This is a genomic window from Actinomadura sp. NPDC048394, assembly GCF_040651755.1.
Lineage (GTDB): Bacteria > Actinomycetota > Actinomycetes > Streptosporangiales > Streptosporangiaceae > Spirillospora > Spirillospora montaniterrae.
Genome location: NZ_JBEZJL010000083.1, coordinates 1 through 50,710, shown reverse-complemented (window position 1 = coordinate 50,710; position 50,710 = coordinate 1). Strand labels below are relative to the sequence as shown.

Annotated in this window: 46 protein-coding genes; 15 read left to right on the top strand and 31 right to left on the bottom strand. The window is 73.1% G+C overall.

Annotation, left to right across the window (positions count from 1 at the left end; genetic code table 11):
• The 6 genes from AB0C78_RS41475 to AB0C78_RS41450 all read right to left on the bottom strand — a co-directional run.
• On the bottom strand, window positions 1–1,309 hold a 1,309-nt coding region (locus AB0C78_RS41475), incomplete at its 3' end, for an FAD-dependent oxidoreductase (RefSeq protein ID WP_360759148.1).
• A gap of 132 nt (window positions 1,310–1,441) precedes the next feature.
• A complete protein-coding gene (locus AB0C78_RS41470) occupies window positions 1,442–2,674 on the bottom strand; it encodes a tryptophan 7-halogenase (RefSeq protein WP_151541934.1) in 1,233 nt (410 codons plus the stop codon).
• Between the two features lie 84 nt (window positions 2,675–2,758).
• Window positions 2,759–3,490 carry a hypothetical protein gene (locus tag AB0C78_RS41465; protein WP_360759146.1) on the bottom strand — a complete coding sequence of 244 codons (732 nt, stop codon included), beginning with the start codon at window positions 3,488–3,490 and terminating at the stop codon, window positions 2,759–2,761.
• Between the two features lie 80 nt (window positions 3,491–3,570).
• Window positions 3,571–4,170 (bottom strand): DJ-1/PfpI family protein, encoded by a 600-nt coding sequence (locus tag AB0C78_RS41460; RefSeq protein ID WP_360759144.1) that lies wholly within the window; start codon window positions 4,168–4,170, stop codon window positions 3,571–3,573.
• Between the two features lie 458 nt (window positions 4,171–4,628).
• A complete protein-coding gene (locus AB0C78_RS41455) occupies window positions 4,629–5,864 on the bottom strand; it encodes a cation:proton antiporter (RefSeq protein WP_360759142.1) in 1,236 nt (411 codons plus the stop codon).
• Between the two features lie 358 nt (window positions 5,865–6,222).
• Window positions 6,223–6,837, bottom strand: coding sequence for a TetR/AcrR family transcriptional regulator (locus tag AB0C78_RS41450; protein WP_360759140.1), 615 nt, complete (start codon window positions 6,835–6,837; stop codon window positions 6,223–6,225).
• A gap of 156 nt (window positions 6,838–6,993) precedes the next feature.
• Here AB0C78_RS41450 and AB0C78_RS41445 point away from each other — a divergent pair, with 156 nt between their 5' ends.
• Complete coding sequence (locus tag AB0C78_RS41445) at window positions 6,994–9,150, top strand: MMPL family transporter (protein ID WP_360759138.1); 2,157 nt, start codon at window positions 6,994–6,996, stop codon at window positions 9,148–9,150.
• A gap of 64 nt (window positions 9,151–9,214) precedes the next feature.
• Here the strand turns inward: AB0C78_RS41445 and AB0C78_RS41440 are convergent, their stop codons facing one another.
• The 3 genes from AB0C78_RS41440 to AB0C78_RS41430 form a co-directional block, all read right to left on the bottom strand.
• Entirely contained in the window at window positions 9,215–10,240 is a 1,026-nt protein-coding gene (locus tag AB0C78_RS41440; RefSeq protein ID WP_360759136.1) for a streptomycin biosynthesis regulator, read from the bottom strand.
• A gap of 896 nt (window positions 10,241–11,136) precedes the next feature.
• Window positions 11,137–11,577, bottom strand: coding sequence for an SRPBCC family protein (locus AB0C78_RS41435; RefSeq protein WP_360759134.1), 441 nt, complete (start codon window positions 11,575–11,577; stop codon window positions 11,137–11,139).
• Window positions 11,578–11,655: 78 nt separating this feature from the next.
• Window positions 11,656–12,297, bottom strand: coding sequence for a tetratricopeptide repeat protein (locus tag AB0C78_RS41430; RefSeq protein WP_360759132.1), 642 nt, complete (start codon window positions 12,295–12,297; stop codon window positions 11,656–11,658).
• 24 nt (window positions 12,298–12,321) lie between these two features.
• Between AB0C78_RS41430 and AB0C78_RS41425 the strand changes: the two genes are divergently transcribed.
• On the top strand, window positions 12,322–13,266 hold the full coding sequence (locus AB0C78_RS41425; RefSeq protein ID WP_360759130.1) for a LysR family transcriptional regulator: 945 nt from the start codon (window positions 12,322–12,324) through the stop codon (window positions 13,264–13,266).
• Here AB0C78_RS41425 and AB0C78_RS41420 read toward each other — a convergent pair.
• The 3 genes from AB0C78_RS41420 to AB0C78_RS41410 all read right to left on the bottom strand — a co-directional run bounded on the left by AB0C78_RS41420 (window position 13,253) and on the right by AB0C78_RS41410 (window position 15,479).
• Window positions 13,253–14,440 (bottom strand): beta-1,3-glucanase family protein, encoded by a 1,188-nt coding sequence (locus tag AB0C78_RS41420; protein WP_360759128.1) that lies wholly within the window; start codon window positions 14,438–14,440, stop codon window positions 13,253–13,255. The two genes, AB0C78_RS41425 and AB0C78_RS41420, sit on opposite strands and share 14 nt — an antisense overlap.
• Before the next feature lie 160 nt (window positions 14,441–14,600).
• Complete coding sequence (locus tag AB0C78_RS41415; RefSeq protein WP_360759126.1) at window positions 14,601–14,843, bottom strand: hypothetical protein; 243 nt, start codon at window positions 14,841–14,843, stop codon at window positions 14,601–14,603.
• 48 nt (window positions 14,844–14,891) lie between these two features.
• Window positions 14,892–15,479, bottom strand: a complete 588-nt coding sequence (locus AB0C78_RS41410; RefSeq protein ID WP_360759124.1) for a TetR family transcriptional regulator — start codon at window positions 15,477–15,479, stop codon at window positions 14,892–14,894.
• Window positions 15,480–15,743: 264 nt separating this feature from the next.
• On the opposite strand from AB0C78_RS41410, the gene AB0C78_RS41405 reads away from it, so the two are divergent.
• Both AB0C78_RS41405 and AB0C78_RS41400 read left to right on the top strand, forming a co-directional pair.
• The gene (locus AB0C78_RS41405; RefSeq protein ID WP_360759122.1) at window positions 15,744–16,619 is read left to right on the top strand and encodes an aldo/keto reductase; all 876 of its coding nucleotides are present in this window, start codon (window positions 15,744–15,746) and stop codon (window positions 16,617–16,619) included.
• Window positions 16,616–17,629, top strand: a complete 1,014-nt coding sequence (locus AB0C78_RS41400) for an NADPH:quinone reductase (protein WP_360759120.1) — start codon at window positions 16,616–16,618, stop codon at window positions 17,627–17,629. The genes AB0C78_RS41405 and AB0C78_RS41400 overlap by 4 nt, the downstream gene beginning before the upstream one ends.
• Here the strand turns inward: AB0C78_RS41400 and AB0C78_RS41395 are convergent.
• Window positions 17,626–18,507: a class I SAM-dependent methyltransferase gene (locus AB0C78_RS41395; protein WP_360759118.1), complete on the bottom strand. Its 882-nt coding sequence runs from the start codon at window positions 18,505–18,507 to the stop codon at window positions 17,626–17,628. The genes AB0C78_RS41400 and AB0C78_RS41395 overlap by 4 nt on opposite strands.
• Window positions 18,508–18,648: 141 nt before the next feature.
• On the opposite strand from AB0C78_RS41395, the gene AB0C78_RS41390 reads away from it, so the two are divergent.
• Window positions 18,649–20,238, top strand: coding sequence for a serine/threonine-protein kinase (locus AB0C78_RS41390; RefSeq protein ID WP_360759116.1), 1,590 nt, complete (start codon window positions 18,649–18,651; stop codon window positions 20,236–20,238).
• On the opposite strand, the gene AB0C78_RS41385 is transcribed toward AB0C78_RS41390, so the two are convergent.
• The 5 genes from AB0C78_RS41385 to AB0C78_RS41365 all read right to left on the bottom strand — a co-directional run bounded on the left by AB0C78_RS41385 (window position 20,216) and on the right by AB0C78_RS41365 (window position 25,772).
• Complete coding sequence (locus AB0C78_RS41385; RefSeq protein WP_360759114.1) at window positions 20,216–20,971, bottom strand: hypothetical protein; 756 nt, start codon at window positions 20,969–20,971, stop codon at window positions 20,216–20,218. The genes AB0C78_RS41390 and AB0C78_RS41385 overlap by 23 nt on opposite strands.
• Complete coding sequence (locus tag AB0C78_RS41380; protein WP_360759112.1) at window positions 20,968–21,936, bottom strand: RNA polymerase sigma-70 factor; 969 nt, start codon at window positions 21,934–21,936, stop codon at window positions 20,968–20,970. Before AB0C78_RS41380 ends, AB0C78_RS41385 begins: the two co-directional genes overlap by 4 nt.
• 47 nt (window positions 21,937–21,983) lie before the next feature.
• On the bottom strand, window positions 21,984–23,975 hold the full coding sequence (locus tag AB0C78_RS41375; protein ID WP_360759110.1) for a ferritin-like domain-containing protein: 1,992 nt from the start codon (window positions 23,973–23,975) through the stop codon (window positions 21,984–21,986).
• A gap of 67 nt (window positions 23,976–24,042) precedes the next feature.
• Window positions 24,043–24,801: an SDR family oxidoreductase gene (locus AB0C78_RS41370; RefSeq protein WP_360759108.1), complete on the bottom strand. Its 759-nt coding sequence runs from the start codon at window positions 24,799–24,801 to the stop codon at window positions 24,043–24,045.
• A gap of 308 nt (window positions 24,802–25,109) precedes the next feature.
• Entirely contained in the window at window positions 25,110–25,772 is a 663-nt protein-coding gene (locus tag AB0C78_RS41365) for a DUF4097 family beta strand repeat-containing protein (RefSeq protein WP_360759106.1), read from the bottom strand.
• A 244-nt stretch (window positions 25,773–26,016) separates the two neighbouring features.
• On the opposite strand from AB0C78_RS41365, the gene AB0C78_RS41360 reads away from it, so the two are divergent.
• Window positions 26,017–26,772, top strand: coding sequence for a helix-turn-helix domain-containing protein (locus AB0C78_RS41360; protein WP_360759104.1), 756 nt, complete (start codon window positions 26,017–26,019; stop codon window positions 26,770–26,772).
• A gap of 27 nt (window positions 26,773–26,799) precedes the next feature.
• Here the strand turns inward: AB0C78_RS41360 and AB0C78_RS41355 are convergent, their stop codons facing one another.
• From AB0C78_RS41355 to AB0C78_RS41345, 3 genes are all read right to left on the bottom strand, one after another.
• A complete protein-coding gene (locus AB0C78_RS41355) occupies window positions 26,800–27,648 on the bottom strand; it encodes an alpha/beta hydrolase (RefSeq protein ID WP_360759102.1) in 849 nt (282 codons plus the stop codon).
• Window positions 27,648–28,577: a VOC family protein gene (locus tag AB0C78_RS41350; RefSeq protein ID WP_360759100.1), complete on the bottom strand. Its 930-nt coding sequence runs from the start codon at window positions 28,575–28,577 to the stop codon at window positions 27,648–27,650. Before AB0C78_RS41350 ends, AB0C78_RS41355 begins: the two co-directional genes overlap by 1 nt.
• A gap of 108 nt (window positions 28,578–28,685) precedes the next feature.
• The gene (locus tag AB0C78_RS41345) at window positions 28,686–30,230 is read right to left on the bottom strand and encodes a bifunctional 3-(3-hydroxy-phenyl)propionate/3-hydroxycinnamic acid hydroxylase (protein ID WP_360759098.1); all 1,545 of its coding nucleotides are present in this window, start codon (window positions 30,228–30,230) and stop codon (window positions 28,686–28,688) included.
• Between the two features lie 158 nt (window positions 30,231–30,388).
• Between AB0C78_RS41345 and AB0C78_RS41340 the strand changes: the two genes are divergently transcribed.
• Window positions 30,389–31,039 carry a TetR/AcrR family transcriptional regulator gene (locus tag AB0C78_RS41340; RefSeq protein WP_360759097.1) on the top strand — a complete coding sequence of 217 codons (651 nt, stop codon included), beginning with the start codon at window positions 30,389–30,391 and terminating at the stop codon, window positions 31,037–31,039.
• A gap of 62 nt (window positions 31,040–31,101) precedes the next feature.
• On the opposite strand, the gene AB0C78_RS41335 is transcribed toward AB0C78_RS41340, so the two are convergent.
• Entirely contained in the window at window positions 31,102–32,082 is a 981-nt protein-coding gene (locus tag AB0C78_RS41335; protein ID WP_360759095.1) for a zinc-binding dehydrogenase, read from the bottom strand.
• A gap of 92 nt (window positions 32,083–32,174) precedes the next feature.
• Here AB0C78_RS41335 and AB0C78_RS41330 point away from each other — a divergent pair, with 92 nt between their 5' ends.
• On the top strand, window positions 32,175–32,972 hold the full coding sequence (locus AB0C78_RS41330) for a helix-turn-helix transcriptional regulator (protein ID WP_360759093.1): 798 nt from the start codon (window positions 32,175–32,177) through the stop codon (window positions 32,970–32,972).
• On the opposite strand, the gene AB0C78_RS41325 is transcribed toward AB0C78_RS41330, so the two are convergent.
• Both AB0C78_RS41325 and AB0C78_RS41320 read right to left on the bottom strand, forming a co-directional pair.
• Window positions 32,969–33,835, bottom strand: a complete 867-nt coding sequence (locus tag AB0C78_RS41325; RefSeq protein WP_360759091.1) for an NUDIX domain-containing protein — start codon at window positions 33,833–33,835, stop codon at window positions 32,969–32,971. The two genes, AB0C78_RS41330 and AB0C78_RS41325, sit on opposite strands and share 4 nt — an antisense overlap.
• Window positions 33,836–33,840: 5 nt before the next feature.
• Window positions 33,841–34,620, bottom strand: coding sequence for a methylenetetrahydrofolate reductase (locus tag AB0C78_RS41320; protein WP_360759089.1), 780 nt, complete (start codon window positions 34,618–34,620; stop codon window positions 33,841–33,843).
• 82 nt (window positions 34,621–34,702) lie between these two features.
• Here AB0C78_RS41320 and AB0C78_RS41315 point away from each other — a divergent pair, with 82 nt between their 5' ends.
• Window positions 34,703–35,245 (top strand): SMI1/KNR4 family protein, encoded by a 543-nt coding sequence (locus AB0C78_RS41315; RefSeq protein ID WP_360759087.1) that lies wholly within the window; start codon window positions 34,703–34,705, stop codon window positions 35,243–35,245.
• A 12-nt stretch (window positions 35,246–35,257) separates the two neighbouring features.
• Here the strand turns inward: AB0C78_RS41315 and AB0C78_RS41310 are convergent, their stop codons facing one another.
• On the bottom strand, window positions 35,258–35,635 hold the full coding sequence (locus AB0C78_RS41310) for a helix-turn-helix domain-containing protein (RefSeq protein ID WP_360759085.1): 378 nt from the start codon (window positions 35,633–35,635) through the stop codon (window positions 35,258–35,260).
• A gap of 118 nt (window positions 35,636–35,753) precedes the next feature.
• Between AB0C78_RS41310 and AB0C78_RS41305 the strand changes: the two genes are divergently transcribed.
• On the top strand, window positions 35,754–36,599 hold the full coding sequence (locus AB0C78_RS41305; RefSeq protein ID WP_360759083.1) for an NAD(P)H-binding protein: 846 nt from the start codon (window positions 35,754–35,756) through the stop codon (window positions 36,597–36,599).
• 46 nt (window positions 36,600–36,645) lie between these two features.
• Here AB0C78_RS41305 and rox read toward each other — a convergent pair whose 3' ends face one another.
• Entirely contained in the window at window positions 36,646–38,064 is a 1,419-nt protein-coding gene (gene rox, locus AB0C78_RS41300; RefSeq protein WP_360759081.1) for a rifampin monooxygenase, read from the bottom strand.
• Window positions 38,065–38,358: 294 nt separating this feature from the next.
• Here rox and AB0C78_RS41295 point away from each other — a divergent pair, with 294 nt between their 5' ends.
• The 3 genes from AB0C78_RS41295 to AB0C78_RS41285 all read left to right on the top strand — a co-directional run bounded on the left by AB0C78_RS41295 (window position 38,359) and on the right by AB0C78_RS41285 (window position 43,573).
• On the top strand, window positions 38,359–40,158 hold the full coding sequence (locus AB0C78_RS41295) for an alpha/beta fold hydrolase (RefSeq protein WP_360759079.1): 1,800 nt from the start codon (window positions 38,359–38,361) through the stop codon (window positions 40,156–40,158).
• A gap of 143 nt (window positions 40,159–40,301) precedes the next feature.
• Window positions 40,302–42,020, top strand: a complete 1,719-nt coding sequence (locus AB0C78_RS41290; protein WP_360759077.1) for an amidohydrolase family protein — start codon at window positions 40,302–40,304, stop codon at window positions 42,018–42,020.
• Window positions 42,017–43,573 (top strand): AMP-binding protein, encoded by a 1,557-nt coding sequence (locus tag AB0C78_RS41285; protein ID WP_360759075.1) that lies wholly within the window; start codon window positions 42,017–42,019, stop codon window positions 43,571–43,573. Before AB0C78_RS41290 ends, AB0C78_RS41285 begins: the two co-directional genes overlap by 4 nt.
• Window positions 43,574–43,583: 10 nt before the next feature.
• Here the strand turns inward: AB0C78_RS41285 and lexA are convergent, their stop codons facing one another.
• Complete coding sequence (lexA, locus tag AB0C78_RS41280; protein WP_360759150.1) at window positions 43,584–44,255, bottom strand: transcriptional repressor LexA; 672 nt, start codon at window positions 44,253–44,255, stop codon at window positions 43,584–43,586.
• A gap of 126 nt (window positions 44,256–44,381) precedes the next feature.
• Between lexA and AB0C78_RS41275 the strand changes: the two genes are divergently transcribed.
• Together AB0C78_RS41275 and AB0C78_RS41270 are read left to right on the top strand one after the other, a co-directional pair.
• Window positions 44,382–44,972, top strand: a complete 591-nt coding sequence (locus AB0C78_RS41275) for a sigma-70 family RNA polymerase sigma factor (RefSeq protein WP_360759073.1) — start codon at window positions 44,382–44,384, stop codon at window positions 44,970–44,972.
• Window positions 44,969–45,970: a hypothetical protein gene (locus AB0C78_RS41270; protein ID WP_360759071.1), complete on the top strand. Its 1,002-nt coding sequence runs from the start codon at window positions 44,969–44,971 to the stop codon at window positions 45,968–45,970. The genes AB0C78_RS41275 and AB0C78_RS41270 overlap by 4 nt, the downstream gene beginning before the upstream one ends.
• A gap of 64 nt (window positions 45,971–46,034) precedes the next feature.
• On the opposite strand, the gene AB0C78_RS41265 is transcribed toward AB0C78_RS41270, so the two are convergent.
• The 4 genes from AB0C78_RS41265 to AB0C78_RS41250 all read right to left on the bottom strand — a co-directional run bounded on the left by AB0C78_RS41265 (window position 46,035) and on the right by AB0C78_RS41250 (window position 50,251).
• Window positions 46,035–46,958, bottom strand: a complete 924-nt coding sequence (locus tag AB0C78_RS41265) for a SpoIID/LytB domain-containing protein (RefSeq protein WP_360759069.1) — start codon at window positions 46,956–46,958, stop codon at window positions 46,035–46,037.
• A 19-nt stretch (window positions 46,959–46,977) separates the two neighbouring features.
• Entirely contained in the window at window positions 46,978–47,784 is an 807-nt protein-coding gene (locus tag AB0C78_RS41260) for a CHAP domain-containing protein (RefSeq protein WP_360759067.1), read from the bottom strand.
• Between the two features lie 55 nt (window positions 47,785–47,839).
• Window positions 47,840–48,715, bottom strand: a complete 876-nt coding sequence (locus AB0C78_RS41255; protein WP_360759065.1) for a peptidoglycan-binding domain-containing protein — start codon at window positions 48,713–48,715, stop codon at window positions 47,840–47,842.
• 285 nt (window positions 48,716–49,000) lie between these two features.
• On the bottom strand, window positions 49,001–50,251 hold the full coding sequence (locus tag AB0C78_RS41250) for a helix-turn-helix transcriptional regulator (protein WP_360759063.1): 1,251 nt from the start codon (window positions 50,249–50,251) through the stop codon (window positions 49,001–49,003).
• Window positions 50,252–50,710 lie beyond the last annotated feature (459 nt).

The window sequence follows — 50,710 nt, the reverse complement described above, 5'->3', positions numbered from 1 at the left end:
GCCGGCCTCCCGGGGGTCCCCCGCCGCCGCGGGGCTCCCCCCGGGGGCCCGCGGGGGCCGGCCGCCCGGGGCGGCCCCCCCCGCCGGGCCCGGCGGCGAGGGGCCCGGACGTGTAGCGCAGGCCGAGCGCCGACGTGCCGCCCATGATCTTCCGTTCGATCCGCGACTTCAGCGGCCGGACGGTGCGGACCACCGCGAACAGCGTCCGCAGCGCGGCCCGCGCGACCGGGCCGCTCGCCTGGATCATGGTGGTGGTGCGGCGGGTGGAGCGCAGAAGCTCCGCGCCGACGGGGACGCGTTCGGCGTCGTAGCTGTCGAGCAGCCGGTCGTCGGCGCGGCCGTGGTGCACGTCGGCGAGCTTCCAGGCCAGGTTGCACGCCTCCTGGATGCCGGTGTTGAGGCCCTGCCCGGACGCGGGGCTGTGCACGTGCGCCGCGTCGCCCGCGACGAAGCAGCGCCCGGACCGCATGGCGGGGACCATGCGCTGCTGGATGGTGAACACCGAGACCCAGGTCGGGGGCTCGACAGTGACCTCGGCGCCGCAGCCGGCCCGGATCTTGCGGGCGAAGCGGGCGGCGAGGGCCGCGTCGCCGGTGTCGCCCTCGTGGTCGGTGTCGCGGGTGTCGACCAGCCGCCACCGGCCGTCCTCCGCGAACGGCACCATCATCACGGCGCCCTCGCGGGTGCGCATCCAGTGGATGGAGTCGGTCGGCAGGTCGCAGCGCACCTCCGCGTCGGCGATCAGCCACGTCTCGGTCTGGTCGCCGCGGAGCCGCAGCCCCAGCTTCTTGCGGACGGTCGAGTGGCCGCCGTCGGCGCCGACCAGCCAGGCCGCGCGGACGGTCTCGGCGGCCCCGCCGGCGCGGACGAGCTCGGCGGTGACGGCGTCCCCGTCGTCGGAGAAGCCGGTGAGCCGCGTCCCCCACTCGACCTGGACGCCGCGGCGGGCGGCGGCGTCCCGCAGCACCTGCTCGGTGCGGGTCTGGTCGATCATGACGGAGTAGGGGTGCCGGGTCGGCAGCCGGTCGTAGTCGGCGTCGAACCGCACCAGCGGGCGGCCGCTCTGGTGCAGCGTGAGGTGCTCGACCCTGCGGGCCCGGGCGAGCATGGCGCCGAGGACGCCCATCTGGTCGTAGGTCTCCAGGGTGCGGGCGTGGACGCCGAGGGCGCGGCTGGTGGCGGCGGGGCCGCCGGCCGCGTCGACCAGGCGCACGGACAGGCCGTGCCGGGCCAGCTCGTGGGCGGCGGCCAGGCCGACCGGGCCGGCCCCGACGACCAGCACGTCACAGGTGGGGGCGGTGGGGGGCATTGCGGCTCGCTCTCGCGTTCGGGTGCGGGGGGGACGGGTGGGCACCGCTCGTCGCGGGCCCGGTGAATCCGCGGGCGGGCAGGGCGTCCGCCTGGGACGCCCTGCCCGCCCGTTTCGGGGACCGTGCGGTCGCTATCCGATCTGCCAGCCGTCGACGGCCTTGGCCAGGCCGGAGATGAGCGCGATGAAGTCCTGCCGGGCCTTGTGGAACATGTCCGGGTCGACGAGTCCCTGCGCCTGGTCGAAGTACTCCTCGGCCTTCTGCGTCTGGTCGTAGAAGATGCGGACGAACGCGAGCACCACGTCCAGGACGGCGTGGTACTCCTTCTCGTAGACCGCGCGCACCTGCTCCTCGGAACCGGGGTCGGCGAGGATGCGGTCGGCGGCCTCCGCGGCGAGCGACCCGCCCTTCATGGCGAGCATGCAGCCGGTGGAGAACAGCGGGTCGACGAACGCCGCCGCGTCCCCGACCTGCAGGAACCCGGGCCCGCTCATCTCGGTCGAGCTGTACGACCAGTCCTTGGCGGTGCGGACCTGCGCCACCTGCGTGGCGTCCTGGAGCAGCTTCTTCATGAAGCCGGTCTCCTCCAGCTGCCGGTGCAGGAACCGCTCCGGGGTGAGCTCGGACGCCGCGAACACCGCGCTCGGCGCGACGAACCCGACGCTGCACGTGCCGTCGCTGAACGGGATCATCCACAGCCATCCGGGCGGGACGGCCTCGACGAGGATGTTGCCGGCGTCGTTGCCCTCCAGCCGGCCGCCGCCCTGGAAGTAGGTCCAGACGGCGAGGTTCTTCAGGTCCTCGTGCCAGATGACCGTGTCCCGGTTGCGGGCCATGAACTTCGCCTGGCCGGACGCGTCCAGCACCAGCGGCGCGCGCACCTCGACGAGCTCGTCGTCGCGGGACGCGCTGTACAGCAGGCCCGTGCAGCGGCCGTTGCTGAACACGGCCTTGCGCGCCTGGGCCTCCTCGATGACGGTCGTGCCGAGCCGCCGCGAGTGCATGAGCAGCATGTTGTCGAACTCGGCCCGCTTCACCTGGTAGGCGGGCGGGTCGAACTCGCCGGGCTCGATGACGCCGGCGTAGAGCTCGTCGAACCGGACCGTCCACGGCTCCGGGGTGGCGCCCCACACCAGCGTCACGCCGCGCTTCGGGGTGGCGCCGAGGTCGGCGAGCGCCTGCCCGGCGCCGAGCTCCTGGACGATCGGCATCACGCCGGGGATGAGCGACTCCCCGATGTGGTAGCGGGGGAACTTCTCCTTCTCCAGCAGCAGCACCCGCCGGCCGCGCTTGGCCAGCAGCGCCGAGGCCGTGGCTCCGGCCGGGCCCCCGCCGACGACGACGGCATCGTACGTGTCAGGCATTGACGAACCTCCATTGTTCCCGGATGGCGAGCGCCTTGCGCCGCGGCTCCTCGGATGGCGTTACCGTGCGGAATTCGGTGGCGTTCACGGCCGGTCGGCAGAACCGGCGTGCACGACCCGGTAGGTGTTCCAGTCGGCGGAGGTCGTCAGCGCGTACCGCTCGATGTCGGTCGCGCGGCGGGCGGCCGGCCGCCGGTCGTCGGGGACGGTGCGGAACGCGTCGTAGGCCTCCTTGCCGGACCACTGCGAGTAGACGACGACGAAGGAGTTGTCGGGGCCGAGCGTCTGCAGCTCGCCGACCCCCTTGGGGCCCCGCGCGCGCACACCGCGCAGGACGCTCTGCGACCGGTAGCCGGGGGTGTCGACGAGCCATTCGTGCGCGGCGCTGATCGAGGAGATCAGCGCGCCCTGCCGCTCCGGCTGCACGTCGAAGATCTCGACGACCGTGTAGTCCTCGCGCTCCGGGGAGATCTCGGGGACCTTCCCCGCGTCCGGGTGGCACTGGCTCAGCTCGACCTCGGCCTGCAGCAGCCGGCCGTAGGTCATGATCTCCAGGAAGACCGACATGTCGCGGTGCTTGAAGACCTCGCCCGCGTACCACGACTGGAGGTCCTCGACGGCGCGCCACTGGATGAAGTTCAGCGTGCCGAGCCTGTCCTCGCCCAGGTGGACGGTGCTGGAGATCCAGCCGGGGTAGCCGACGCTGTCGACCACCTCCATCGTCTCCTTGAGCAGGCGGTCCCGCTTCTCCGTGGTGTCGGTCTTGAACAGGTTGATGACGGTCAGGTATCCGTCCTCGGGATTGATGAACGGCATGCTCTCCTCGCCTTTCCACCGGGGGATGTCAGCGCGCTCGCCGGCCGCGGGCGGCCGGGGCCGGTCCGCGCGGCCGTGCGTCAGAGGGGCTCGTCGGCCTGGTAGGGCGGCGCGGGGTAGTACTGCAGCCGCCACTGCACCTCCCGGGCGTGGTCCCGGCCGTGCAGGCGGCCCACGATCCACAGCGCCATGTCGATGCCCGCGGAGATCCCCTGGCTGGTGATCAGGTCGCCGTCGACGACGTACCTCGCGTTCGGGACCACGGTGACGTCGTCGAGGGCCTGGAGGCGCTCGGTGTAGGCGTGGTGCGTCGTCGCCCGGTGGCCGCGCATCGGCCCGGCCTCGTGCAGCAGGAACGCGCCGGTGCTCACGCTGGCGGTCCACGCGGCGCTCGCGGCGGTCTTCCGGATCCAGTCCTTGACGGTCGGGTTGCCGAGCTCGCGCAGCACGCCGGCGCCGCCGGGCACCACCAGGACGTCCAGCGGCGGGTGGTCGTCCAGGGTGTGGCTCGGGACGACCCGCATGCCCTTCTGGCAGCTCACGGGGCCCGGCCGTTCGGCGATCAGCGCGGAGGAGTCGGCCCCGTCGCGCAGGATCGAGGAGACGGCGAACACCTCCCACGGACCGGTGAAGTCCAGCTCGTCCGCGCCGTCGAAGATCAGCAGCCCGTAGCCGGTCATGTGCGCCTGCCTTCCGTCGTGGACCGGAATCGATCGCGGTGTTCGGTGGGGGGACGCCGTGCCCGTCCGGCGCCGGCCGGCGGCATCGCCGACCGGGGCGGTGAACCGTCCGGAGAACACGCTTTATGGATTCCAGGTCGATTCTGAAACCCCGCACAGTCGACGAATTGGTCCGTATTTCCCGTGCATCCCCAGCGTGCGTCGCGGCCGCCGGAGTGTCAAATGTGTCGGCCGCCGCCGCGAATAGGCGAGGGTCATCGCGAGGGCGCGCGTTCAAGTGCGCACACGGCATCGGTTGAACGGCATGGCCGAACGCGCGCGGGCCCGCCCACGCCCGCGTCATTGCGGGGTGGACTTCCGCGGAAAACCGTGCGATGGGCGGCGTCGAACTGCGATGCCCGAAGTGCGATGCCCGAAGTGCGATGGCCAGGGCCGAAGTGCGATGGGCGGGGCCGAAGTCAGGCGACGTATTCCTGCACGGCCGCCTCCGGCTCCCGGGCCGGCCGAATGAACGACAGCAATGGCCAGGTGGCGAATGTCGTGATCAGCGCCATCAGCACCAGGACGGTGAAGAGCCGCCGGCCGATGATCCCGTCGGCGAGCCCCACGTTGAGCGCGATCAGCTCGGTCAGGCACCGCGTGTTCATGAGCGCCGCGACCGTGGCGGACTCCCGCGGCGGCAGCCCGCAGAGCCGGGAGATCCCGTAGGAGGGCACCAGCTTCCCGGCGCAGGCGACGACCACCACGATCCCGAGCAGCAGGAGGGCCTTCCCGTGGACCGCGCCGATGTTCAGCGACAGGCCCGTGACCACGAAGAAGAGCGGCAGCAGCAGGCTCCCCACCTGGTCCATCGCGCGCAGCACGTCCGCGTCGGGCGCCCGCTTCCCGCCGTGCATCGCCAGGCCGGCGAGGAACGCGCCGAACACCGGGTGCAGGCCGAGCGAGGCGGTCACCCAGGCGCTCCCCATGGCCAGCGCGAACGCGACGGGAGCCGGGCTGGACAGCACCGACCGGCCCCGGTCCGTCCACCACGCCAGCGCGGGACGCACGACCACCAGCATCACCACGACGAACCCGCTGACCAGCAGGATCGTCACCGGAAGCGGGAACCGGCCGGTGCGGCCGCTGCCGATCAGCGCCGCGGCCAGCACCAGCCAGGCCAGCGCGTCCATGATCCCCGCCGCGGCGGTCGCGACGACGCCGGCGGTCGTCCTGGCGAGGCCGCGCTCCCGCACGATCGCCGCGAGGACGGGCAGCGCGGTGATGGACGTGGCCACGCCCATGAACAGCAGGAAGGAGCGGCCGTGGCCGCGCATGCCGAGGTCGGCGAACTCCGGGTGCAGGAGCAGCACGCACGCCATCCCGAGCGCCATCGGCACCAGGAGCGCGCCCAGCGCGAGCAGCGGCACGACCCGGCCGTGCCCGCGGATCGCGCCGAGTTCCAGCTCGTACCCGACCGAGAACATGAAGACCACGATGGCGACCTGCGACAGCATGGTCAGGTAGGGCAGCGCGTCGCTCGGGAACAGCCGGCCGTCGAGATGGCCGGGCAGTCGTCCGAGCAGGCTCGGGCCCAGCAGGATCCCCGCGATGATCTGCCCGACGACGGCCGGCTGACCGCACTTGCGCGCCGCCGCGCCGAGCAGCGTGGCGGTCACGAAGACCAGCGCGATATCACCGATGACCACGGCCACTACCGGTTCCAATGGACGACCTCGTCTCGCATCTCGACGAATTGCCGGGAGCCCGTTCGGAAACGGTGGTGAATTCCGGGTGAACGACACTCCTCGCGACTTCATCGGAAGGCTAGGCAGGGGATTCGGCACTGTCCATTTCGTGCCCGCCGGTGCGGGCGGACGCGTGAACGCCGCGGTCATTTCGGCGGATCGGCACCACCGGATTGTGCGCGTCCGCCGGAGCCGCCTGGCCTGGTGGCGTCCACGCGTTCAGGCGCCATTCGGCGTGCGCGGGCCACCATCGGCCACGAAGAGGATTTCCCGGAGGCGGGCGCGGCGAAAGGGAGGGCGGACGGCGACGGAAAGGCCGATTCGCTCAGGCCTTGATGAAGCAGTCCCCCAGCGCCACCTCGAGCCGGTCGAAGGCCTGGTCGGCGGCCGTCGCGAGCATCCGGACGATCTCGTCGCGCGGCCGGCCGTCCAGCACGCGCCGGAAGGCCTCCCCGAACAGCACGCGGTGGACCGACGCGAGCTGCGCGACGACGATCCGCTGCAGCGGGTCGTCCTGCCCGGTCTCGGCGGCGATGGCGTCGCCGAGCGCCTGCTCGCGCAGGTCGGCGATCTCGCGCACCCGCGCGGTGAGGATGCGGCTGTTCTGCACCATCTGGGCGAACGCCGGGGTGGGGACGGCGTCCTCCGCGGCGATCCGGGCGGTGAAGTCGCGGCGGATCGCGGTGAGCGCGTTCTCCCCGGCGGGGCGCGCGGTGACGGTGTCGGCCAGGCTGCGGATGATCACCTCGGCCCGGTCGAAGACCAGGTCCTCCTTGCGGGGGAAGTAGTTCGTCACGGTCATCTTGGACACGCCGGCCGCGTCGGCGACCTCGATGATCTTCACTTCGTCGAAGCCCTTGGCCTCGAACAGCCGCATCGCGACGTTCGAGAGGGCCTGGCGCGTCTCCTGCTTGCGACGCTCCCGCAGTCCCATGGCCATGGCAGCACCGTAACACAAAATATGTCAGACCAGAATTCTAGGTCTGACCAGTGTCCTTGCCTTGACATAAATTTTGGCCCGTCGTACGTTCGTGCCGTGCCGCGACGGCCCGCGGTGCGGCGTGCAGCGAACCCCCAGGCTCCTAGCGAGGTCACGATGTCGATACTCGGAACGGCCGGCCGCGCCTGCTTCCGTCACCGCTGGACCACCTTGCTGGCCTGGATCGCCGGCCTGGCCTGCCTGGTGACGCTGTGGCAGCTCTACGGGGCCAGCCCCGACAACGACGTCAACACCAGCGACCCCGGCCAGACCCTGCTCGACCGGCACTTCCCCCAGCAGTCCGGCGACCGGCTCACCGTCGCGATCAAGTCCGCGGCGCCGGTCACCGACGCCGCCGTGCGTCCCCGGGTGCAGGCGGCGCTGGCGCCGCTGCGCACCGCGCCGCACGTGTCGGGGGTCAGCGACCCGTACGCGCACGTGTCCCGCAACGGGCACATCGCGTTCGCGACCGTGCAGTTCACCGAGCCGGGCACGTCGCTGCCGACCAGCGAGATCAAGAAGCTGATGAAGCAGGCGACCGAGGCGTCCGGGCACGGCGTGACGTTCACGCTGGGCGGCGACGTCGTCGACAAGATCGACGCGCCGTCCGGCGGGTCCTCCGACGGGATCGGCGTCGCGGCCGCCATGATCGTGCTGCTCATCGCGTTCGGGTCGTTCCTCGCGATGGGGCTCCCGGTCGCGACCGCGCTGTTCGGCATCGGCACCGGGCTGTCGCTGCTCAAGCTGCTCGGGCACCTGTTCCCCGCGCCGTCCTACTCCCCCATCATCGCCACCGGCATCGGCCTCGGCGTCGGCGTGGACTACGCGCTGTTCATCGTCACCCGGTTCCGCGACGAGCTGCGGGCGGGGGCCGATCCGGAGACCGCCACGGTCACCACGATGCGCACCGCCGGACGCTCCGTGCTCACCGCCGGGATCACCGTCGTGATCGCGATGCTGGGCCTGCTCGCGCTGCGCGAGTCGCTGATGAACGGGGTCGCGGTGGCCGCCGCCGCGACGGTCGCGATGACCGTGCTGGCCTCGATGACGCTGCTGCCCGCCTTCCTCGGCTTCACCGGCACGCGGCTGGCGAAGCCGTCCCGGTTCACGTTCCGGCGGCGGCGCACGGGCACGGACATCGGCGGCGAACCGAACGCCGCCGGACGGTGGGCCTCGTTCATCCAGCGGCGGCCGGTGATCGCCACGGTGAGCGCCCTCGCCGTGATCCTGGCCCTCGCCGCGCCGGTCCTGTCCATGCGCCTGTCGATGCCGGACGAGTCGACACAGCCGCGCGGGTCGATGAGCTACGCGACGTACAAGACGATGTCCGAGGGGTTCGGCCCCGGCTTCGACGCGCCGCTGATCGTGGCGGCGAAGCTCCCGTCGCGGGCCGCCGCGCCGGACGCCGCCGCCCGGATCGCGGGCGCCCTGCGGTCCCGGCCCGGGGTCGCCGAGGTCACGCCGCCCGTCGTCGCGTCCGACGGCAAGGCCCTGATGATCATCGCCTACCCGACCACCCAGGAGCAGGCCGCGGCGACGAACGCGCTGGTGAAGACCCTGACCTCCGATACGCTGCCGCGGGCCACCGCCGGCACCGGGGTGCACGCCTACCTGACCGGCCCGAACGCGGGGAACATCAGGTTCACGAACTTCATCGGGCAGCGGCTGCCGTGGGTCATCGCGATCGTCCTGGTGCTGTCGATGCTGCTGGTCCTCGCGATGTTCCGGTCCGCGGTGATCATGGTCACCGCGGCGGTGATGAACCTGCTGTCGATCATGGCCTCGTACGGGGTGCTGACCGCCGTGACCCAGTGGGGCTGGGGCGGCGGGCTCGTCGGCTTCCCGGAGAAGATGCCGGTCACCACCTGGGTCCCGGTCTTCCTGTTCGTGATCCTCTTCGGGCTCTCGATGGACTACCAGGTGTTCCTGCTGTCCCGGATCCGGGAGTCCTGGCTGGACGGCGACACCAACTCGGCGGCGGTCTCGCGCGGCCTGTCGGTCACCGCGCGCGTCATCTCCGCCGCCGCCGCGATCATGGTCGTGGTGTTCTTCGGGTTCGTCGCGACCGCCGACGTCGCGGTGAAGCAGATCGGCCTCGGCCTCGGGGTGGCGGTCCTCATCGACGCGACGGTCGTGCGGCTCGTCCTCGTGCCCGCGGTGATGGAACTGCTGGGCCGGGCGAACTGGTGGATGCCGTCCTGGCTGGACCGGGTCCTGCCGCGGGTCGAGGAGCCGCTCGCCGCGGAGCCCGCCCCGAAGCCGACCGCCGCCTGATCCCGGCGGCCGGCCGGCCGCCGGGACCCGCGACCGCGCCGGGACCGCGGATCCCCTTTCCCTTTCACAGGCCGGAGGCGGACGGGTTGATCACCTGGGCCCGCGAATCGAGTTCCTGGGCGAAGTCGCTCCACATTTGCGAGTAGTGACGGGCGAGCTGCAGGACGGTCGCGACACAATGCGGCGGAACCGCCGCGGCCGGATCCGGATGGGCGAGGCTGACCGCATTGATGTGCAGCAGGCGGAGCATGCCGCGCCCGCGTTCGCTGCTATGCAGCGACGGGTCACGGGAAAGCCGCTCCACGATGACGGACGGATTGGCGCCCCCGGCGGTACGCGGCCCCCGGGCCGGACGGCCGGCCGCGCGCACCGCGGACGCACTCCTATTTCCTGGTTCGGTGCCGCGGCCCGCGGCCGGCTTTTTCCGTACCGGCGGCTCGCCGCGTTCCAGGCGCTTGCGCACATCGAGGACCGTCGCCGGGGACATCCCGACCGCGCGGGCCACATCCCGCAGTGACGCCTCCGGCTGCTCGGTGAGCAATTCCGCGGCGCGCTTCCTGGCCTCGCTGGTGTCCAGCGGCCGGACCTTTCCGTCCCTTCCGACGCGCGCGTCCGCCTGCTTCGACTGTTTGGCCGACCGGCGCCGAATGGACGCGATGGTCTTCGGCGCGAGACCGGCGACCTCCGCGATGGCACGGTCCGACATGTGCGGATGCGTGGAGATGATCCGCTCGGCGGCGGCCCGGCGGTCGGCCTGCCGCAGCGGAAGCCCGTGCGCGATGTTCTCCTGGACGGCGCGCAGGAACATGTCCGCCTCGCTGTCCTCGGTGAACACCACCTCGATGGTCTCCCGGCCCTGCAGCGACGCCACCATCAGACGGTGCATCCCGTCGATGACGCGCATGGTGCGCCGGTCCACCAGGATGGGCGGGAGCGGTGTCTCCATCTCGGCGAGCCGCGCGACGTGGGCACGGTCCACACCGTTCAACCGCGGCGAGTCGCCGGCCCGGAGCGAGACGATCGGCACGGTTTCCATCGAGCTCTGATCTCGGTATCCCGAATGATGCGGATGATCACCTGGGCGGGTCATGACTGCTCCCCTCTGGAATGGGCGCCATAGAACAGTCTCACTCCCGCGCTTTGCCTTCCGCTGGTGGCTCTGCTGACAGAGAACTGCCGTACCCGGCAATCGCGGCGTGACCGTTTTTCCTGATCAGGAGAGTGCCCCGGTACGGCCCCGCCCGCTAACTGCCGTAGTACGGTCGGCGTGCACGGCAAAGAACCCGCTTAGCACGGATAGTTAGGTGGCGATTTTCACACCGGCGACCGCTTGCGACAAGTGGACGGGGGATGAATCAGAAGGGCGGCATGACTGAAATACGAGAACATGAAGCCCTTAATGGAAGCGCACCTTACCACAGGGTAACCCTTTGATGACCCGCACCTGAAACCGGGCCTGCGATCCGCCTCACCGGCGAAATCTCTGATAGGGACGTTGATCTTCGCCGCCACCCAGGCCCACGTCCGGACAACCCCCTTGACACCGACCAACGAACGATATCAAGCAGGACAACTAATTAATCTTTCAACCACCCGCCGCCGAACAAGCAGATAACCACCGGAACACCTTCGTAACACACCATTTTCACAGCACGAGAGAACGCCGAAGACAGAACTCCGACGACCTTTATACAGACGGAATCTCAACACAGAAATCGCGAAATTCAAGCGACTCGAAATAGGCCGAAATCCGCAGATGACAACCACCCCGAACCGGCGGGCGGCCTCCCACCTCAGGCAGCGTGACCTGCTACAACGCGCCACCCAGGTCCAAGCCGACCGTCCCGGAAGCCCGCCCGCGGCGGAGGCCGGGAATGCACCCGCTCCGTTCCGCAGCGCACCGAAGATGGGACCGTGCCAATCTGGACCGCTACAAAGAGGGCATTGCCGGGCGCCCCTTCCGGCGGCGCGATTCGCGACGTCCCGTCAGGCACCCAGCTCGGCGTCCAGCTTCGCCAACTGCGCGTCGTAGATGCTTCGCAGCCCCTTCGGGGCGAAGGTGCGCTCGAAGAAGCCGCCCACACCGCCGGCCCCGTCCCACGTCGTCCGCACCTGGACCCGAGCGCCTCCGGTCGCGGGCGACACCTTCCAGGTGGTGACCATCGAGGAGTTGGCGTCCTTCTCCACGAGCGTGTCGGCACTGGGGGCGCTGACCGAGAAGAGGCAGTCGCGCACCCGCTTGCTCGTGGCGGCGAGCTTCCAGTGCACCACCGTGCCCTCGCCCTGCCCGCCCTCACGCACGTCGTACTCGCTGTAATGCTCGGTCAGCATCCTCGAACGCACGCCCGTGTAGTCCGCGAGCGCCGCGAACACCTGCTCCGGGCTCGCCTTGAACGTCTTCTCCGCGGTGACCACGACCTGTCCCATGCCCCTCATCCTGCCGCACCCCCTCCACGGACGCCGCACGACACCCCAGACCCGCACCCCGACCGGAACGAGGCGACGCTATTCGCCCTCGGCCACCATGACGCGCTCCGCCGCCCGCCTGCGCAGATCACGGGCCTCATCCGGCCTCGCAGTGCGTTCCAGCAGGTCGGCCAGGTTGAGCATGACCTGGCTGTTGGCCTCGTAGTCCTCGTCCCGATCACCGGGGTCCTCATACGCGACCATCTCCTCCAGGGCCGTCCGATACCAGCCCTCCGCCTCGCCGTCCCGGCCCGTCCGCTCCAGCAGCAGGGCAAGGCGGTTGCGCGTCGCCGGGTGATAGAGGCTCTCGGTGGCCTGCCGGTACCAGTGCTCCGCCTCCTGCAATTCCCCGTCCTCCTCCAGGAAGATGCCCAGGTTGTAGGCGGCGGTGGACTGGGAGCCCGTTTCGGCTGCACGGCGCATCCAGGCGACGGCCTCGGCTCGGTCGGTGTCCTCCAAGCAGAGCGCCAGATCGTTCATCGCCAGCGTGTTGCCGCGCTCGGCGGCGACGCGCAGCCAGCGCGCGGCCTCCTGAGGGCGGCCGAGCTCTTCGCAGCAGCGCCCCAGCAGGTACGCCGCATGCGCGTGGTCCGCCTCGGCGGCGCGGCGGAGAAGGGGTTCGGCTTCGGCGTACTCCTCACCGAAATACAGGGCCTCCGCCTCTTCGTATATGTCCTGCATGATCTGGAACTTTAGGGTGCGCGTATGGATTTCGACGCTGTCCGGACGTTCGTGGCCGCCGCCGACGCGGGGCAGTTCCAGGAGGCCGCCGCCGAGCTGGCGGTCACGCAGCAGGCCGTCTCCAAGCGCATCGCCGCGCTGGAACGCGCCCTCGAGGTGCGGCTGTTCACCCGCACGCCGCGCGGTGTCGAGCTCAGCATCGACGGGCAGGCGTTCCTTCCCCACGCGCGGGAGCTGCTGCGGGCCGCCGACCGGGCCGTCGCGTCCGTGCGCGCCGGGCGCCGGCCGCTGCGCGTCGACATCATCAGCTCGCGCGGCGCGGCGTCGGGGCTGATGCGCGGGTTCCACCGCGCGCACCCCGAGATCGACCTCGACGTGGTGATGCTGCTCGGCATCGAGACGGCCGTCGACGCCATCCGGTCCGGCGAGATCGACGCGTCCTTCCGGGCCGTCGCGGCGCCCGGCCGGCCCCTGCCGCAGGACGTCGAGTCCGTCCGGGTGCTGGACGAGCCGCTCGAACTCCTCACCGGACCCGCGCACGCGCTGGCGTCCGCGCGGTCGCTGACCCTCGCCCGGCTCGCCGGGCACCGGATCTGGATGCCCGGCATCGTCCCCGGAAGCGAGTGGGCCGCCTACTACGACGACCTCGTCGCCGAGTTCGGCCTCACCATCGAGGCGACCGGCCCCAACTTCGGCTCCGACGCGCTCCTCGACACCGTCGCCGACACTCCGGCCCTGGCCACCTTCATGGGCGCGCGGACCCGTCTCGTCTGGCCCGCCGGGCACGGCCTGCGCCGCATCCCGGTGACGGACCCGATGCCCGTCTACCCGCACTCGATCCTGTGGCACCGCGACAACGGCCACCCGGCGCTCGCCGTGCTCCGCGCCCATCTCGCCGCCGCCGGGCGCGGCCACGACGCCGCCGGGACCTGGACGCCCGGCTGGGCGAGCCGCTCTAGCCGACGGTGACGGTGAGGCGTTTCGGGTTGCCGTCGCTTGCGGCGCCGGACACGTCCGGCTGCCCGTCCGGGCAGACGTCGTCGTAGGGGAAGGCGTATCCGATCGGGGTGTTGGCGTGCAGGATCCGGGCCCAGTGGTTGGTGGTCGGGTCCTGGTAGTAGTCCGGCTCCCGGGTGCCGTTCGGCTGGTCGGCGCTGCTGAGGATCGTGCTGCGGTTGAACGCGGCGGCGATGCGGGCGAGCAGCCCCTTCTTGATGTCGGAGTCGCCGGGGTTGTTGGCGAACGGCCCGTCGTTGCAGGTGAAGATGTCCTTGGACGCGGGCCGCGCGAACGTGCTCCCGTCGTTGAACGTGAGCACGCCGCCGTTGACGCGCCCGGTGTAGACGCCGCGTCCGCCCTGGACGTCCACGCGGAGGTCGGTTCCGGCGTACTTGTCCCACACCCGGCCGACGTAGCCGTCCCAGTACGAGGAGAAGGCGCCGGGGTTGCTCGCCATGTGGTCCTGCGGTGCGACGACCCGCAGGACGCCGCCGCCGTTGCGGATGACGAGCCGGTCCCAGGGCTGCCCGTCGGCGTTCGCCTGGGCGGCGAGGGCGCTGGCGACCGCGTCGACCGCTCCGGCGGGCGCGGGCGCGACCGTGTGCGTGGAGTCGCCGGCGAGGTCGAGCCCGATCGGCAGCGCGGTGAGCAGGTCGACGTAGGAGATGTTCGCGAACAGCTGTGCCGGGTTGAACGTGAATTCGCAGAACGACCAGGTCTTCAGGTAATTGGGGTCGGACGGGTTGGCGAACGCCGGCTCGACGAGCGCGGGCCCCGGATTGACGAAGAAGTCGAGCCTGTCGTTCTTCACGAAGTAGATGCGGGCGGCGTACATCTGGCCGAGGGTGAGGTTCGCCTCGCCGCCGGCGGCGACGGGGATCGAGCAGTCGGGGAGCGGGGTCTGCGGTGCGGAGGGCGACGCGGGATAGTACGGCGTGCTGTCGGCGCGGAGCAGCATCAGCCGGCCGGTGCCCTGTTCACGGCCGGTGATGTAGGCGTTGACGGGAGCCGTGCCGTGGTTGGCGAGCGTGAGCCCGCACGTCGAGGGCGCCGCGAGCGCGGGCCCGCCGAGCAGGCCGCGTCCGAACGGGACGGTGAGCGCGGCCGTGCCGGCCGCTGCGAGGAACGATCTGCGGGTGACCAACGGAGACTCTCCTGGCGGGGGTGGGGACGGTTCGCCGTTGTGATGACACGCGCGTCTCAGGAAGAGATGTCGACGGTCTTCACGGTCGCGGACGGCGCCGTTACTGTCAAGAGTCTTTCCAATTAACCCGGACCGGCGCCCCGCAGCCCGTTGACGGCCTTCAGCAGGCGTCTTCGGCCGCGTCGCCGGGGCCGTGCAGGTCGGAGAGGTCGACGTGCTCGGCGACCTCCTCGACGTCGCGGCAGTAGGCGATCAGGCGCCCGCGGCGGGTGAGGAGGAACCAGGTCTGGCCGGCGCGCGCGTCGGGGTGGCGGGCGCGGGCGAAGGCCACGTCGGCGTCGCCGAGCCGGACGGCCTCGACGCGCAGCCCGTCCGGCCCTTCGAGGTGGCCGGCGTGAGGCATGGGGGAAGTGTGCACCAGCCGGCGCGATCCCACCAGGCCCGATCGTGCTCAGCGGGCGCGGATGCCGTCGAGGATGAGCGCGATGACGTCCTCGGACTCGGCTTCGGTCGCCGGGGAGTTCCATTCGGCGGCGTGCATCGGATCGTGGTAGCGGCTGGTCGCGTTGAGGACGGCCCGCGCGATCGCCTCCGGTTCGCCGGCCGCGAAGTCGCCGCCGGCGATCCCGTCGGCGACGATCGCGCGGATCAGGCCGACCAGGAACTCGACGTGGCCGGACGACACGCTGCTGTGCTCCGCCGCGAGGACCCGGAAGGTGGCGAACAGTTCCGGGTCCTCCCTGGCCTTGGCCCATTTCGCGGCGAACATGGCGGTGAGGAGGCGGCGCAGCCGGTCGGGCGGGGTCGGGCCGGAGTCCTGGGCCGCTGCGGCGAAGTCGTCCCGCACGCGGTCGAGCCAGCGGCGGATCACGGCCTCGCGCAGCGCCGCCTTGGACGGGAAGTGCCGGTACACGCTCCCGTGGCTCACTCCGAGGAGCCGCGCGACGTCGAGGACCGTGGTCTTCTCCGGGCCGTGGCGGCGCAGCACCTCCTCGGTGGCCGACACGATCGTCTCCGCGTCGAGTGGCTCCCCGCGCATCAGGCCTCCTCATCGGGCTCGCCGGAGGCCGGCGCCGGGCGGGCCTCCACGGCGGAACGTACGGCACGGGACTGACGGAAGCCAAACCCCGTCGCCCGTCATCTGGATGACAATAATTGAAATCTGTCATTCGTTGGTTGTACCGTGTGCCGCGAGCGCGCCGGACCACGGCGCGTTCCGACCGCGCCCTCACGGGCCGCGGCGACGCCACCGACACGAGGAGCACCCATCAGCACCCCCACAGCCACGTTCGCCGGCCGCACCGTGTCCCGGATCGGCTACGGCGCGGCCCAGCTCGACCGCCTGCGCGACCGCCGCGGCGAGGCCGTCGCGCTGCTGCGCCGCGCGGTCGAGCTCGGCGTGAACCACGTGGACACCGCCGAGTTCTACGGCTTCGGCTTCGCCAACGCCGTGATCCGGGAAGTCCTCCGTCCAGGCGACGGCGTCCTGGTCGTCACCAAGGTCGGCGCCGATCCCGACCCGGGCGGGCGCCTCCCGCTGCGGACCGCGCAGCGGCCGGAGCAGCTCCGGGCGAGCGTCGAGGACAACCTGCGCAGCCTCGGCGTGGACCGGCTGCCGGTGGTGAACCTCCGGCGCCTCGACTCCGGTCCCGGCCTGCGCGCGGAGGGCGACCAGGTGGTCGACCTCGACGACCAGCTCGCGGTGATGACCGCGCTGCGCGACGAGGGCAAGATCGGCGCGATCGGGCTGAGCAGCGTCACCCTCGACGGCCTGCGCCGCGCCCTGCCCGCCGGGATCGCCTGCGTGCAGAACGCCTACAGCCTCGTCTCCCGCGACGACGAGGACATGCTGCGGCTGTGCGCGGCCGAGGGCATCGCCTGGGTGCCGTTCTTCCCGCTCGGCGGGGCCTTCCCCGGCCTGCCCAAGGTCACCGAGGAGCCGGCCGTCCACGCCGTGGCCGGGTCGCTGGGCGTCACGCCGTCCCAGGTCGGTCTCGCCTGGCTGCTGCGGCACGCCCCGAACGTGCTGCTGATCCCCGGGACCGCCGACCTCGCCCATCTGGAGGCCAACATGGCGGTCGGCGACATCGCGTTCGACGACGACGCCCTCGCCGCCCTCGACGCCGTCGAGTCCCGCTCCAGCGAGGTCCCGATCGGCGAGCCGGGACGGGCGTCGTGAAGGCGGTCGTCTACCGCGGCAACGGCGGCCCCGACGTTCTCCGGCTCGTCGACCGCGACCTGCCCGCGCCCGGCCCGGGCGAGGTCCGGGTGCGGGTCGCCGTGTCCGGGGTGAACCCGGCCGACGTGCAGGCCCGCTCCGGCGCCGCCCTGCGGTTCCCGGAGGTCACCCCGCACCTGGACGGCGCGGGCGTGATCGACGCCGTCGGCGACGGGGTCGATCGGAGCCGGGTCGGGCAGCGGGTCTGGGTGTTCCTGGCCGCCGCCGGACGGCCCACCGGCACCGCCGCCGAGTTCACCGTCGTGCCCGCCGAGCAGGCCGTGCCGCTGCCGGACGGGATCGGGTTCGAGGTCGGCGCCTCGCTCGGCGTCCCCGCGCTCACCGCGCACCGCGCGCTCACCGTCGCCGAGGACGGCCCGCGCCGCCTGCGGCCCGGCGCGCTCGACGGCCGGGTGGTGCTCGCGGCGGGCGGGGCCGGGGCGGTCGGGCACGCGGTGATCCAGCTCGCCCGCTGGGCCGGCGCCACCGTGATCGCGACGGTCAGCGGCCCGGAGAAGGCCCGGCTGGCGGCGGCCGCCGGCGCCCATCACGTGATCGGCTATCGCGCGGGCGACCCGGCGGCCGGGATCCGCGCGATCGCCCCGGACGGCGTCGACATCGTCGCGGAGGTGGCGCTCGGCGCGAACCTCGCCCTCGACCTGGCGGTGCTGCGGACGCGCGGCACGATCTCGACCTACGCCAACGACGGCGGCAAGCCGGTCGAACCGGACGTCATGCGGGCCATGGTCCTGAACGCGCGCCTGCAGTTCCTGGTGCTTTACACGGCCGGTCCGGACGTGCGCACCGCCGCCGCCGAAGACGTCGCCTCAGCCGTCCGCGACGGTGCTTTGCCGGTCGGCGAGGAGCACGGCCTGCCACTGCGCCGCTTCCCGCTCGACCGCACCGCCGACGCGCACCGTGCGGTGGAGGGCGGCGCGGTCGGCAAGGTCCTGGTGGACGTACCGGACTAGTGATCCGCAGGGCGCCGAGCGACGAGCGCATCGATGCGGTGAGCGATCCGGAGCGGTTCCTGCGGGAACCGCGCGCGGAGCAGCTCGGCCAGGTCGGCGTCGAACGCGGTGATCCGGTCCGGTGGCAGGGTGGCGCCGATGCCGCTGGAGCTGCGCATGCGTCCCCGCCACGCGCGATGGGTGAAGGGGACGACGGTGTCGAAGGCGAAGCCGTGCAGGCCCTCGAAGCCGGCCGCGGCCAGCTCGTCGCGCCAGTGCGGGTTCTCGGCCAGGCCGCCGGCCTCGGGCCAGTCGGGGTTGTAGGCGCGGGCCAGGTCGAGGCTGGCGGCGCCGACGCTGCCCGGTTCGATCGAAAAGTCGCGGTAGCAGATGACCAGCGCGCCGCCGGGGACGAGCAGGCGACGCGCCTCGGCGACGGCGCGCGGACGGTCCAACCAGTGCCAGCACTGGCCCGCGCTGACCACGTCCCACGCCTGGCCGGGCAGTCCGGTGTCCTCCGCCGGAGCCCGCCGGTAGGACACCCCGGCGCCGCGCCGCTCGGACACCCCGGCGCCGCGCCGCTCGGACACCCCGGCGCCGCGCCGCTCGGACGCCCCGACGCCGCGCCGCTCGGACGCCCCGACGCCGCGCCGCTCGGACGCTGCCGCGTCGCGCCGCTCGGCCTCCGCGAGCAGTTCTGGGGCGACATCGACCCCGACCACCGTGCAGCCGGCCGCAGCGAACACGCGCGCGAGCACTCCGGTCCCGGTTCCGACGTCCACGACGCGCTGGCCGGGCAGCCCCACTCCGAGGGCGGCCAGCCTGACGAACAGGTCGGACGGAAATTCCGTCCGGTATCTCGCGTAATCGTGCGCCGTCGGACCGAAGTTGACCGCCATCCCGCCATTGTCCGCCGAACGGCCCGGGTGGTGAATGCCCGCCGCGCTCGCCCGGCAGGCGGGCACGAGGCAGGACGGGCGCGCGAGCTGTCGTCCGATTCGACCGTCTTCCTGACGATCAGTGGTTCTAGGCTGTCCGGCGTGACCTCTGGGCAGACGGTGATCGACGGGCGCTTCGAGCTGCGGGGACGGCTCGGCAGCGGCGGGATGGGGACGGTCTGGCGCGCGTTCGACCTGGCCCTGCACCGCGAGGTCGCGCTGAAGGAGGTGCGGCTCGCCGGAAGCGACGCGGCGGAGGACGACCCGTCCGTCGCGGAGATGATGCGCGAGCGGGTGATGCGGGAGGCGCGCGCGCTGGCCCGGCTCCACCATCCGAACGTGGTGACCATCCATCACATCGTGGACTCGCCCGACATGCCGCACCCGTGGCTCGTGATGGAACTCGTCCCGGGGCGGTCCCTGCAGGACCGGCTGGCGGACGGGCCGCTGCCGCCCGCGGAGGCGGCGGCGATCGGGCGCGGGATCCTGGCGGCCCTGCGCGCCGCGCACGCGGCGGGCATCTGCCACCGCGACGTGAAGCCCGCGAACGTCCTGCTGCGCGCGGACGGCACGGCGGTGCTGACCGACTTCGGGATCGCGGTGCTGGAGGAGGCGTCGCGGGTCACGGCCACCGGCGGGCTGGTGGGGTCGCCGGAGTACATCGCGCCGGAGCGGCTGCACGGACGCGAGGGGGACCCGGCGTCGGACCTGTGGTCGCTCGGCCTGCTGCTGTACGTGGCGGTCGAGGGCCGGAACCCGCTGCGCCGGCCGACGGCCGTGGCGACGCTGGCGGCGGTCATGGCCGCCCGGATCCCGCCGCCGCAGCACGCCGGTCCGCTCGCGCGCGCACTGCAAGCACTGCTGGTGCCCGACCCGGCGGCCCGGCCGACGGCGTCCGAGCTGGACGATCTGCTGGCGCAGGCGGCGGACGCCCGGCAGAACCCGGCGCCTCCCCTGCCGCCCCCGCCGCCCGTCCACCCGGTCGGCCCCGGGACGAACCCGAGCGGGTTCTCAGGGACCGCGGCCTCGGCGCCCGTGCGGCGGCGCCGCCGGACCGGGCTGATCGTCGGCGCGATCGTCGTGCCCGTGGCCTGCGTGGCGGCGGTACTGCTCGTGACGGCCGTCATCTTCGTCCCGAGGCTGCTCAAGGAGGCCGAGGGCGCGGACGCCGGCGCGGGCCTCCCGTCCGGCACCGTCACCCCCTACGACGCGGAGGGCCCGGGCAAGGCCGCCACCGGACCGAAGACCCTGCTCACCCCGGCCGCTATCCGCAACGTGATCAAGAAGTTCGAGGCGGCGTCGGGGTCCCGGCAGTTCGCGGGCATGACCGTCTACGCGGACCGCGCGAACGCCGACGCGCCGGTCCGCGGCCGCCGCGGCGCGTTCGACAACTACACCTACGAGAAGGGCGCCGACGCCGCCGTCAAGGCGCGTCCCAGCATCGGCGTCACCGACGACGCGAAGGTGAACCTCAACGGCTTCAACTGGGACGCCCTCCCGGCGCTCATGAGCCGCGCCGCGCGCACACTGAAGGTGCCGAAGCCGACGAACAAGTACGTGATCATCAGGGCGTCCTGGGCCTTCAACGGGGACCGGCCGACCATGATGGTGTACCTCACCGACGACTACGGGGGCGGCTACCTCGCGGCGAACGCGCAGGGCAAGGTCGTCACGACCGTCCCGGCCGACTAGCGTGCCAGCGCCGCAGCTTGTCCGGGTTCAGGGTGATCCAGACGGCGGTGACCGCCGGGCCGGCGGTGCTGACGCCCACCACCGCCACGGCCCGTCCCGTCCGGTGCAGGAGGAGTCCCGTGCGGCCGTTGACGGACCGGACGGTCACGCCGGTCCGGGGCCGTCCGGCCAGCAGGGCCGTCATGAAGCGGGCGACGGCGTCCGCGCCGTGGGCCGGGTGGGCGGCGGCGCGGACCTTGCCGCCGCCGTCGCTGACCACCATCGCGTCGCCCGCCAGGACGTCCTTCAGCGCCGCCGTGTCCCCGGCACCGCACGCGGCGGCGAACCGGCGCACCACGCGGTCGTGCCTCGCGAGCAGGGCCGCGTCGGACTGGTCGCTCTCGGGGTGGCGCCGCAGCCACGCGGTGACGGGATCGACCGCGGGGCGCCCGGACGGCGGCCGGCGATCCGCTTCTTCCGGCACGGGCACGGGCACGGCGTCGCCGCCGCCGCGGACGCGGACGCCGCCGGCGAGCAGGCCCAGGCAGATCCCGCCCGCCACCCGCGTCAGCCATGCCCGGGGCACCGCGATGGCCGCGCGTTCCGCGTCGTCGAGCGCGTACCAGCGGCGGTACGTCTCGTGGACGATCCGGTCGGCCGCGTCCGCGCCGAACATCCCCTCCGCGATGTCCAGCAGGTGCCGCCGCTCGTCGAGCATCTCCGCCAGCGACACCGTCCCGTCCGGGCCGGTCACCGCCGCCCGTCCGGGGAGCGGCCGCCGGACGCGGCGGTGATCTTGGCGGGGTTCATCATCCACAGGATCCGGCCGATGCCCTGCTCGGACGCGTCGACGGTCAGGACGGTGAAGGTCGCGCCGTCGCGCCGGAGCAGGGCGGCGGCCTGCCCGTTCACGGTCGCCCACTCCACCTCGACGCCGTCCCAGAACCGGTCCGCGAACGCCCTGACGTACTTGGCGACGCGGAACGCCCCCACCACGGGGAAGCGGGACGCCCGGGCCGCGCCACCGCCGTCGGAGTAGCTGACCGCGTCCGCCGCGAGGAGGTCCTCCAGGGCGGCGAGGTCGCCGGCGCGGGCTGCGGCGACGAAGGCGGCCAGCAGCCGGCGCTGCTCCGCGCCCGTCACCGGCGCCCGCCGCTCGGACCGCAGGTGCTTGCGGGCCCGGCTGACGAGCTGCCGCGCCGCCGCCTCGCCGACCTGCACGATGGCGGCGATCTGCGGATACGGATAGTCGAACGCCTCCCGCAGGACGTAGGCGGCGCGCTCGGTCGGCGACAGCCGCTCCAGCAGCATCAGCACCGCGAGGTTGAGCGCCTCGCCCCGTTCGGCGCCGAGATGCGGGTCGGCGCCGGTGTCGACGGGCTCGGGCAGCCAAGGGCCAATGTAGGTCTCGCGCCGGACCCGCGCGGACCGCAGGACGTTGATCGCCAGCCGCGTCGCCGTCGTGGCGAGGAACGCCGCGGGGTCGGCCACGGCGGCGCGGTCGTAGGTCTGCCAGCGCAGCCAGACGTCCTGCACCAGGTCCTCGGCCTCGGCGACGCTGCCGAGCATCCGGTACGCGATGCCGAACAGCCGCGGCCGCACCTCGGCGAAGACCGCCGCGGCGCACTCGAGATCGCCCGCCGCCTCCGCGCCGCCGGGTGCCACCGCGTCGTCGTCCGCCTGCGGGTCGTCGTGCGCCGGTTCGCCGTCCGCCACCATGGTCGCCCCCATTCCGGATCGCGGGGCGGTCCGGTAGCACCAGCCCATCATGCGTCGCCGCGTCCTGCGAGCGGAGCGGTCCCGGCCGGGCCGGGCGCCTCCTCGCGGAAGTCGATCTTGCGGTGGGTTCCGTCGCAGAGCGGCTTGCCGGAGGAATGCCCGCAGCGGCACAGGGTCATGCGGTTGCGGGTCTCTAGGGGCCGCCCGTCCGCGCGGTGCACCGGCACGCCGCCGGTCACCCACAGCGCGCTGGCCAGGCCGTCCTCCTCTTCGAGGACGGAGATGGCGGGCGGGAGGTCGGGCTCGATGGTTTCGCCGCCGCGCCGCAGGGCGTAGCTGTAGGAGCCGGACGGGCAGCGCTCGATCCGCCCCATGACGTTGGAGCGGACGTCGCTGTCGCCGGTCTCGGCGAGCATCTCCGCGATCGGCCGGGTGCGCCCGATGCAGAACGCGGCGTGGATGCACAGCTCGCCGACGCGCTGCGCCGAGATGTCCACCCCGTCGTGCACGTGCTGCAGCTCCTGGTAGGGCCGGACGTCGGCGGTCTCGGTGCCGTCGAACCCGATCCGGCCGTGCGTCCCGTCGCAGAACGGCTTGGACCGCGAATGGCCGCAGCGGCACAGCGCGTAGACGGGCTCGGTCGGCAGCGGGTCGCCGGTCTGCCAGGTGAGCGCGGCGTTGTCGTCGGCGGAGACGATCTTGAGTTTGCGGCGGAGCGGGACGCCGCCGTAGACCAGGTACGGGCCGTCGGGGAGCACGTTGACGCGCTGCGGCTCGTCACCGGCGGCCCATCCGCGCTCCTGCGGCGGGACGTACTCGAACGTCGGACCGGCCGTGGTGCCGTCGCCGTCGGGCGTCCGCATCAGCGCCTGGGCCTGCGCCTTCAGCCTGTACATCGTGGCGACGGCGACCGCGAGCAGCCGCGGGCTGCCGTTGAACGCCTGCTCCAGCAGGTGCAGGAGGGTGCAGTAGGTCCGGTTGAACTCCTCCTGCGCGGTACGGATCGCGCTGCCCGGCGCATGGTCGGCGATCTTCGGGTTGGGCCGCATCGGCAGGACGCCGGCGAAGTCCACCCCGACCGGCTCGCCGGTCGGCCCGGACCGCGGGGTGTCGCCGCGGCGGTAGCGGCGGCCCGTCCTGAGCTCCTGGAAGCGGTAGTAGTGGGCGACCTCGTCCCGGTCGGGATGGTGGACGTCGGGGTCGCCGTCCCAGACCGCGCCGCGGGACGTGCCCTCCCCCTCCTCGACGATCTCCTCCAGCGCGGCCAGCGCCGAGGCCAGGTCGGTGACGGCGATCATCCGTCCGGCGGTGTGCCGGAAGTGCGCGGCGCCGATCTGGCGGGCCGGGTCACCGGCGAAGACCGCCGCCTCGCCGAGCCGGTCGCACAGGCCGCGCAGCCCCGCCTCGATCGCGTCGTAGAACTGCCCGATCGTCTCGTAGCCGTCGCCCTCGGCCGGGGCGCCGGGCGGCGCCGGCTGCTCCAGGCGCAGGAACATCTCCAGCGCCTCGTCACCGAACGGCAGCAGCGACAGCTCCAGCGACGGCGCGGCGTGCGGCAGCCGCCGGGGATGCGGCGGCAGCAACTCCGGCGCGTCCAGCCGCGGGCTGCCGCCGACGGCGTTGAGCAGGTTCGCCGCCAGCGTCAGGTGCAGCATCTCTTCGATGAACACGCCCGCCACCGCCTCGACGGCCTCGGGGTTGCGCTCCGGGTCGAGCGAGTAGAGCGCGCACAGGTACGGCGGCAGGGTCGCATGCTCCAGCTCGATCGCCCACTGCAGGTGCTCGCGGAGATCATCGATCGTGGCGATCCCCGGCGGCGGGACGGCGGCGGGGGTCTGCCGCCGCCCGGGCGTGCGGGCCGCGCCGAGGAGGTTGCGGAGCTCGACCTCCTCCCGCTCGACGTCGGCCGGGTCGAACAGCCACTCCTCGGCCGGCAGCTCCGCCACCCGGCCCGGGTCGCTCGACTCGGCCAGGTCGAGCTCGGCCTCGACCTCCGCCTCGAACTCGATCTCGAACTCGTCGCCGGTCGGCGTGCTCATCTGTCCTCCGCACACGGTTCGTCGGGATGGCCGCCCGGCCGGACGCCGTCGCGGCGCCGGCCGGGTGTCACTTGGCGGGGTTCGCTGCCAGCCAGTCGGTGTAGGTGATCTCGCCGAGGGTCGCGGCGCCCTCGTCGGGGACCAGGTCGCGTTCGCGCATCTCGGCGCCGAAGTAGTGCGCGTGCGGATCGGTCACCACCTCGCGCGGATCGCCCCACGCCGCCAGGGCCTTGCGGAAGAACTCATCCATCCGCGACACCTCCGGACCGGCGATCTGGATCCGGCCGTTCAACGGCGCACCCGCCGCCGTCCGCGCCACCACCGCCGACACCTCCGCGCCCGCGATCGGCTGGAACAGCACCGGCGGCATCGGAACGGTGTCGCCCCCGGCGGCCGCCTCGTCGGCGATCCGCCGCCCGAACTCGAAGAACTGCGTCGCGTGCACCAGCGAGAACGGGACCGGCGACGCCTCGATCAACCGCTCCTGCGCGACCTTGGCCCGGAAGTAGCCGATGTCGGGCCGCCGATCGGTGTTCACGATCGTCAACGCCACATGGTGGCCCACACCCGCCTTGCGCTCGGCCGCCAGCAGGTTGCCGGTCGAGGTGGTGAAGAAGTTCAGCACCGCCTCGTCCTCGAAGGACGGCGAGTTGGACACGTCCACCACCACCGACGCGCCCTCCAGCACCTCCGCCAGCCCCTCACCGGTCAGGGTGTTCACCCCCGTGTTCGGCGCCGCCGGCACCGCCTCGTGCCCGTGCTCGCGCAGCAACTGCACCGCCTTCGACCCGATCAGCCCGGTACCGCCGATCACCACGACCTTCATCACGAACCCCTCTCGTCCGCCGGGCCGTCGGTCACCACCCGGTCGCCAGCTAAGACACGCCACCCCGCCCACCTGTGACAGCCCCGCGAAAGATTTCCTGAAAATGGCGCAGGGCCGCCGGACCGGGTGGTCTGGCGGCCCTGTTCGGCCGGTTCATGGGGGGTTATGCCTTGTTGAAGGTGTGCTTGGCCCACAGGTACAGCACGACCTTCTCCCCGCTCTTGTCGCGGTAGGACTTGCGCAGCCCTTCCGCCTGGATCGCCAAGTTCGTCATCGGGGGGCTCCTCAACAGAGGCGGGGGGTGGGGGTTAGAGGCTGCGGGCGGTGATGTCGCCGTGGTCGGTGGTGGCGTCGATGGTCAGGCCGGTGGTGCCGTCGTTCTTGAGGCTGTTGGTGACGCGGCCGTAGGAGGTGCGGGCGTCCAGCGCGGCCGAGACACCGGGGGCGGCGCCGACCGAGACGTCCCCGGAGCGGGTGCGCAGTTCCACCCGGCCGCCGGCGGCCTGGGTGATGCGGATGTCGCCCCGCGCGGTGCTGATCCGCGCGGACCCGTTCAGCCGGCCGACCTCCACGTCGCCGTCGGTCGCGGTGAGAGCGACACCCGCAGCCTCGTCGATCTTGATCTGCCGGTACGCGCCGTCGAAGGCGACCTCGCCGAGCCGGCCGACGCCGCGGAACTCGGTGGCGGAGGCCTTGGCCTCGACTTGCGAGCCGGCGGGCAGCTGCACCGTTACCTCGATGGAGCCGGAGCCGCCGAAGTACTGGCCGCCGGTGGCGGCGCGGACGTGCAGGACGCCGTCGGCGAACTCGACGGTGGCCTGCTCGGCGGCCTTGACGTCGCGGCCCTTGGCCGGGTTCACCGGGCGGACGTCCACGACAGTATCGGTCCGGTCGGCGGCGATGACCTGCACGCGGCCGGCCGGGACGTCGAACGCGGCGGTGATCGGGGCGGGGGTGGCGAAGGTGTTCATCGTGCTGCTCCTTGCTGAAGGGGCGGGCCCCTGCGGCCCGCTCGTTTCTGACAACGCAAACGCTACGTTGCTTTTCCAATCTCAGCAAGGAGTCTGTTGCGCGAGAGCAGCGTCATTGCAGGTAGTTCGTTAGATTTCGTTGCAACGGCTGGAGAATCAACGCAATGAAGCAGTGCGACTTGTTGCAATGGACGGGGAGTGAACGCTATGGTGAGGGCGTCCGAGGAGCATGAAGGAGGCCGTGATGCCGGGAGGCAGGCTCACCCAGCAGGAACGCCAGCAGATCGCGGTCGGGCTGGCCGACGGCCTGGCCTACGCGGAGATCGCCAGGCGGCTCGAGCGTCCGACGTCGACGATCACGCGCGAGGTGATGCGCAACGGCGGCCCCGCCGGGTACCGCGCCGACCTGGCGCACCGCGCCACCGAGCGCCGCGCCCGCCAGCGCAGGCAGGCCGCGCCCCGGGGCGCGGAGGCGCCGGCGCAGCCGGACGGCCGCGACCCCGAGGCCGTGCGCGAGTTCGAGGAGACGCTCACCACCGTCTTCATGGCCTCGGGGACGCCCAAGATGATGGCCCGGGTGATGGCCTGCCTCTACGCCACCGACTCCGGCAGCCTCACCGCGTCCGAGCTCGCCGGGCGGCTCCAGGTCAGCCCGGCATCGGTGTCCAAGTCGATCACGTTCCTGGAGGAGCAGGGCCTCGTCCGGCGGGAGCGCGCCGAGGGCCGCCGGGAGCGCTACATCGTCGACGACGACATCTGGTACCAGTCGCTGGTCGCCAGCGCCCAGGCGCTCGTGCAGGTCAAGGAGGCGATGCGGCAGGGCGTCACCGTCCTCGGCCCCGGCACGCCCGCGGCCGCGCGCCTCGAAGGCGGGGCCCGCTTCATCGACTTCGTCAGCGAGAACCTGCTCCGCGCCGCGGAGCAGGCCCGCGATGTCCTCCACACCAGTGCCGAGGCGGCCTCCGACGGCGCCGCGGAGCCGAGCCCGGCCGGAAGGTGACCGGGCCCTGCCTGCTAGGGCTTCCCGCTAGGAGGTGCCGAGGAGGAAGTCCGTGACGAGCCGGTTGAACTCGTCCGCGTGCTCGATCATCGCCCAGTGCCCGCACCGGTTCAGCAGCACCAGCCGGCTGTCGGGGATGTTGGCGAGCAGGTAGAGCGAGTTCTCGAAGGGGACGACGCGGTCGTCCCGCCCGTGGATGAGCAGCGTCGGCACCTGGATGCCGGGCAGCAGGTCGGGCTTGACCCAGGTGGGGAGCGGCGCGCCCTTCGGCAGCCCGTCGACGTAGTTGCGCAGGTGCTCCGGACGGGCCAGGGCCGCGTCCGAGCGGGCCTGACACAGCTCCGGCGTGGCGAACCGGGCCTTGTCGAAGCACATGATCTCGACGAGCCGGCGCATGTTCGCGGGGCTCGGGTCGCGGTAGGCCTCGATGAGGACCTTGAGGCCTTCGGACGGGCCGTCGCCGGCGCTGAAGAGCGAGGGGATCCGCCCCACCGGCGGTCCCATGGTGACGAGGTGCGTGATCCGGTCCGGGTGCTCGGTGGCGAGCCTGAGCGAGGTCTGCCCGCCCATCGAGTTCCCGACGAACGCGGCCCTGCCGATGCCGAGCGCGTCGAGGAACTGGATCGCCGCGTCCACGTGGTCGAGGCGGTCGACGGTCGCCGCGTCCGACTCTCCCCAGCCCGGCATGTCCACCGCGTACACGTGGAAATGCCTGGCCAGCGCCTCGATGTTGGCGGAGAAGTTGCTCCAGCCCGTCGCGCCGGGGCCGCTTCCGTGCAGCAGGACGAGCGGATGCCCGTCGCCCGCCTCGTAGTAGCGGAGCTTCCAGTCCCTGGTCTGGACGGTGCGTGCGGCCTCGGCCTGGGTGAGCGCCATCAGCGGGCGTCCTTTCCGGAGGAGGTGCGGGCGAGCAGGTCGGCGACGACCTCGGGCGGCCGGTGCCCCCAGCTGTGCAGCCGGTCGAGCGTCCTGACCTGCCAGGCGTCGTCGTCGACGAGCAGGCCGCCCCAGCCGTACTCGACGCTGAAGCCGGACGGCGTCCGCACGTAGAAGCTGAACATGTGGTCGTTGGGGTGCATGCCGAGCGTCATCTCGAACGGCTGCCCCGCGTCCATGCAGCGGTCGTAGGCCATGCCGACGTCGCGGACGTCGGTCACCTCGATCATGAAGTGGTGGGTCCGCTTCGGGTGCGGCATGTCGCCGAACGCGACGGAGTGGTGGCGGGGGTTGCAGCGCAGGAAGATCAGGTCGGCGACGGCGCCGGGCGCGAGCTCCTCCACGATGCGATCGGAGATCCGGAAGCCGAGCAGCCCTTCGTAGAACTCCAGGTACGTCTCGCGTGCGACGCCCTGCGCCAGCAGCACCTGGTGGCCCGCGCCTCCCGCGCCGGTGACGAACTCGCCGAGCAGCGTGTCGGAGTGGAACGGGGCGACGGCGTCGGCGAAGCCGGTGACCAGCTCGACGCGGTTGCCCATCGGGTCCGCGGTCACCGCGATCCGGTCGACCTCGCGGGACGCGGCGAGCGCGGCGTCCCCCTCGGTGACCTCGACGCCGGCGGCCGTGAGCCGTTCGATGAGCGCGTCGAGGGCGGCGCCGTCCGCGACCTCGTAGCCGCTGGCGACCAGGTCGTCGGCGGGGCCCCGGCGGACGAGCCAGCGGTAGGCCTTCCGGTCGGTGCGGAGGGCGATGGCGTCGGCGGTCTTGCCGGCGAGCTGCATGCCCAGCAGCCGCACGGCGAAGTGCTCCCAGTCGTCGAGGCTGCTCGCCTCGTAGACGACGTACGCCAGTTCCTTGACTCCGGTCATCGGGAGTGCTCCTTCCTCTCAGGGCCGCGGGTACGGGCGGCAGATGTCAGGCCGGGGGGCGCGCGGGTCAGGCCGGGGGGGCGCGCGGGTCGGACGAGGGCGCGCGGGTCAGGCGGGGACGGCGAGGCCGGAGACGTCGGCGGCCGCCACGAACCGGTCGGGGCGCACCGCGACGGCGCGGACGCCGTACCTGGCCAGCCACGGCAGCAGGACCTCGTCGAGGTCGACCAGCTCATCGGGCCCCTGCGTGTAGGCGGTCTTCGGACGGACCGCGACGTAGCGGGCGCCGAGCGCGTCCCACCCGGCCCGCTCCTCGGCGGACAGCAGATCGGCAGGGTCGACGTCCGCGCCGAGCAGGACGAAGCCGTCGCCGAGCAGGTCGTCGAGGCGCGCCATCCGGCCGGCCGCGTCCCCCGCGACCGGCTGCGGGACCATGCGGCCGACGATGCTCGCGTCGCCGAGCGGCCCGCGGATCCGGCCCGCCGCCAGCACCGGCGGCGCGGTCAGCGGCGGCTCGAACGGCGTCACGGTGCCCTCCGGGACCCGGTTCATCTCCTCGATCTCCGCCGGGGTCGCCTCCTGCTTGATCACCCGTCCGAGCCGGACGGCGAGGTCGGTGTAGAACGCGGCGTTCGGCCGCCGCTCGGTCTCGTAGGTGTCGAGCCAGCTCTCGTCCAGGTCGCCGCGGAGGACGCGGGCGAGCTTCCAGCCCAGGTCGTGGGCGTCCCGCATGCCGGTCTGCATCCCGGCGCCCGCCCACGGCGGCATGAGGTGGGCGGCGTCCCCGGCGAGGAAGACGCGGTCCGAGCGCCAGGTGTCGGCCATCCGGGTGTGGTGCCGGTAGAAGGCCCACTGGTGGATGGAGACGTCGTCGGTGGTGACGCCGAGCGCGGCGAGCAGCGGCCACACGTCGTCCTCGGACGCGAAGTCGGCCTCGGTCTCGTGCGGCCCGAGCGGGATCTCCCAGCGGTGGTTGCCGGCGGACAGCGCGATGTCGACGACCGGGCGCCGCCGGTCGGACCAGAACGTGAGCAGGTCGCGGTCGGGCCACCAGCGCTTGACGCGGCAGTCGATGACGATCCACCGGACGTCGATCGTGTCGCCGTCCAGGCGGCCGCCGATCATGCCGCGGGTGGCGCTGCCGCCGCCGTCGGCGCCGATCGCGTAGCGGGCGCGGACGGTGCGCTCCTCCCCCGTCGCGGCGTCGGCCGCCGTCAGCGTGACGCCGGTGGCGTCCTGCTCCAGCGCGGTCACCTCGGCGCCGTAGCGGACGTCGATCAGGTCGCCGTGGTCCGCGGCGCAGGCGCGCAGCTCGGCCTCCATGGCCGGCTGGTAGATGTTGTAGAAGCGGGGGCCGGGGCCGAGCGCCGACGGCGGGTGCTCGACGCGCATGATCTCGGTGCCGTCGTAGGTCACCCAGCGCAACGCCCGCTGCGGCTCGATCACCTTGGTGATGCGCTCGTCGATGCCGAGGCTCTGGAAGATCCGCATCGTCCAGTCGTTGACGGTGACGGCGCGGGCGCGCGGGTAGATGGCGGCGTCCCGCTCGAACGCGACCACCGACACGCCGTGCTTCGCGAGGGTCAGCGCGGCGGTCACGCCGGTGGGTCCGTAGCCGACGATCGCGACGTCGGCGTCGAAATGCTGGGTCATGCGGGCTCCGGGGCGGCTGTCCGGTCCACAGTTTTGGACCGGTCGTTCGGTACAACAGTGGCCACCCTCACATGTGTTCCGCCAGGCTGTCCACGAAATTCCGCTGTGCAGAATCGACCGGGCGGGCAGGGCGGACGGGGCCCTCTATGCTTCGACGCGTGGCGGACGAGACGATCGGGAACCGCCGTGGCCGCAGGTCACGGGAGGAGATCCTCGACGTCGCGGCCCGGATCATGGCCGAGCGCGGGTACGCCGCCACCTCCCTGTCGGTGCTGAGCCGGGAGACCGGCCTGCCGAAGAGCGCCGTGTACCACCACTTCCGCTCCAAGGCGGGGCTGCTGTCGGCGGTCATGGCGCGCGGCGCCGAGGAGTTCTTCGCGGCGATGCGGCGCGCGCAGGCGGGCGGCCCGGAGGGCGGCACCCCGCGCGAGCGGCTGACGTGGTACCTGCTGCGCACCGGCGAGGTGTTCCTCGCCCGCCCGGAATTCCTCCGCCTGCACCTCCTGCTGATCATGAGCACCGAGGCCGCCGAGGCCGAGGTGGACGGCATCATCGAACAGGTCCGGCAGGACGGCCGCGCGCACATGAACCGGATGATCGCGGCGTCCTTCGCGCCGGAGGGCGAGGAGATCGCGCAGGCCGTCGCGGACGAGCTGGACTACTTCGGCATCGCCGGGTTCGACGGCGCCTTCGTCGCCCTGCAGGCCGAGCCCGAGCGCGACCTCGCCGCCCAGATGCGGCTGCTCGCGGAGGCGATGGCCGCGCTCGGCGAAGCGCGGGCCGCCGCGCTGCGCGCCGACGCGGGCTGACATGCCGCGGCGGGCAAGGGTCACCGCCATCGACATCGGTCGACGCGATCCTGCCCTGGCGGCTACGGGATCATGACGACCTTCCCGGTGGCCCGGTCGTCCTCCATGTGACGATGCGCCGCGGCGATCTCCTCCAGGCCGACGACGCGGTCGACGTTGGGCCGGTACACGCCCGCCTCGACCTGCCGGACGATCCGCTGCAGCAGCGCCGCGCCGGCGTCGCCCTTGAGGTCGTCGCTATGGAAGGCCGTGAGCCGCGTCCCGGACGGGATCATCGCCACCGGCTGGAAGTCCGGGATGGCCCAGCCGCTGAGCGAGCCCGCCACGCAGACCGTCCCGCCGCGGCGGACCAGGCGCAGCGAGTCCACCGCCGTGGCGGCCCCGACGAGGTCGAGGACGTGGTCCGGGCCGTCGGGCCAGATCGTCCGGACGTCGTCGGCGAGCGACCCGCCGGCGTCGACGAGCACATGGTCGGCACCGGCCCCGGTCAGCACGTCGATCCTGTCCTTGCGCCGGGTCGTGGCCGCGGTCTCGACACCGTGGGCGGACGCGATCGACAGGGCCGCCATCCCCACCGACGACGTCCCGCCCCGGATCAGCAGCCGCCCGCCGCCCACCCCCAGGGCATCGAGCGCGCCCTGCGCCGTCAGGTACGTCTCGGGCAGCGCGGCCAGGACGTCCCAGGGCAGCGTCGTGGTGACCGGCATCAGCAGCGCGTTCGGCAGCAGCGCGTACTCCGCGTACCCGCCGTCGAACTCGCGCCCCATCTCCCCCATCACCGCCGCGACCGTCGTCCCTTCCGGCAGCGCGGGATCGGTCGACTCCGCCACGGTCCCCACGCACTCGATCCCGAGGACGCGCGGGAACCTCACGTTCGGCGAATGCCCCTGGCGGGTCCGCAGCTCCGACCGGTTCAGGCCCGCGCCCTTCACCCGCACCAGGCTCCACCCGTCCCGGACCACCGGAACCGGCACGTCCCGAACCTCCAGCACCTCCGGCCCGCCCGCCTTCACGCAGACGGCCGCCCGCATCGTCGCGCTCATCGCCCATCACCTTCCGCAGAGGAGAAACCGCAGCTCATGCGTCCACTCTCACCGGAATCCAGCGCGGCCGACCACCGGTAGGATGCCAACCGATGCCCGTTGGCCGCCAAGTTCCCCCGTCCGGCCCGACGTCCCGCCTGTGGCCGTCCGGCGGCGCGCACCTGTGGCCCGCAGGCGAGGCCAGCTCGGTGCAGTCCCACACGCGCGGCCACCTCGTCTACGCGGCCAGCGGCGTCCTGTCGGTGCACACGGAACAGGGCACGTCGATCGTCCCCGCGAACCGGGCCGCATGGACCCCCGCCGGGTTCACCCACCAGCACCGCGCCCACGGCAGCACCGACATGCGGATCGTCTTCCTCCCCGCGTCCCTCGCCCGGCTCGTCCCCGACCGTCCCGCCGTCTACCTGGTCTCCGACCTCGCCCGCGAGATCCTGCTCGCCCTCACCGGCCCGCACCGCGACGACCGCCCCGCGGGCGCCCGCACCCGGCTCCGGCGCGTCCTCGTCGACGAGCTCCACGAGGCGCCCGAGCAGCCGCTGCAACTGCCCGAACCGCGCGACGACCGCCTGCGCGCCATCACCCGCCTGCTCCGCGAGGACCCCGCGGACACCACACCGCTGGCCGAGCTCGGGCACCGCATCGGAGCCAGCCCCCGCACCCTCAGCCGGCTCTTCCACAACGAGCTCGGCATGACCTTCTACCAGTGGCGCACGCAGCTGCGCGTCCACCACGCGCTCATCCTCCTGGCGGACGGCCACGACACGACCCGCGTCGCCTACGCCTGCGGCTGGGCGAACCCGAGCGGCTTCATCGCGGCCTTCACCGCCCTCCTAGGCACCACCCCAGGCCGCTACCGCACCGGCAGGAACGGCAGTCGTAGCCCGGCCTAGGCCCAGCCCGCCTCGGAGTAGAGCCGCCCCTCCGCGACCGCGGCAATGGCCGCGCGCGTGTAGGGCACGGTCCGCGCCGGAAGCTCACGGGGATCCCACCAACCCCAGCTCAAACACCGGTCCGGCTCCCGGACCTCCGGCTCGCCGCCCCAGCGCCGGACGCGGAACACCAGCTGAAGGCGCGGCTGCACGCCGGGCGCGTCCAGCAGGTGGACGGCGTGGACGAACTCGGCATCGCGAGGGTCGATCGACAGGCCCGCCTCCTCCTCCGCTTCGCGCACCAGGCACGCAAGAGCGCTCTCCCGCTCGCAATGCCCCGCAAGGAAATGGTGCATGCCGCCGCCGAAGGCGCTGTCGGGATGGCGCAGGCCGAGCAGCACCCGCCCGTCGCGGTTCTCGAGATACGCGTGCACGCCGACGATGTTCGGCACGCTCCCGGCCGTCCGCGACACGAGGGAGCCGCGGACCTGCTCGGCGTGACGTCCGACCAGTTCCACAGTCGAGGCACTCGCCCTCAGACGCGGCAGCACCTCCGGCACGAACCAGTGCAGCATCACGCCCTCCGTCAGGCGCAGCGCGGCCGGATCACCATTCCAGCGGCCCGCGAAGACCTGCACCACCGCCGCCGCGTCACCGTCGTCCGCCCCGACGACGGCGAAGGGCACCAGGGAAAGGTCGAGCCCGGCTTCCTCCCTCAATTCCCGCCTCGCGGTCTCCTCCAGGGACCGGTCGCCGGGTTCGCGCCCACCGCCGAGGAACGACCAGCATCCCGGCTCCAGGATCCCCGGCACATCGTCGCGCAGGTGCAGGAGGTACTCGCCCGCGTCGTTGTAGATCAGTACCGACGCCCTGTCCGGTGGCATCGGGGTCAGAAGTGGTGTTCGAGGCGGGCGGCTACTTGGCGGTATCTGCTGACCGGTACCAGGTGGACGCCGTCGAAGGCGCCGCTGTCGCGGATCGCCAGGACGTGCTCGCACGCGGCGTCGACGCCCGCGTCCCGGTCGCGCTCGACCGCCGCGACGAGGTCGTCCGGGATGGCGATGTCGGGGATCGCGGCGGCCAGGTTGCGCGCCATGCCGGCGCTGGCCAGCACCATCACGCCCGCGTACACCGGGACGTCCAGCCGGACGCTGTCCCGCCAGCGCAGCAGGGTGTCCAGCGAGTAGCTGACCTGGACGAACATGAAATCGGCCTGGGTCTTCCACGCGGGGACCGGGCGCAGGCCGGAGGCGACGCCGACGCGGAACGGCGCATGGCCCGCGAACGCGGCGTCCTCCGCCGCGGCGCGCGTCTCCTCGATCATGGCGCGCACGGTCAGCTCGCTCGTCCGGCCGCCCGCGGTGGGCTTGTCGCCGTAGACGAACAGGAACCGGTCCACCCCGTACGCCGCGGCCGTGAGCAGGTCGCGGCGGAATCCCAGCAGGTTCCGGTCGCGGGAGTTCAGGCACGCGATCCCCGAGGCGCCCATCGCCTGCACCTCGTGCGCGACCGCCACGCTCGACACCGTCGCCCGGCCGATGTGGTTGTCCGGGATCAGGAACGAGTCGGCGACCGGGCTCAGCACGCCGATCTGATGCCGCACCCGCGTCAGGTCGGGCCGGACGGGCGGCTCGATCTCGCAGATCACTTCGAAACCATCAACGACCACCCCCGAACCCTACCGACCATGGCGGGCGTGGGCGCCGGTCGGGCCATCGCTCCGCCGCCGGGTGATCGAATAGGGTTCCAGGGTGGCGGATGTTCCGGATGGGCTCGCTTTTCCCGCTTCGCTGGCCGCGGTGGTCGAGGTCGGGTTCGAGTGGGATTACGACGAGGAGACCGACGAGGCCAGCGGCTGCGACTTCGAGCCGTTCGAGCGGTTCGAGGAGCCCGGGCGGACGGCGTGGTGGTTCCGGCTGTGGACGGGCAATCCGGAGGTCGACGGCGCAGAGTTCCGCTTCTTCGGCAAGACCGGGGCCGGTGACTACGCCGGTTTCTGGCTGGTGCGGCCCGGGGCGCCGATCGAGGCGCAGCCCGTCGTCTACATCGGCTCGGAGGGCGAGTGCGGGGTGCTCGCCCGCGACCTCGGGGACCTGCTGTGGCTCTTCGCGGCCGGGCTCGGGCCCGCCGAGGCGTTCGACGACCCGGCCTCGGCGGCGGAACCGAACGGCGCCTTCCGCGCGATCGCCGAACGCCACGCGCCGGGCCGCGACCGGTCGCCCGCCGAGATCGTCGGCGACGCGCAGGCGGAATTCCCGCATTTCCCGGACCACATCGACGCGATGTGCCGCTGAGCGGCGGGCCTTTCAGCGGGCGCCGTCGTAGGCGTCGCGGGCCTGATCGACCTTTCCGAGGTTCTCGGACGCCCATTCGGCGAGGTGGGCGAAGAGCGGCGCGAGGCTGCGGCCGAGGTCGCTGATCTCGTACTCGACCCGGGGCGGGACCTCGGGGTGGTAGGTGCGCACGACGAGGCCGTCGCGTTCGAGCTGCCGCAGGCGCTGGGTCAGCACCTTCGGGGTGATCGTGGCGATCCGCCGCTGCAGCTCGACGAAGCGCTGCCGGCCGTCCTGGTGGAGGGTCCACAGGATCGGGGTGGTCCACCGGCTGAAGACGATGTCGACGACGGGGGCGATGGGGCAGGCCTGTTCCGGGTCGGCCCCCGCGTCCCATGCCATGTCGGCCATGCGGATCCCCTCTGAGGTAGTCACTTTCCTCTAGGTACCTACTATATCCAGGATGTTAGCGTCGGCGGCGTTCGGAACGGACCGCTCGTTCGAGCGGATGGACGGCAGGAGACCGACCATGATCGTTGTTACCGGAGCGACCGGGAACGTCGGCCGCGCGCTGGTGCGGGTGCTCGCGGCGGCGGGCGAGAAGGTGATCGCGACGTCGCGGGGCGTCACGGAGGCGGACGTCCCCGACGGGGTCGAGCACCGGAAGGCGGACCTGGCCGACGCCGCGAGCCTGCGCCCGGTGTTCGACGGCGCCGACGCCCTGTTCCTGCAGAGCGGCGGCCCGAGCGCGCACCTGCTGGATCTCGGTGAGATCCTCGACGCGGCCCGCGCGGGCGGTGTCCGGCGGGTGGTGCTGCTGTCCTCGCTGGGGGTGGCGACGCGGCCGGAGTCGGCGTCGCACGGCGTCCTCGGGCTGGCGATCGAGGAGGCCGTGCGCGGGTCGGGCCTGGACTGGACGATCCTGCGGCCGGGCAACTTCGCGTCCAACAGCTTCGCCTGGGTCCCGTCGGTGCGCGCGGAGCGGACCGTCGCGGCGCCGTTCGGCGACGTCGGGCTGCCGGCCGTCGACCCGCGGGACATCGCGGAGGTCGCCGCCGCGGCGCTGCGCGAGGACGGGCACGCCGGGCGGATCTACGAGCTGACCGGGCCGGCCGCGATCACGCCGCGGGAGCAGGCGGAGGCGATCGGGGCGGTGCTGGGCGAGCCGGTCCGGTTCGCGGAGCTGACCCCGGACGAGGCGCGGGCGCGGATGCTGGACTTCATGCCGGCGGACGTGGCGGAGACGACCCTGGCGATCCTGGGTTCGCCGACCCCGGCCGAGCGGCGGGTCAGCCCGGACGTCGAGAAGGTGCTCGGACGGGCGCCCCGGCCGTACGCGGACTGGGTGCGGGCCAACGTCGCGGCGTTCCGTTGAGGGGCGGAGGGGCGGCCCGTCCGGACGGGCCGCCCCGAGCGCCGGCTCAGGCGGCGGCGCCGAACCATCGGTGCAGGTGAGCGTGCAGGTCGTGCTGGTCGTCGCCGACCCACGCCACGTGCCCGTCCGGCCGCAGGAGCGCGGCGGGCACGTCCAGGCGGTCGTCGACGACGTGCCCGACGCGCGCCTCCCATCCGGCGGCCGAGAGCAGGCCGGTCCGGTCGAGCAGCAGCCCGCGGCCGTCGCGCATCAGCTCGTAGAGGCGGCCGGGCTTGAGGTCGGTGTCCCGCATCCGGCGGCCGACGAGCGGGTGCCCGCCGCCGAGGTCGTAGCGGACCCCGATCGCGATGATCTTCTCGACGAGGTAGCGGTTGACCTCCTCGAAGTCCATCAGCTCCGCCATCAGCCGGCGCACGGCCCGCGGCCCCGGCTCGTTGGACATCAGCACCCCCTGCGCGCGCGTGTTGGTCAGCACGTCGGCGGCCACCGGGCGGCGCTCGGCGCCGTAGGTGTCGAGCAGGCCGTCCGGCGCCCAGCCGCCGACCTCGGCCGCGAGCTTCCAGCCGAGGTTGAACGCGTCCTGGACGCCGAGGTTGAGGCCCTGCCCGCCGAGCGGCGGGTGGACGTGCGCCGCGTCGCCGGCCAGCAGGACCCGGCCGTCCCGGTAGCGGTCGGCGAGCCGGGTGGCGTCGGTGAACCGGGACAGCCAGCGCGGGGAGTGGACGCCGAAGTCGGTGCCCGCGTACGCCCGCAGCTGCCGCGCGAACTCCTCCAGGGTCGGCGGGACGGTGCGGTCCTCGGACACGCTCGCGGCGGGCACGATGACCCGGAACAGGCCGTTCTCGAGGCGCCCGGCGGCGAAGAACAGCTCGGTCTTGCGGATCTCCGCGACGATGCCGGCGACCGTCTCGGGGTCCGCGGTCGCCTCCATCTCGCCGACCAGCGTCTCCCTGCTCGCGGGCTCGCCGGGGAAGCCGATGCCGGCCAGCTTGCGGACGGTGCTGCGGCCGCCGTCGCAGCCGACGAGGTAGCGGGCGCGCAGCCGGGTGCCGTCGGCCAGCTCGGCGGTCACCCCGTCGCCGTCCTGGCTCAGCCCGGTCAGCTCGCGGCCGCGCCGGATCTCGGCGCCGGACTCGGCGGCGTGCTCCTCCAGCAGCCGGTCGGTGATGGTCTGCACGATGCCGAGGACGTAGGGGTGCGTGGTGTCGAGGCCGTCGGGCGCGGGCTTGGTGATGCCGGCGAAGAAGCCGCCGAGCGGGTACTTGCGGCCGTGCTCGAGGAACCGGTCCAGCAGGCCGCGCTGGTCCATCACCTCGATGGTGCGGACGTGCATGCCGAGCGCCCGGACGTACGGGGCGGGCTCGGCGTTCTTCTCCAGGACGAGGACGCGCACGCCGTGCAGGCGCAGCTCGGCGGCCAGCATCATACCGGCCGGGCCGCCACCGGCAATGATCACGTCGAACATGAATTCCCCCGTTCATCGCGGTCGTTTCCGGCCGTCCGGTTCCGCGCGATTCCGCCGCACGCGCGCGTACGGATTTCCGCAGGTTCCGGGGCCGGCCGTAGATTCTGCGGTATGACCGGGGTCTTGCCGCAAGCCCCCCTGTGCGCTATAGATTGATAGTGGCAGGGAGATGTGTTCTCCCTGCCTTTTCTGTTTCTGAGAGCGCGCCGGGAAACCCCCATTTCCATCGCCCCGAGGGGCGGGGCCGGGCACCCGCGCGCTTGACGAATAGGTAGACCGGTCTACTATCACCTCATGATCAGCTCTCGGAGAGACGGCGCGGGCAGGCACGCGCTGGTGTTCGGCGCGACCGGCTTCATCGGGCGCCACCTCGTCCTCGCGCTCGGCCGGGCCGGCGCCCGGGTCAGCACGGCCAACCGGAGCCCGGAGTCCTACCGGCGGCTCGTCCGGTGGCTGGACGAGCACGGGCACGGCGAGCCCCCGGCCGACCTGCGCGCCGACTTCACCGGACCGTCGCTGATCCAGGACGGCTGCGAGGACGTCACCGAGATCCACAACTGCGCGGGCGCCTACCGGTTCGGGATGCCGGCGGACGAGGCGCGCCGCGCGAACGTCGACGGCGTGCGCGCGATCGTCGCGTTCGCGGCGCGCCTGCCGCGCCTGCGCCGCCTCGTGCACGTCTCGGGCTACCGCGTCGGCGGGCAGGACCCGTCCCCGTGGAGCGAGGAGCGGCGGCGCGCGACGTACCGGGCGCTCGGCGCGTACGAGGCGTCCAAGGCCGAGGCGGACGCGGTGTTCCAGGCGGAGGCGGCGCGGCTCGGCGTCCCCTGGTCGATCGTCAACCCGCCGAGCGTGATCGGGGACGCCGCCACCGGCGAGTCCGACCAGTACCTCGGGCTCGCGACGACCCTGCGGGACCTCTGGACGGGCTCGCTCGCGGCGGTGCCGGGGAACGCGCGGACGTTCGTCCCGGTGGTCGCGGCCGACTACCTCGCCCGGTTCATGACGCTGATCCCGGAGGACGAGGCCGCCGAGGGCACCGCGTACTGGCCGCTGGACGACGGCACGCCCGCGCTGCCGGACCTGCTCGCGCTCGTCGCGGAGCACTACCGGGTCAAGGCGCCCCGTGCGCGGATCCCGGTGGCCCTGGTCAGGCGCCTGCCGCAGCGGCTCACCAAGGCCGACCCCGAGACCCTGTCGTTCCTGTCGGAGGACCGCTACCCGACGGCTTCGGCGTCCGCGTTCGCCGCGCGGCACGGGCTGGCCATGCCGGACGCCGCCACGACGATCCGCCGCTGGGCCGACCACCTGGCGGCGCACCGCTTCGGCGAGGCCGAGCCCGTGCCCGAGGCCGGCGGGCGGCGGTTCATCGCGCCTGCCGGAGTCCGGACGTTCGAGATCGGCGAACCGGACGCCCCGACGCTGGTCCTGCCGGGGCTGCCGGTGAACGCGGACACCTGGGCTCCGGTCGTCGCGGCGCTGGGCCGGGCCCGCGCCGTCGACCTTCCCGGCCTGGGGATGAGCGCGGGGCGCCGCGACGACTGGCCGTCCTGGCTGTCCGCACTCGTGAAAGAGACCGGTGCCCGGCATCTGGTGGGGCATTCCATCGGCGCCGCGGCCGCCGTCGAGGCCGCCGCCGCCCATCCGGAGGCGGTCGAGCGGCTCACCCTCGTGTCGCCGTTCTTCTTGCAGGCACCACCCGCCGGCATCGCTCGCCGGGCATCGCTGACCCGCCAGTACTTGCGCCGCGTGTCGTCCGAGACGCTGGCGATGCGGCTGACCGGCACGGCGGCGCACGCGGCGGCACTGGAGTCGAGTGCGGCGGACCTGCGCCGCGGCACCGTCGCCGCCACCGCCGCCCGGCTCCTCGCCGCAACAGCGGACCCGAGCTGGCGGGACGAGCTCGCGGCCGGGCTGCGCCGCCACGCGGGGCCCGTGCACGTCATCGTCGGCGCCGACGACCCGCTCACGCCCGAGGGACGCGCCCTGCTGGACGCGCTTCCCCAGGTCACCGTGACGGTCATCGCCGGTGCGAGCCACCACCCGCAGATCACGCATCCGGAGGAGGTGGCCCGCGCCGTCCAGGGCACGTGAGCCACCGGTCCGTCGCCCGAGGCTCTTGCCGGGGGTGAGGCGCGGCGGCACGATGGCAGGAACCGGCCAATCGCTTGTTCGGGGCTAGACGCCGATCTAGACATAAGTCTCAAAGGGTCCGACGCGCCGCGAGGAGTGACCCCATGGACGATCTCGTGATCAGGAACGCCCGCGTCGTGGACGGCACCGGCGCCCCTCCCTACCCCGCCGACGTCGCCGTCAGCGGCGACCGGATCACCGCGGTCGGCCCCGGCGCCGGCCCCGGCCGCCGCACGGTCGACGCCGACGGCGCGGTCCTCACCCCCGGCTTCGTCGACATCCACACCCACTACGACGGGCAGGCCACCTGGGACCCGATCCTGGCGCCGTCGTCCTGGCACGGCGTCACCACGGCGGTCATGGGCAACTGCGGCGTCGGCTTCGCCCCCGCCCGGCCGGACCGGCACGACTGGCTGATCGGGCTGATGGAGGGCGTCGAGGACATCCCCGGCAGCGCGCTCGCCGAGGGCATCACCTGGGAGTGGGAGAGCTTCCCGCAGTTCCTCGACGCGCTGGACCGCACGCCCCGGACCATGGATCTCGGCACGCAGGTCCCGCACGGCGCCGTCCGCGCGTACGTGATGGGCGAGCGCGGCGCCCGCAACGAGCCCGCCACCGCCGACGACATCGCCGCGATGAAGGCGATCGTCAAGGAGGGCGTGGCGGCCGGGGCGCTGGGCTTCTCCACGTCCCGCACGCTCGCGCACCGCGCGATCGACGGCGAGCCGGTGCCCGGAACGTTCGCGGCCGAGGACGAGCTGTTCGGGATCGGCGAGGCGCTGCGCGAGCTGGGCGCCGGGGTGTACGAGATCGCGCCCGTCGGCGCCGCCGGCGAGGACGTCAACGCCCCGCCGGACGAGGTCCGGTGGATGCGGCGGCTCGCGGAGGCGACCGGCCGCCCGGTGTCGTTCGCGCTGCTGCAGGTCGACGCCGCGCCGGACCTGTGGCGCGAGCTGATGAGCCTGTCGGCCGGAACGGACGCGCACCTGTATCCGCAGGTGGCGGGCCGGCCGTTCGGGATGCTGATCGGGCTGGAGACGCTGCACGCGTTCGGCGACCATCCGACGTACGTGTCGGAGCTGGCGCTGCTGCCGCTGCCGGAGCGGGTGAGGCGGATGCGGGACCCGGACGTCCGCGCGCGGATCCTCGCCGAGCGGCCGCCCGAGGAGGACCTGCTCGCCGCCATGGTCCGCGGCTGCCTGGACCGGCTGTTCCCGCTGGACGGCGACCGTCCCGACTACGAGCCCGCGCCGGACGAGTCGGTCGCGGCCCGCGCCGCCGCGACCGGGCGCGACCCGCTGGAGACGCTGTACGACCTGCTGCTGGAGGACGAGGGCCGCAACCTGCTCCTGCTGCCGCTGCTGAACTACTCCGAGCGCAGCCTCGACCCCGTCCGCGAGATGCTCACCCATCCGCGCGCGGTGCTCGGGCTCGGCGACGGCGGCGCGCACTGCGGGTTCATCTGCGACGCGTCTCTGCCCACGACCATGCTGAGCCACTGGGCGCGGGACCGTCGGCGCGGCGAGAAGCTGCCGCTGGAGCATGTCGTGCGGCTGATGACCCGCGACACGGCCCGGCTGTACGGGCTGGAGGACCGCGGCGTCATCGCGCCGGGCAAGAAGGCCGACCTCAACCTCATCGACTTCGACCGCGTCGCGAACCGCCGCCCCGAGATGCTGTACGACCTGCCCGCGGGCGGGCGGCGGCTCGTGCAGCGGGCCGACGGGTACCTCGCCACGTTCGTCTCCGGGACGCAGGTCTTCGCGGACGGCGAGCACACCGGCGAGCTGCCGGGACGGCTGGTCCGGGGGGCGCGTTCGTGACGCGCTGCCTCAACCTCGCGGACCTCTTCGAGGTGGTCGCCGACGCCTGCCCGGACCGCACCGCGCTCGTCGCGGGGGCTGTCCGGCTGACGTACGCGGAGCTGGACGCGCGCGCGAACCGCATGGCGCACCACCTCGCCGGCGCGGGCGTGAGGCCGGGCGACCACGTCGGGATCCTGGCCTACAACCGGGCGGAATGGGTCGAGACGATGCTCGCCTGCTTCAAGCTCCGCGCGGCGCCGGTCAACGTCAACTACCGGTACGTCGCCGGCGAGCTGGCGCACCTGCTCGGCGACGCGGGCTGCGTCGCGCTGGTCGCCGAACGGTCCCTGCTGGGCGGCGTCGACCGCGGACGGCTGCCGGAGCTGCGGCACACCGTCGCCATCGACGACGGCGACGGGCCGCCCGCCGACGCCGAGTACGAGAAGGCGCTGGCCGCCGCGTCGCCCGGCCGGGACTTCGGACCGCGCTCGCCCGACGACCCCTACCTGCTGTACACCGGCGGCACCACCGGCCTGCCGAAGGGCGTCCTCTGGAGGTCGGAGGACCTGTTCTTCGCGGCCCTCGGCGGCGGCGCCTACGGGGGCGGGTCCGTCATCTCGGACCCGGACGAGCTGGCCGGATGCGCGGAGCGGGAGCCGCTGCGCGTCCAGGTGCATGCCCCGCTGATGCACGGCGGCGGCCAGTGGATGACGCTGATCGCGCTCACCACGGGCGGCACAGCGATCCTGTGGACGGGGCGGCACTTCGACGCGCGGGCCGCGCTGGAGCTGGCCGCCCGCGAGCGCAGCCAGGTGTTCATGCTGGTCGGCAACGGGATGGCCGGGCCCGTCGCGGACGAGCTGGCCACCGGCCGGCATCCGAACCTGGAGATCTTCGGGTTCGGGTCGGGCGGCGCGCCGCTGTCGTCCGGGGTCAAGGAGCGGCTGACGGCCGCGCTGCCCGGCGTCTACATCTCCGACAACCTCGGCGGCACCGAGACCGGCGCGATGGGCGTCAGCGAGGGCGACGGCCGCTTCCGGCTCGCCGCCGGCTTCGCGGTCCTCGGCGACGACCTGCGGCCGGTGCCGCCCGGCGCCGAGGGGCTGGTGGCCCGCACCGGCCACATCCCCCTCGCGTACTGGGGCGACGAGGCGAAGACCGCGGCGACGTTCGTCCGGGACCCGGACGGCACGCGGTGGGCGCTGCAGGGCGACCACGCGCGCGTCGAGGACGACGGCACCGTCACGCTGCTCGGCCGCGGGTTGCTGGTCATCAACACCGGCGGCGAGAAGGTGTTCGCGGAGGAGGTCGAGACGGTCCTGCGCGGCCACCCGTCCGTCGCGGACGCCGTGGTCGTGGGCGCCGCCGACCCGAGGTTCGGGCACCGCGTCGCCGCCGTCGTGACCTGGGCGGACGGGACGCCCGCCGGCGAGGAGGCGCTCATCGCGCACTGCCGGGAGCGGCTCGCCGGCTACAAGGTGCCGCGCCTCTACCGCTTCGTGGACGCCGTGCGGCGCACCCCCGTCGGCAAGCCCGACTACGCCTGGGCCCGCACCGTCGTCTCCCCCTGAGGGTGCCGGTTCAGACGCTGCGGAGGACCGAGACGACGATGCCCAGGATGACCGCGCGGTCGCCGTCGATGACGTCGTACGCCGGGTTGCGGGGCTCCAGGAGGACGTGCCCGCCGCGGCGCCGGTAGACCTTCACGGTGGCCTCGCCGTCGATCATCGCGGCGACGATCTGCCCCGAGTGCGCCTCGGGCTGCTGCCGGACCACGACGGTGTCGCCGTCGCAGATCGCGGCGTCGATCATCGAGTCGCCGCGCACCCGCAGCGCGAACACGGTGCCGCGCCCGACCAGCTCGCGGGGCAGCGCCAGGACGTCGTCGGCGTGCTGCTCGGCGGTGATCGGCGCGCCGGCGGCGATGTCGCCGACGACCGGGACGGGCACCGCGTCGCCGGCGGGCGCCTCGTCCGGGGCGTCCCGCAGGAAGGACCGCACGTCGATCGGGCGGGCCACGGCCGCGCCCCGGCGCAGGAAGCCCTTGTCCTCCAGGCTCGCGAGGTGCCGCGACACCGACGACGCGGACCGCAGCCCGACGGCGTCGCCGATCTGCCGGGTGCTCGGCGGGTACCCGTACCGGACGACCCAGTCCCGGATCGTGGCCAGGATCCGCTGCTGGCGCGGAGGCAGGGCCGAGACGTCCAGGCCCTCGAACGCATCATGATCGTGAAAGGCGGCCACCCGCGGAATTGTAGAGGTCCGGCGCCCGGCCGCGCGGAAGGCGCGGGCACCGGGCGGCGGGCCGCGGGCGGTGAAATGCTCGCGCTGTGACGGACATGTGGTGGGCGTCCGGTCCGTACGGCGAGAGGAAGTCACGTGTCAGCCAGCCCGGAGGCACCACACCCGCCCGATGAGCGGCGGCGCCGCTTCGAGCACATCTACGCGGCCCACCGCGCCGGGATCCTCGGCTACGCGCTGCGCCGCACGGCCGACCCGCAGGACGCGGCCGACGTGCTCGCCGAGACGTTCCTGGTCGCCTGGCGGCGGCTGGACGACGTGCCTCCCGGCGACGCGGCCCGGCTGTGGCTGTACGGCGTCGCGCGCCGCGTGCTGGCGAACCACCACCGGGGCGAGCGCCGCCGGTCCGCGCTGGTCGGCGACCTCGCGGGACGGCTGCGCACCGACCTCGCGGGGCACCGCGTCCCGCCGCCGGACGGGGAGCTCGCCGCGATCGCCGCGGCGTTCGGCGAGCTGTCCGGCGACGACCGGGAGCTGCTGTCGCTGGTCGGCTGGGAGGGCCTGGACCACGGCGAGATCGCCGCGGTGCTCGGCTGCTCGCGCAACGCGGTGCGGATCCGGCTGCACCGGGCCCGCCGCCGGTTCGCCCGCGCCCTGGACCGGCAGGGGGCGCAGGCCCCGAACGCCCACGCCATGCCCGCAGCGGTCATCAACGGAGAACGCGCATGAACCACGACATCGACCCGCTCATCGGCCGCCTCGCCACCGTCACCGACGCCCGCGCCGCCGAGCTGCTCTCCGACGAGGCGGCCGCCGACCTGGCCGGACGGATCACCGCCGCGCCCGCCGAGGCCGCCGAGCCCGCCGCCGGGCCCGCCGCCGGGCCCGACGCCGTCACGGCCCCGCGCCGCGCGCGCCGCCGCCTCGCGATCGGGCTTCCGCTGCTGGCCACGGGGGTCGCCGCGGCGGCGGTCGCCGCCGTGCTCGCCGGGCAGTCCGGGGGCTCCGGCGCTCCGGGGCGGCCCGCGCCGTCCGGCAGCGCACCGACCGCGGGCACGCACGCGCGGGTGCAGCTCGCCGCCGCGCTCAGCTTCACCCGCAAGGGCCGCTACATCGACGTGCGGATCCGCGACCCATACGCCGACCCGGCGCGGTACAAGCAGGAGTTCGCCGCGCACGGGCTGCACGTCAACCTGAGCCTGGTGCCCGTCTCGCCGTCGATCGTGGGCACCGTCGTGATGGAGGACACCGGCGCCACGGCACGTCCCGACGACGTCACCGAGATCCGCGTCAAGGGGGCCTGCGAGGTCGCGAGCGGCGGGGACGACTGCACGGTGGGCGTCCGGATCCGGGAGGGCTACACGGGCACCGCGACGATCGTGTTCGGGCGCGCGGCGCGGCACGGCGAGCAATACGAGAGCACCGCCCAGGCGGACGCGCGCGGCGAGGCCATGCACGGGATGGTGTACCGCAAGCGGCACGTGTCCGAGGTGCTGGCGGCGCTGAAGAAGCGGAACATCACCGTCCCCGAGTACCGGGTGATGGTGGGCAACGAGAGCCAGGTCCGCTACCCGGGGCAGGTGCCGGGGAACTGGTACGTCCACGACGCCGTCCCGTGGGCGGACGGCCAGGTGATGCTCTTCGTCGGCCCCGAGCCGACCGAGGAGCCGGCGGACGGCCCGGCGGCGCCGTCGCCGTCGCCGTCGCCGACCGCCGCGCACGGCTGACCCCGGACGCGAAGCGGCGGGGCGCCGGCCGGATCGCCGGTGCCCCGCCGCGAGCGGGAGAGCGTCAGGACAGGACGATGTCCCGGTAGTAGTGGCGGAGGATCGCCCGGAAGTCCGAGCCGGCGTTCGCCATGTCACGCGAGCCGTACTGCGACATCCAGTTCCCGTCCACCCAGGCGCCGCAGGCGGTCGTGGTGGAGCAGTAGTGCGCGATCAGGATGTTGCCGCTGCGGGTCATCCGCGTCGACCACGTACGGTCGACGGCCGCGGACGTCGACGACACCGCCGAGGACGGCCGGTACACCTGGTCGCCCGTGTCGTCCCGGACGTCGTAGCACGCGCCGCCCGAGGTCTTCCGGGTCGAGTGCAGCGCCCAGTACCAGGCGTAGCTCTTGACGGCCATCGCCCCGGCGTCCAGCGAGGCGCTCGGCCAGCTCGAGATCCACTCGTTCGGGAGGACGTTCTTGACGTAGGTCTTGAAGTCCACCCGGTCCACGCGGCCGAGGCTCACGCGGTACACCAGGATCGAGGACGGCAGCGTGGTGTTGGACCCGTCGGTCTTGCACCCGCTGGGCTGCGACACCAGGATCTGGTGCGAGGCGTTGTTGTTCTTCAGCGTCGCGTTCAGGTTGCCTTTCGCCCCGGCGGCGAAGTCCTGGTAGGCACCCGCGTAGTTGCTGTTGTAGTAGACCCGCACCGTGTGGCTCGTGCGGTTCCACACCGACGCCGCGTTGTTCTTCACGCAGACGCCCTGACCGTTCCCGGCGCCCTTGAATTCGTAGCAGGTCGGCTGGGTCGTCCCGTAGTCGTCCAGGGAGCTGGTGAAGTCGGAGACCGAACCGGCCTCGTCGCTGTTGAAGTAGTAGCAGAACTCGCCGCTGTCGCAGGCCCCGTCACGGGACGCCGCGGACGCCGGTCCGGCCACCACCACGACTCCGGCCAGCACCGTCACCACGGCGGTCAGCAGGCCGGCCACTCGTGCGCGCATCGCCATTTCCGGCCGCCTCTCAGAAGTGGAGCATCCACTGGAAGTCGGCCTGGGCGGTGCTCACGTGCACGTGCGAACGCGTGCCGTAGGCGAGCGGGTTGTTCCAGTTGTACTCCTCGACGTCGAACGAGCCGTCGGAGTAGACCCTGTTCACGTAGGCGACGTGGCCGACCTTGTGGACGTCGTTGACGGCGATCGCGCCGACGGACGGGGTCTTGTTGACCGTCACGCCGACCCGGCGGGCGGCGTCGTCCCAGGTGCCCGCGTTGCCCCAGGTGGTCTTCCACGAGTTGGAGAAGTTCGGGACGCCGAGCCGGCTCGCGATCCGCCACGCCGCGAACGCGGTGCAGTTGTTCTGCGCGAACCCGCGCGCGTTCCCGTCGTAGTCGTTGCGCGGCGTCTGCCCCGACCCGTCGAGGATCTGGTGCGAGGCGTTGTTGTTCTTCAGCGTGGTGTTCAGGTTGCCCTTCGCGCCGGCCGCGAAGTCCTGGTAGGCGCCGCCGTAATTGCTGTTGTAGTAGACCCGCACCGTGTGGCTCGTGCGGTTCCACACCGACGCCGCGTTGTTCTTCACGCAGACGCCCTGGCCGCTTCCGGCGCTCTTGAAGTCGTAGCAGGAGGGCTGGGTGGTGCCGTAGTCGCCGATCGAGGTGGTGAAGTCGGAGATCGAACCGGCCTCGTTGCTGTTGTAGTAGTAGCAGAACTCACCGCTGTCGCAGACCCCGTCGCGGCCCGCCGCGTAAGCGGGCGAAACGGAGGCCACCAGGGGGGCGGTGAGGGCCAGCGCTGCGCCGGCGAACGTCAGGGTCTTCTTCAGGTGCGGCATGGTCTCCTCTTTCGATAGGGGGTGTGGAGATGCCTGGCCCGGTGGGCGCGCCCGGTCAGTGGGTGCGCTGGTACTCCTCCCAGGTCTGGATCGGGACGCGCGGCCCGTCGTCCGCGCCCCGGTCGGCCAGGCCGTTGAGGCCGAGGTAGTAGTCGCCCGTCTGGTGCTGCGCCTGGCTGGACAGGTCGGTGTCGTTGATCGCCGCGGCGTGGATGTGCCAGGGCCAGTCGCCCTGGTTCGGGTTGCGGACCCACGCCGCGAACCCGACCTGGCGCAGCGCGCGCGCCACGGACGTGCGGGTGGCGGCGGACATCCCGGTGACGCTGATGTCGACGACTCCGCCGCCGTCGTGGGTGCCGGCGGACGACGGGTCGCCGCCGGGGTTGTAGGAGCCCTGCGACAGGACGATCTTGAAGCCGAGCAGGCGTTCGGCCTCGGCGAGCATCGCCTGCGTGCGGGCGTCGACCGTGTACCCGTCGCGCTGCACCTTCGCGCCCGGGCTGATCTTGTTGGTGACGGTGTAGCGGTTCTCCCCGAGCTTGGCGAGCGACGTCGCGCCCGGCAGCCCGTTCGCGGCGAGGCCGCTGTATCCGAGGGAGCGCTGGTAGGCCGCGTATGCCGCGACGGTCTCGGTGCCGAAGTAGCCGTCCACCCAGCGGGCGTCCAGGAGGTTCCTGGCCTGCAGCGCCTGCTCGACGGCGAGGACGGACGCCTTCGCGCCCGGGGTGAGCGTGTCGTCGGCGCGCCGCGGGTCGATCTGCGCGGCGAGGACGGTGGCCTCCATGTTGACGGCGGGCAGGGCGGCGGGCGCGGCGGCGGGCGCGGCGTGCGGGGCGGCGGACGCCTGCACCGCGCCCGCCGCCAGGCCGCCCGTGACCGCGACGGTCGCGAGCAGCCCGGTGATGGCGGCCCGGGTCCTCGTCAGCTTCATGCGGTGCGTCCTTCCGTGGGGTCGACTCGGCTCGTCGCCTCTCGTTGCTACCGGCCCCATTGATTGATCGACACACCCGCCGAGAGAGATCAATCAGCGCCGTACATCCGGCCCGCCGGAGCCTGTCCGGACCATCGGGCCGGCTGCTGTACGGGCAGGTCAGAGAGGGTGCCGGCGGACGGGCCGGGGTTGGTGGCCCTATTGACACGGCGTTGTACGGCCGCGGCGGGAAGTCCACCGCCGGGGGCCGTGGACGCCGGGCGGCCGCGCGGGCGGCGCGTCCGGTCAGGAGGCGCTGGGGTACTTGCAGGCCGCCTCGCGCGCCGACGCGTCGACCGTCGGGGACGGCGACGCCAGCGACGCCGCGTCGTGCGGGCCGGGCAGCCGCAGCGACGCGACGGCCGCCGCCTCGCCCGGGGCGCCGCCGCCGAAGCAGGCGACCGCCGCGACCGGGACGCGGTCGCCGGGGTGGACGGGGGCGGGGAGCCGGTCGGGCCGCCAGGTGACCGACAGGCCGGACGCGGCGTCGCCGGTCAGCCCGATCTGGTGCCACAGGCGGAGCTCCGGGCTGCCGGGGTCGGCCGCGTAGTAGGCGGCGAAGCCCACGATCTGCAGGTCCGGGCCTGCCGCGGTGAGCACGACCCGGGGATCCCGCGAGGGCGCGCCGATGGCCTTCAGCGTCAGCCGTTTCGGCGCGGGCAGCGCCCCGGCGCACCCGGTCGGCGCGAGGTGGGCGGGCGGGTTGCCGTGCACGACGGCGGAGGCGACGACGCGGCCGTCCGGCAGGACGAACCAGCGGCTGTCCGGGATGCCCGCCGTCCGGTCGGTGACCTTCGCGCCGATGCAGAACCCGGTGAACGCGATCACGCATCCCGCCGGGTACGTCGCCACCTCCGGGCGGTCGAGGGCGGCGCCGGACCGGACGTGCGCCCCGTCGCCGTACGCGGTGGCGGTGAACTTCGGGTTCTTCGCCGGCATGGGGCAGCCGCCCATGTTCATGTGGCCACCGTCCCGCCCGCCGACGCTCAGCCCGACGACGAACAGCCCGGCGGCGAGAAGGCACGCCGCGGTGATCGCGGCGGCGTTCCGCCTGGTCCGCCCGCCGGTCGCGGCGGGGCCGATGACGATGGAATGGAATTCGCGGGGCACCGGTTCGGGCGCGGGTTCTTTCGGCACTTCCGGACGCAGGATCTCGCGCTTGACGACGGCCTCTCCGCCCGCGTCGTCTTCTTCCGGGTCGGGCGCCGCGTCCTCCGCGTCCTCCGCGGCCTGCACGGCGTCGTGGACTTCTTTCCAGCGGCGCTCCCACTCGCCGGTATCGCCGTCGCACGCGCCGACGAAAGCGAGCGTCACCGATAACGTCGGCAACCGGACGCCGCTGGCGGCTTCCGACAACGTCGAGGCGCTGTATCCGGCGAGTTGCGCCAATTGGCGGTAGGTCGGTTCGCCCGCGGACATCCGCAGCGCGCGGAGATCGTGCGCGAACGACTCCAGCGGGCCGGCCGCCGGGTCCAGCGGGCGTTCACGACGAGCCATGCAACCGTCCAGCCAGGGGTGCCCGCGCGGCCGCACGCGCGGGGGCGATGTCGGATGGGCGCCGCTTCTTCCGGCGACTTACTGCCGCGGTCAATGTACCGGCCCTATCCGGGAAACCGCAGGGGCCGGCGGCTTAACGCGCCGGCAACGGCCGGTGGCGGAATGGTAGGCGGGTCGTTCTGCGATTCGTCAGCCATTGCGGGAGCCCATGGTCAGGGTGCGTTGGATCGATTTTCCTGGCAATCGCCACGATCTCAGCTCACCATTGACCTCCGCTCCGCCATCGGTCCTAGAGCGATCGTGAACAAAGTAGAACCGGTGCGACGATCTGTCCAGACCTCCCCGGCCGCGGGGCCGGGGAGGTCCGCCCGGGGCCCCGCCGGGCGCCCGCGCGGGGGGCGCAGCCGGGGGGCCCCGCCGGCGGGGGGGCGGGGGAGCCGGGCGAGCGCGGCGGGGCGC

Bases quoted from the DNA above. Each gene is read 5' to 3' on its own strand.
- AB0C78_RS41470 (WP_151541934.1), bottom strand. From the start codon at position 2,674: ATGCCTGACACGTACGATGCCGTCGTCGTCGGCGGGGGCCCGGCCGGA.
- AB0C78_RS41465 (WP_360759146.1), bottom strand. From the start codon at position 3,490: ATGCCGTTCATCAATCCCGAGGACGGATACCTGACCGTCATCAACCTG.
- AB0C78_RS41460 (WP_360759144.1), bottom strand. From the start codon at position 4,170: ATGACCGGCTACGGGCTGCTGATCTTCGACGGCGCGGACGAGCTGGAC.
- AB0C78_RS41450 (WP_360759140.1), bottom strand. From the start codon at position 6,837: ATGGCCATGGGACTGCGGGAGCGTCGCAAGCAGGAGACGCGCCAGGCC.
- AB0C78_RS41445 (WP_360759138.1), top strand. From the start codon at position 6,994: ATGTCGATACTCGGAACGGCCGGCCGCGCCTGCTTCCGTCACCGCTGG.
- AB0C78_RS41440 (WP_360759136.1), bottom strand. From the start codon at position 10,240: ATGACCCGCCCAGGTGATCATCCGCATCATTCGGGATACCGAGATCAG.
- AB0C78_RS41435 (WP_360759134.1), bottom strand. From the start codon at position 11,577: ATGGGACAGGTCGTGGTCACCGCGGAGAAGACGTTCAAGGCGAGCCCG.
- AB0C78_RS41430 (WP_360759132.1), bottom strand. From the start codon at position 12,297: ATGCAGGACATATACGAAGAGGCGGAGGCCCTGTATTTCGGTGAGGAG.
- AB0C78_RS41425 (WP_360759130.1), top strand. From the start codon at position 12,322: ATGGATTTCGACGCTGTCCGGACGTTCGTGGCCGCCGCCGACGCGGGG.
- AB0C78_RS41415 (WP_360759126.1), bottom strand. From the start codon at position 14,843: ATGCCTCACGCCGGCCACCTCGAAGGGCCGGACGGGCTGCGCGTCGAG.
- AB0C78_RS41410 (WP_360759124.1), bottom strand. From the start codon at position 15,479: ATGCGCGGGGAGCCACTCGACGCGGAGACGATCGTGTCGGCCACCGAG.
- AB0C78_RS41395 (WP_360759118.1), bottom strand. From the start codon at position 18,507: ATGGCGGTCAACTTCGGTCCGACGGCGCACGATTACGCGAGATACCGG.
- AB0C78_RS41380 (WP_360759112.1), bottom strand. From the start codon at position 21,936: ATGGTGGCGGACGGCGAACCGGCGCACGACGACCCGCAGGCGGACGAC.
- AB0C78_RS41375 (WP_360759110.1), bottom strand. From the start codon at position 23,975: ATGAGCACGCCGACCGGCGACGAGTTCGAGATCGAGTTCGAGGCGGAG.
- AB0C78_RS41370 (WP_360759108.1), bottom strand. From the start codon at position 24,801: ATGAAGGTCGTGGTGATCGGCGGTACCGGGCTGATCGGGTCGAAGGCG.
- AB0C78_RS41365 (WP_360759106.1), bottom strand. From the start codon at position 25,772: ATGAACACCTTCGCCACCCCCGCCCCGATCACCGCCGCGTTCGACGTC.
- AB0C78_RS41360 (WP_360759104.1), top strand. From the start codon at position 26,017: ATGCCGGGAGGCAGGCTCACCCAGCAGGAACGCCAGCAGATCGCGGTC.
- AB0C78_RS41355 (WP_360759102.1), bottom strand. From the start codon at position 27,648: ATGGCGCTCACCCAGGCCGAGGCCGCACGCACCGTCCAGACCAGGGAC.
- AB0C78_RS41350 (WP_360759100.1), bottom strand. From the start codon at position 28,577: ATGACCGGAGTCAAGGAACTGGCGTACGTCGTCTACGAGGCGAGCAGC.
- AB0C78_RS41345 (WP_360759098.1), bottom strand. From the start codon at position 30,230: ATGACCCAGCATTTCGACGCCGACGTCGCGATCGTCGGCTACGGACCC.
- AB0C78_RS41335 (WP_360759095.1), bottom strand. From the start codon at position 32,082: ATGAGCGCGACGATGCGGGCGGCCGTCTGCGTGAAGGCGGGCGGGCCG.
- AB0C78_RS41330 (WP_360759093.1), top strand. From the start codon at position 32,175: ATGCCCGTTGGCCGCCAAGTTCCCCCGTCCGGCCCGACGTCCCGCCTG.
- AB0C78_RS41325 (WP_360759091.1), bottom strand. From the start codon at position 33,835: ATGCCACCGGACAGGGCGTCGGTACTGATCTACAACGACGCGGGCGAG.
- AB0C78_RS41310 (WP_360759085.1), bottom strand. From the start codon at position 35,635: ATGGCCGACATGGCATGGGACGCGGGGGCCGACCCGGAACAGGCCTGC.
- AB0C78_RS41305 (WP_360759083.1), top strand. From the start codon at position 35,754: ATGATCGTTGTTACCGGAGCGACCGGGAACGTCGGCCGCGCGCTGGTG.
- rox (WP_360759081.1), bottom strand. From the start codon at position 38,064: ATGTTCGACGTGATCATTGCCGGTGGCGGCCCGGCCGGTATGATGCTG.
- AB0C78_RS41295 (WP_360759079.1), top strand. From the start codon at position 38,359: ATGATCAGCTCTCGGAGAGACGGCGCGGGCAGGCACGCGCTGGTGTTC.
- AB0C78_RS41290 (WP_360759077.1), top strand. From the start codon at position 40,302: ATGGACGATCTCGTGATCAGGAACGCCCGCGTCGTGGACGGCACCGGC.
- AB0C78_RS41270 (WP_360759071.1), top strand. From the start codon at position 44,969: ATGAACCACGACATCGACCCGCTCATCGGCCGCCTCGCCACCGTCACC.
- AB0C78_RS41265 (WP_360759069.1), bottom strand. From the start codon at position 46,958: ATGCGCGCACGAGTGGCCGGCCTGCTGACCGCCGTGGTGACGGTGCTG.
- AB0C78_RS41260 (WP_360759067.1), bottom strand. From the start codon at position 47,784: ATGCCGCACCTGAAGAAGACCCTGACGTTCGCCGGCGCAGCGCTGGCC.
- AB0C78_RS41255 (WP_360759065.1), bottom strand. From the start codon at position 48,715: ATGAAGCTGACGAGGACCCGGGCCGCCATCACCGGGCTGCTCGCGACC.
- AB0C78_RS41250 (WP_360759063.1), bottom strand. From the start codon at position 50,251: ATGGCTCGTCGTGAACGCCCGCTGGACCCGGCGGCCGGCCCGCTGGAG.